Source organism: Gordonia neofelifaecis NRRL B-59395 (assembly GCF_000192435.1).
Taxonomy (GTDB): domain Bacteria; phylum Actinomycetota; class Actinomycetes; order Mycobacteriales; family Mycobacteriaceae; genus Gordonia; species Gordonia neofelifaecis.
The window spans coordinates 1-57,671 of the sequence record NZ_AEUD01000011.1 but is presented as its reverse complement, the minus strand read 5'-3'; the positions used below and the strand labels follow the sequence as shown (position 1 = coordinate 57,671).

At 67.1% G+C, this 57,671-nt stretch carries 46 protein-coding genes, 5 pseudogenes and 1 other annotated feature (1 of these 52 running past the window's edge); of the genes and pseudogenes, 27 read left to right on the top strand and 24 right to left on the bottom strand.

The window, feature by feature from the left end:
* The 3 genes in view from SCNU_RS12995 to SCNU_RS12985 are tightly spaced (at most 60 nt apart) and all read left to right on the top strand, a layout consistent with a single transcriptional unit that may run on beyond the window.
* A protein-coding gene (locus SCNU_RS12995) for a CCA tRNA nucleotidyltransferase (protein WP_009679840.1) crosses the window boundary here: on the top strand, positions 1 to 1,415 show its 3' portion. Its footprint begins 40 nt before the window's first position; the window shows 1,415 of its 1,455 coding nt (coding positions 41–1,455); its start codon lies beyond the left edge, outside the window; the stop codon is at positions 1,413 to 1,415.
* A gap of 31 nt (positions 1,416 to 1,446) precedes the next feature.
* Entirely contained in the window at positions 1,447 to 2,538 is a 1,092-nt protein-coding gene (locus SCNU_RS12990) for an aminotransferase class V-fold PLP-dependent enzyme (protein ID WP_009679839.1), read from the top strand.
* A 60-nt stretch (positions 2,539 to 2,598) separates the two neighbouring features.
* On the top strand, positions 2,599 to 3,228 hold the full coding sequence (locus SCNU_RS12985; RefSeq protein WP_009679838.1) for a DedA family protein: 630 nt from the start codon (positions 2,599 to 2,601) through the stop codon (positions 3,226 to 3,228).
* 21 nt (positions 3,229 to 3,249) lie between these two features.
* Here SCNU_RS12985 and SCNU_RS12980 read toward each other — a convergent pair whose 3' ends face one another.
* Positions 3,250 to 3,840, bottom strand: coding sequence for a YqgE/AlgH family protein (locus tag SCNU_RS12980; RefSeq protein ID WP_009679837.1), 591 nt, complete (start codon positions 3,838 to 3,840; stop codon positions 3,250 to 3,252).
* Between the two features lie 70 nt (positions 3,841 to 3,910).
* On the opposite strand from SCNU_RS12980, the gene SCNU_RS12975 reads away from it, so the two are divergent.
* Positions 3,911 to 5,209 carry an MFS transporter gene (locus tag SCNU_RS12975; RefSeq protein WP_009679836.1) on the top strand — a complete coding sequence of 433 codons (1,299 nt, stop codon included), beginning with the start codon at positions 3,911 to 3,913 and terminating at the stop codon, positions 5,207 to 5,209.
* Here SCNU_RS12975 and SCNU_RS12970 read toward each other — a convergent pair.
* Genes SCNU_RS12970 through SCNU_RS12960 form a run of 3 tightly spaced genes read right to left on the bottom strand, consistent with a single transcriptional unit; the run spans position 5,152 to position 7,157 of the window.
* A complete protein-coding gene (locus tag SCNU_RS12970) occupies positions 5,152 to 5,589 on the bottom strand; it encodes a hypothetical protein (RefSeq protein WP_009679835.1) in 438 nt (145 codons plus the stop codon). The two genes, SCNU_RS12975 and SCNU_RS12970, sit on opposite strands and share 58 nt — an antisense overlap.
* Before the next feature lie 47 nt (positions 5,590 to 5,636).
* The gene (locus SCNU_RS12965) at positions 5,637 to 6,626 is read right to left on the bottom strand and encodes a bile acid:sodium symporter family protein (protein WP_009679834.1); all 990 of its coding nucleotides are present in this window, start codon (positions 6,624 to 6,626) and stop codon (positions 5,637 to 5,639) included.
* A 6-nt stretch (positions 6,627 to 6,632) separates the two neighbouring features.
* Positions 6,633 to 7,157, bottom strand: a complete 525-nt coding sequence (locus SCNU_RS12960) for an SdpI family protein (protein ID WP_009679833.1) — start codon at positions 7,155 to 7,157, stop codon at positions 6,633 to 6,635.
* Positions 7,158 to 7,277: 120 nt separating this feature from the next.
* Between SCNU_RS12960 and SCNU_RS20870 the strand changes: the two are divergent.
* Positions 7,278 to 7,835: pseudogene (locus SCNU_RS20870) on the top strand (class I tRNA ligase family protein); the annotation flags it as partial.
* Positions 7,836 to 7,948: 113 nt separating this feature from the next.
* A pseudogene (leuS, locus tag SCNU_RS12950) lies at positions 7,949 to 10,168 on the top strand (leucine--tRNA ligase); the annotation flags it as partial.
* A gap of 102 nt (positions 10,169 to 10,270) precedes the next feature.
* Here leuS and SCNU_RS12945 read toward each other — a convergent pair.
* A complete protein-coding gene (locus tag SCNU_RS12945; protein WP_009679832.1) occupies positions 10,271 to 11,332 on the bottom strand; it encodes a DUF2804 family protein in 1,062 nt (353 codons plus the stop codon).
* A gap of 102 nt (positions 11,333 to 11,434) precedes the next feature.
* Between SCNU_RS12945 and SCNU_RS12940 the strand changes: the two genes are divergently transcribed.
* Positions 11,435 to 12,625, top strand: coding sequence for an acyl-CoA dehydrogenase family protein (locus SCNU_RS12940; RefSeq protein WP_009679831.1), 1,191 nt, complete (start codon positions 11,435 to 11,437; stop codon positions 12,623 to 12,625).
* A 64-nt stretch (positions 12,626 to 12,689) separates the two neighbouring features.
* On the opposite strand, the gene SCNU_RS12935 is transcribed toward SCNU_RS12940, so the two are convergent.
* The gene (locus SCNU_RS12935; RefSeq protein WP_009679830.1) at positions 12,690 to 13,025 is read right to left on the bottom strand and encodes a YnfA family protein; all 336 of its coding nucleotides are present in this window, start codon (positions 13,023 to 13,025) and stop codon (positions 12,690 to 12,692) included.
* Between the two features lie 123 nt (positions 13,026 to 13,148).
* On the opposite strand from SCNU_RS12935, the gene SCNU_RS12930 reads away from it, so the two are divergent.
* The gene (locus SCNU_RS12930) at positions 13,149 to 13,544 is read left to right on the top strand and encodes a nuclear transport factor 2 family protein (protein ID WP_009679829.1); all 396 of its coding nucleotides are present in this window, start codon (positions 13,149 to 13,151) and stop codon (positions 13,542 to 13,544) included.
* A gap of 11 nt (positions 13,545 to 13,555) precedes the next feature.
* On the opposite strand, the pseudogene SCNU_RS12925 reads toward SCNU_RS12930, so the two are convergent.
* The 4 genes and pseudogenes from SCNU_RS12925 to SCNU_RS12910 all read right to left on the bottom strand — a co-directional run bounded on the left by SCNU_RS12925 (position 13,556) and on the right by SCNU_RS12910 (position 18,092).
* Positions 13,556 to 14,207 (bottom strand): annotated as a pseudogene (locus SCNU_RS12925) (SDR family oxidoreductase).
* A gap of 33 nt (positions 14,208 to 14,240) precedes the next feature.
* A complete protein-coding gene (locus tag SCNU_RS12920; protein WP_009679826.1) occupies positions 14,241 to 15,479 on the bottom strand; it encodes an MFS transporter in 1,239 nt (412 codons plus the stop codon).
* Positions 15,476 to 15,916 (bottom strand): MarR family winged helix-turn-helix transcriptional regulator, encoded by a 441-nt coding sequence (locus SCNU_RS12915; RefSeq protein ID WP_009679825.1) that lies wholly within the window; start codon positions 15,914 to 15,916, stop codon positions 15,476 to 15,478. Before SCNU_RS12915 ends, SCNU_RS12920 begins: the two co-directional genes overlap by 4 nt.
* Positions 15,917 to 16,052: 136 nt before the next feature.
* Positions 16,053 to 18,092, bottom strand: a complete 2,040-nt coding sequence (locus SCNU_RS12910; protein WP_009679824.1) for a TPM domain-containing protein — start codon at positions 18,090 to 18,092, stop codon at positions 16,053 to 16,055.
* Positions 18,093 to 18,145: 53 nt separating this feature from the next.
* On the opposite strand from SCNU_RS12910, the gene SCNU_RS12905 reads away from it, so the two are divergent.
* The gene (locus SCNU_RS12905; RefSeq protein ID WP_009679823.1) at positions 18,146 to 19,570 is read left to right on the top strand and encodes a phytoene desaturase family protein; all 1,425 of its coding nucleotides are present in this window, start codon (positions 18,146 to 18,148) and stop codon (positions 19,568 to 19,570) included.
* A 15-nt stretch (positions 19,571 to 19,585) separates the two neighbouring features.
* Here SCNU_RS12905 and SCNU_RS12900 read toward each other — a convergent pair whose 3' ends face one another.
* Together SCNU_RS12900 and SCNU_RS12895 are read right to left on the bottom strand one after the other, a co-directional pair.
* Entirely contained in the window at positions 19,586 to 21,220 is a 1,635-nt protein-coding gene (locus SCNU_RS12900; protein WP_009679822.1) for a hypothetical protein, read from the bottom strand.
* Between the two features lie 71 nt (positions 21,221 to 21,291).
* Positions 21,292 to 22,086 (bottom strand): LLM class F420-dependent oxidoreductase, encoded by a 795-nt coding sequence (locus SCNU_RS12895; RefSeq protein WP_009679821.1) that lies wholly within the window; start codon positions 22,084 to 22,086, stop codon positions 21,292 to 21,294.
* A gap of 96 nt (positions 22,087 to 22,182) precedes the next feature.
* On the opposite strand from SCNU_RS12895, the gene SCNU_RS12890 reads away from it, so the two are divergent.
* On the top strand, positions 22,183 to 22,812 hold the full coding sequence (locus tag SCNU_RS12890; protein ID WP_009679820.1) for a class I SAM-dependent methyltransferase: 630 nt from the start codon (positions 22,183 to 22,185) through the stop codon (positions 22,810 to 22,812).
* Between the two features lie 53 nt (positions 22,813 to 22,865).
* A complete protein-coding gene (dinB, locus tag SCNU_RS12885) occupies positions 22,866 to 24,077 on the top strand; it encodes a DNA polymerase IV (RefSeq protein ID WP_009679819.1) in 1,212 nt (403 codons plus the stop codon).
* Between the two features lie 7 nt (positions 24,078 to 24,084).
* On the opposite strand, the gene SCNU_RS12880 is transcribed toward dinB, so the two are convergent.
* Positions 24,085 to 25,026: a quinone oxidoreductase family protein gene (locus SCNU_RS12880; protein WP_009679818.1), complete on the bottom strand. Its 942-nt coding sequence runs from the start codon at positions 25,024 to 25,026 to the stop codon at positions 24,085 to 24,087.
* 36 nt (positions 25,027 to 25,062) lie between these two features.
* Between SCNU_RS12880 and SCNU_RS12875 the strand changes: the two genes are divergently transcribed.
* The 4 genes from SCNU_RS12875 (at position 25,063) to SCNU_RS12860 (ending at position 30,908) form a co-directional block, all read left to right on the top strand.
* The gene (locus SCNU_RS12875) at positions 25,063 to 26,364 is read left to right on the top strand and encodes a TrpB-like pyridoxal phosphate-dependent enzyme (RefSeq protein ID WP_009679817.1); all 1,302 of its coding nucleotides are present in this window, start codon (positions 25,063 to 25,065) and stop codon (positions 26,362 to 26,364) included.
* 439 nt (positions 26,365 to 26,803) lie between these two features.
* On the top strand, positions 26,804 to 28,249 hold the full coding sequence (gndA, locus tag SCNU_RS12870) for an NADP-dependent phosphogluconate dehydrogenase (RefSeq protein WP_009679815.1): 1,446 nt from the start codon (positions 26,804 to 26,806) through the stop codon (positions 28,247 to 28,249).
* Between the two features lie 121 nt (positions 28,250 to 28,370).
* Entirely contained in the window at positions 28,371 to 29,786 is a 1,416-nt protein-coding gene (gene argG, locus SCNU_RS12865) for an argininosuccinate synthase (RefSeq protein ID WP_009679814.1), read from the top strand.
* A gap of 108 nt (positions 29,787 to 29,894) precedes the next feature.
* Positions 29,895 to 30,908: a BadF/BadG/BcrA/BcrD ATPase family protein gene (locus SCNU_RS12860; protein ID WP_083812604.1), complete on the top strand. Its 1,014-nt coding sequence runs from the start codon at positions 29,895 to 29,897 to the stop codon at positions 30,906 to 30,908.
* Between the two features lie 24 nt (positions 30,909 to 30,932).
* Here SCNU_RS12860 and SCNU_RS12855 read toward each other — a convergent pair whose 3' ends face one another.
* From SCNU_RS12855 to SCNU_RS12835, 5 genes are all read right to left on the bottom strand, one after another.
* Positions 30,933 to 31,511 (bottom strand): GNAT family N-acetyltransferase, encoded by a 579-nt coding sequence (locus SCNU_RS12855; protein WP_238526443.1) that lies wholly within the window; start codon positions 31,509 to 31,511, stop codon positions 30,933 to 30,935.
* The gene (locus SCNU_RS12850; protein WP_009679811.1) at positions 31,508 to 32,707 is read right to left on the bottom strand and encodes a cation:proton antiporter; all 1,200 of its coding nucleotides are present in this window, start codon (positions 32,705 to 32,707) and stop codon (positions 31,508 to 31,510) included. The genes SCNU_RS12855 and SCNU_RS12850 overlap by 4 nt, the downstream gene beginning before the upstream one ends.
* Before the next feature lie 29 nt (positions 32,708 to 32,736).
* Positions 32,737 to 33,792 carry a DUF475 domain-containing protein gene (locus tag SCNU_RS12845; protein WP_009679810.1) on the bottom strand — a complete coding sequence of 352 codons (1,056 nt, stop codon included), beginning with the start codon at positions 33,790 to 33,792 and terminating at the stop codon, positions 32,737 to 32,739.
* Positions 33,793 to 33,881: 89 nt separating this feature from the next.
* Positions 33,882 to 34,976, bottom strand: a complete 1,095-nt coding sequence (locus SCNU_RS12840; protein ID WP_009679809.1) for an inositol-3-phosphate synthase — start codon at positions 34,974 to 34,976, stop codon at positions 33,882 to 33,884.
* On the bottom strand, positions 34,969 to 35,622 hold the full coding sequence (locus SCNU_RS12835) for a PadR family transcriptional regulator (protein WP_009679808.1): 654 nt from the start codon (positions 35,620 to 35,622) through the stop codon (positions 34,969 to 34,971). The genes SCNU_RS12840 and SCNU_RS12835 overlap by 8 nt, the downstream gene beginning before the upstream one ends.
* 149 nt (positions 35,623 to 35,771) lie before the next feature.
* Here SCNU_RS12835 and SCNU_RS12830 point away from each other — a divergent pair, with 149 nt between their 5' ends.
* The 3 genes from SCNU_RS12830 to SCNU_RS12820 all read left to right on the top strand — a co-directional run bounded on the left by SCNU_RS12830 (position 35,772) and on the right by SCNU_RS12820 (position 40,004).
* Positions 35,772 to 36,164, top strand: coding sequence for a DUF5318 family protein (locus tag SCNU_RS12830; RefSeq protein WP_040518432.1), 393 nt, complete (start codon positions 35,772 to 35,774; stop codon positions 36,162 to 36,164).
* Positions 36,165 to 36,252: 88 nt separating this feature from the next.
* Positions 36,253 to 38,496 (top strand): transglycosylase domain-containing protein, encoded by a 2,244-nt coding sequence (locus SCNU_RS12825; protein ID WP_040518416.1) that lies wholly within the window; start codon positions 36,253 to 36,255, stop codon positions 38,494 to 38,496.
* Complete coding sequence (locus tag SCNU_RS12820; protein WP_009679805.1) at positions 38,496 to 40,004, top strand: glycosyltransferase family 87 protein; 1,509 nt, start codon at positions 38,496 to 38,498, stop codon at positions 40,002 to 40,004. The genes SCNU_RS12825 and SCNU_RS12820 overlap by 1 nt, the downstream gene beginning before the upstream one ends.
* On the opposite strand, the gene SCNU_RS12815 is transcribed toward SCNU_RS12820, so the two are convergent.
* A complete protein-coding gene (locus SCNU_RS12815) occupies positions 39,990 to 41,996 on the bottom strand; it encodes a GNAT family N-acetyltransferase (protein WP_009679804.1) in 2,007 nt (668 codons plus the stop codon). The two genes, SCNU_RS12820 and SCNU_RS12815, sit on opposite strands and share 15 nt — an antisense overlap.
* A 161-nt stretch (positions 41,997 to 42,157) precedes the next feature.
* On the opposite strand from SCNU_RS12815, the gene rpsF reads away from it, so the two are divergent.
* The 5 genes from rpsF (at position 42,158) to SCNU_RS20210 (ending at position 45,791) form a co-directional block, all read left to right on the top strand.
* On the top strand, positions 42,158 to 42,439 hold the full coding sequence (rpsF, locus tag SCNU_RS12810; RefSeq protein WP_006896700.1) for a 30S ribosomal protein S6: 282 nt from the start codon (positions 42,158 to 42,160) through the stop codon (positions 42,437 to 42,439).
* 114 nt (positions 42,440 to 42,553) lie between these two features.
* Positions 42,554 to 43,114 (top strand): single-stranded DNA-binding protein, encoded by a 561-nt coding sequence (locus SCNU_RS12805; protein WP_009679803.1) that lies wholly within the window; start codon positions 42,554 to 42,556, stop codon positions 43,112 to 43,114.
* A 40-nt stretch (positions 43,115 to 43,154) separates the two neighbouring features.
* Entirely contained in the window at positions 43,155 to 43,409 is a 255-nt protein-coding gene (gene rpsR, locus SCNU_RS12800; RefSeq protein ID WP_040518414.1) for a 30S ribosomal protein S18, read from the top strand.
* 20 nt (positions 43,410 to 43,429) lie between these two features.
* Positions 43,430 to 43,879 (top strand): 50S ribosomal protein L9, encoded by a 450-nt coding sequence (gene rplI / locus SCNU_RS12795; RefSeq protein WP_009679801.1) that lies wholly within the window; start codon positions 43,430 to 43,432, stop codon positions 43,877 to 43,879.
* Positions 43,880 to 44,081: 202 nt separating this feature from the next.
* Complete coding sequence (locus SCNU_RS20210; protein WP_139026000.1) at positions 44,082 to 45,791, top strand: ATP-binding protein; 1,710 nt, start codon at positions 44,082 to 44,084, stop codon at positions 45,789 to 45,791.
* A gap of 36 nt (positions 45,792 to 45,827) precedes the next feature.
* Here the strand turns inward: SCNU_RS20210 and SCNU_RS12780 are convergent, their stop codons facing one another.
* Positions 45,828 to 46,376, bottom strand: coding sequence for a hypothetical protein (locus SCNU_RS12780; protein ID WP_139025997.1), 549 nt, complete (start codon positions 46,374 to 46,376; stop codon positions 45,828 to 45,830).
* Positions 46,377 to 46,781: 405 nt separating this feature from the next.
* Here SCNU_RS12780 and dnaB point away from each other — a divergent pair, with 405 nt between their 5' ends.
* Positions 46,782 to 48,995: a replicative DNA helicase gene (dnaB, locus tag SCNU_RS12775; RefSeq protein ID WP_009679798.1), complete on the top strand. Its 2,214-nt coding sequence runs from the start codon at positions 46,782 to 46,784 to the stop codon at positions 48,993 to 48,995.
* Between the two features lie 272 nt (positions 48,996 to 49,267).
* On the opposite strand, the gene SCNU_RS12770 is transcribed toward dnaB, so the two are convergent.
* Together SCNU_RS12770 and SCNU_RS12765 are read right to left on the bottom strand one after the other, a co-directional pair.
* Entirely contained in the window at positions 49,268 to 49,645 is a 378-nt protein-coding gene (locus SCNU_RS12770; RefSeq protein ID WP_238526442.1) for a hypothetical protein, read from the bottom strand.
* Between the two features lie 30 nt (positions 49,646 to 49,675).
* Positions 49,676 to 50,922 (bottom strand): IS3 family transposase gene (locus tag SCNU_RS12765; protein WP_223291304.1). Its coding sequence is split into 2 segments (ribosomal slippage): positions 49,676 to 50,637 and positions 50,637 to 50,922, totalling 1,248 coding nucleotides; the frame shifts between segments, so codons are not numbered across the junction.
* Positions 50,516 to 50,644 (bottom strand) — a sequence feature (AL1L pseudoknot). It overlaps the preceding gene by 129 nt.
* 344 nt (positions 50,923 to 51,266) lie before the next feature.
* Between SCNU_RS12765 and SCNU_RS12755 the strand changes: the two genes are divergently transcribed.
* Together SCNU_RS12755 and SCNU_RS12750 are read left to right on the top strand one after the other, a co-directional pair.
* The gene (locus tag SCNU_RS12755; RefSeq protein WP_020173037.1) at positions 51,267 to 51,848 is read left to right on the top strand and encodes a TetR/AcrR family transcriptional regulator; all 582 of its coding nucleotides are present in this window, start codon (positions 51,267 to 51,269) and stop codon (positions 51,846 to 51,848) included.
* A 121-nt stretch (positions 51,849 to 51,969) separates the two neighbouring features.
* On the top strand, positions 51,970 to 55,011 hold the full coding sequence (locus tag SCNU_RS12750; protein WP_006896682.1) for an MMPL/RND family transporter: 3,042 nt from the start codon (positions 51,970 to 51,972) through the stop codon (positions 55,009 to 55,011).
* Between the two features lie 40 nt (positions 55,012 to 55,051).
* On the opposite strand, the gene SCNU_RS12745 is transcribed toward SCNU_RS12750, so the two are convergent.
* Together SCNU_RS12745 and SCNU_RS20700 are read right to left on the bottom strand one after the other, a co-directional pair.
* A protein-coding gene (locus tag SCNU_RS12745) for an IS3 family transposase (RefSeq protein ID WP_420795022.1) occupies positions 55,052 to 56,217 on the bottom strand; the annotation gives its coding sequence in 2 pieces (ribosomal slippage) (positions 55,052 to 55,930 and positions 55,933 to 56,217; 1,164 coding nt in all).
* A 69-nt stretch (positions 56,218 to 56,286) separates the two neighbouring features.
* Positions 56,287 to 56,553, bottom strand: a pseudogene (locus SCNU_RS20700) (transposase); the annotation flags it as partial.
* Between the two features lie 52 nt (positions 56,554 to 56,605).
* Here SCNU_RS20700 and SCNU_RS12735 point away from each other — a divergent pair.
* Positions 56,606 to 57,671: pseudogene (locus tag SCNU_RS12735) on the top strand (IS256 family transposase); the annotation flags it as partial.

Genomic DNA, 57,671 nt, shown 5'->3' with positions numbered 1-57,671 from the left:
TGGCCTCGGCCACCGTGACACTGCAGTCCCTGGGCGACGTGCTGACTCCGCTCGCGGACAGCTTCGCCGCCCGCGGACACGAGTTGTACCTGGTCGGGGGCTCGGTCAGGGACGCGGTGCTCGGCAGGCTGGCAGGCGACCTCGACCTCACCACCGACGCGCGACCGGCGGTGATCGCCGAGATCCTCAGGAGCTGGGGAGATGCGGTCTGGGACACCGGGATCGACTTCGGCACCGTCAGTGCGGCCAAGGCCGGCGCGACGGTCGAGATCACCACGTTCCGATCGGACATCTACGACCAGCAGAGCCGGAACCCGGTCGTGACCTTCGGAGACACCCTGGACGGCGACCTGATCCGCCGGGACTTCCGCATCAACGCCATGGCGGTACGACTGCTCCCCGGCGGCGGGCAGGAGTTCTGCGATCCGCTCGACGGGATGACCGACCTCTTGGCCGGGATCATCGACACGCCTGCGGCGCCGGAGTCGTCGTTCAACGATGACCCGCTTCGCATGCTGCGCGGAGTGCGGTTCGTGTCACAGCTGGGTTTCCGGATGTCCGACCGGGTGCTCGAGGCGACGCGATCGATGGCCGGACAGATCGAGCGGATCACCGCGGAACGGATCCGCGTCGAGCTAGACAAGACGATCTGCGGCGAGCATCCGCTCGAGGCCGTCGATCTGCTGGTCGAGACCGGCCTGGCCGAGCTGATCATTCCGGAGATCCCGGGCATGAAGCTGACGATCGACGAGCATCACCAGCACAAGGACGTCTATCAGCATTCGCTGACGGTCCTGCAGCAGGCGATCGACCTGGAGACCGGCGACCCGGACCCGGTGCTGCGCTGGGCGGCCCTCCTGCACGACATCGGCAAGCCCGCGACCCGCAGGCACGAGGACGGTGGCGGCGTCAGCTTCCATCACCACGAGGTGGTCGGGGCCAAGATGGTCCGCAAGCGGATGCGTGCCCTGAAGTATCCCAAGGCCGTCGTCGACGACGTCTCGCAGCTGGTGTTCCTCCACTTGCGCTTCCACGGTTACGGCGACGGCATGTGGACGGATTCGGCGGTGCGCCGATACGTGACCGACGCGGGACCGCTGCTCGACCGGTTGCACAAGCTGGTGCGCGCCGACTGCACGACGCGGAACAAGCGGCGTGCCCGACGATTGCAGGAGACCTACGACGACCTCGAGCGGCGGATCGCCGTGCTCCGAGAGGCCGAGGACCTCGATCGGGTGCGCCCCGACCTCGACGGCAACGCCATCATGGAACTGCTCGGACTGCCGCCCGGACCGCTGGTCGGTGAGGCGTGGCGGTATCTCAAGGAACTGCGGCTCGACTCCGGGCCGATGAGCCGAGAGGACGCCGAGGCGGCACTGCGGGAGTGGTGGGCTCAGCGCGACGGTCGCGACTGATCGGGTCGACGGAGCAGGGTAGATTCGAGGCATGTACTGCAGCGAACTCGGTGAACAGTGGCATGCAGCGAGAGTGGAACCGTCGATCGGTCACCTCGACGCCGCCTCGGCCGGGCGTTCTTCGAACGCGGTCATCGCGACCTTGCACGACCACCTGATCCGGGAGGCTCGCAACGGCTCGTACATCGCGGCTGACGAGCAGGCAGCCGAACTCGACGCCGGTCGTCGCGCGCTCGGCGCCCTGATCGGACACCGGCCCGAGGAGCTCGTCTTTCGTGACAGCGCTCGCTCGACCCTCCGTGCGCTCCTCAACACCATGACGCTGCCGCTGTCGCCGACGGTCTGGGTCGCCAAGAACGAGTTCGGCCCGAACCTCCTCGAATTCGAGCGGCGCGACTTCGCCGTGCGGACGATGCCGGAGGGCGATGTCTACGGGCACGTCGACGTCGACTCGCTGGAGAACATGCTGCAGTTCGACCAGCCGGACTTCATTCACATCTGTCACATCGGTTCCGCGAGCGGTCTGGTGCAGCCGGTGGCGCAGATCGTCGAGGTCGCGCACAACGCGGGCGTGCCGGTGGTCGTCGACATGGCGCAGTCGGTCGGGCATGTCCCGACCGTGACCGGCGCGGACGTCGTCTACGGCACCTCGCGCAAGTGGCTGACGGGCCCCCGCGGCGTCGGCTTCATCGCAATCCGCGCCGATTCGCTGATCGATGTACAGCTGCTCCAGTCGGAGTCGTTCATCGCCGGCCAGCTCGCGCTGTCGACGGCGGTCGCGGAATTCCACGGCTTCGGGCAGCAGCGGGTGTACAGCGAACTGGCCGCGATCGGCCGCACCACCCGGGAACGACTGCACGGCATCGGCAGCTGGGAGGTCCTGGAGCCGATCGACGAGCCGTCCGCGCTGATCACCCTGGCTCCGCCGCCCGGATGGCGCCCCGCCGACGTCCAGGCCGCCCGTGATCGGCTGCGCGAGACGGGTCTGCTCGTCACGGCCGCCGACTCGTGGCGTGCGCCGCTGGCGGGCGAGGACTCGATGCTGCGGGTGAGCCCGCACCTGGACGTTCGTCCGGAGCAGCTCGACCAGCTCGCGAACGCCATCCGCACGATGGGGTACTGAGCGAACTCGAGCACCTGAGCCGACCGGCACGCGGCCGGTCGTATCGCTGAAAAGACGGACATGCACTCGTTGACAGACCGGCTGACCGACCTGGTCGACTCGGCCCCGGCGTGGGCGGTCTATCTGATTGCGACGGGCGTCGTCTACTTCGAGACGGCCATCGCGATCGTCGGACTCGTCGCGCCCAGTGAGGCGGTCCTCATCGCGGCGGGCGTGGTGGCCGCCATCGGCAAGCCGAACATCGGCATCCTGGTGGCCGCGTGCGCGGTCGCCGCGATCGCAGGCGACGCGACCGGTTACGGGGTCGGCGTCCTCACCGGTCCGCGGCTGGCGCGGTCGCGCATGGGCCGGGCGATGGTGCGGCGCGCGATCCGGTCGGGATACCAGTCCCCGAAGGCGGGCGACGCGATCCTGGCGATCGCGTCCGCACGCTGGGTCGGGTATGTCCGCAGCGTGACGCCGCTGCTGGCGGGTACGAGGCGGATGCAGTTCCACCGCTTCGCGATCGCCGCGGCGATCGGCGGTGTCACCTGGACGGCGACCGTCCTCCTCGTCTCCTACGGCGTCGGCGCGACGCTCGGCGCGGAGGTGGCGCTGATCGTGGCGGTGAGCGTCGGTCTGGCGTCGTTCGGGTTCTTGGTCTTCCGGAGAGTACGGGCTCGGCGGGCGGCGAAGCACGGCACGGACTGAGACCGCTCCTGCTCGCGGGGGTCAGTTCTCCTCGGGATGGCGCGGATAGGTCGACAGCAGCGGCAGCGGCCACGGCTGGCGAGCCAACACGCGCTGCCACACGTCGACGGCCGGCTCGGAGAGCAGATCGGTCGGCAGTCCCTGCGCGACGATCCAGCTGCCCTCGGCGAGCTCCTCGTCGAGTTGGCCCGCGTCCCAGCCCGCGTATCCGGCGAAGATCCGCACGCCGGTGAGCACCTGCGCGAGCTCGTCGGGATCGGCGTCCAGATCGACCATCGCGACCGGACCCAGAACCTGGTGCAGCTGGGGTTGCTTGGCGACGTCCACCCCGGTCTTCGCGACGCCGAGGCACAGCGCCGAGGAGGTCGCCACCGGCCCGCCGACGAAGACGGCGCGCGGACTGGCCGCCAGTTCGGTCCAGGCGGGGAGCACGTTGTAGACGGCGGCGTCCGACATCCGGTTCAGCACGACGCCGAGAGTGCCCTGCGGATCGTGCTCGATCACGTAGATCACCGTGCGCGCGAAGGTCGGTCCCGTGAGAGCGGTGGACGCGATCAACAGGCTTCCCGCACTCACCTCGGGCTGGTTGGTCAGATAGTCGGCGCCGGACACCCCTCAATCATGACACTCACCACCCGTCGACGCCCTCACCCCGACTCACAATGAGCCGTAAACTCGACTGGTGAAGAGTTTGCAGTCGGTGACGCACGCCCCCGGGCTGTTCCGGCTGCTGGGCGTTCGGTTGCTGAGCCAGCTCAGTGACGGCGCATTCCAAGCGGCGCTGGCCTTCTCGATCCTCTTCAATCCCGACCGGCACACCGATCCGATGGCGATCGCCGGCGGGTTCGCGGTGCTGCTGCTCCCCTATTCGCTGCTCGGTCCGTTCGCCGGCGCCCTGCTCGACCACTGGGATCGGCGGCGCGTCCTGCTCTGGGTGAATCTGCTGCGGGCGGCGGCCGTCGTCCTGGTGGCGATCACCATGAGCACGAGCACCCCGGAGCCGGTGGTTCTGCTCTCCGCCCTGCTGGTCACCGGCTGCAGCCGATTGGTCGCGTCGGGACTGTCGGCGAGTCTGCCGCACGTCGCGCCGCCTGCCTTGATCGTGGAGATGAACGCTGTGTTCACGACGATCGGGGCGGGCATGCTCGCGGCCGGAGCCGGGGTGTCCGGTGTCCTCCGGATGATCTTCGGCGCCGACAACGGCGGGTCGGGCGCCACCCTGCTGGCGGGTGCGGTGTTCGCCGTCTGCTCGGCGCTGATGGCCTCGCGCTTCGCCACCCGACAGCTCGGCCCCGACCGGCCCGACGGCGTCGGGCACACAGTCGTGTATTCGGTGGCGCGCGGACTCTCGCACGGTCTTCGCGCCGTCGCCCGGACACCGAGCGTCGCGATCGTCCTGGGCGCGATCGGCAGCCACCGCATCGTCTTCGGCTTCAACACCCTGATGTTCCTCATGCTGGTCCGGAACACCGAGCTGGGTGACGCGCTCGGGGCCGACGTGCGGGCCATCTCCATCATCGGCGGCGCCGTGGCGATCGGCGCATTGCTGGCCGCCGGAACGACTCCGGTCTCGGTGCATCGGCTCGGGCGCCGGGGCACCGTCGCGACGTCGCTGGTGATCGGTGCGATAGCCGAGCTGATGCTCCTGTCCGTCCGTCCGGTTCCGGTGCTGGTGGCCGCCCTGTTGATAGGGCTCGCGGGGCAGACCATCAAACTCTGCGGCGACGTCGCGATGCAGTGCGACATCGACGACTCGTACCGCGGGCAGGTGTTCGCGGTGCAGGATGCGTTGTTCAACACCGCCTTCGTCGCGGCGATCTTCGTCGCGGCGCTGGTGATCCCGACGACCGGCTTCAGCGTCCCGCTGATCGTGGCCGGATCAGCGTTGTACGTGGTCGCCGCGGCGGGCGTCTGGCGCTCGGGTCAGCGGGTGGAGGGCTCCGCCGAGCCGGTCCTGCTGCCGGAGCCGATCTCCCGGTAGGAGTCGGCGAAACCGTCGCCGTCCGCGTCGATGAGCACCGTGTCGGGGGTTCCGTCGTCGTCGGAGTCGAGAGCGACCTCGCGCGGAGTGGGCGGCACCGCTGGGGTATCCGGGGCGGATGCCGTGTCCCACAGACCGCGTCCGGAGTCGGTGTAACGCGATTCCGGCACGCCGTCGTCGTCGAGGTCGAGTGCGACGAGGTCGGCGACGCCGTCGTGGTCGGTGTCGGTCATCGCATCGTCGATCAGTCCGTCACCGTCGAAGTCCAGCGCCACCGATTCGGGAACTCCGTCGCCGTCCAGGTCGAGATCGGCGGTGCTCCGCCACTGGGACATCGTTCCGTCGCCGGTGCCGAAGAAGTACTCGATGACGGTGTCCATACTGGTTGGACGCGCGAGGGCGGCCCGGCGGTTCCCGGACACGCCGGTCAGGCGGGTTCGGTGGCGGCCAGAGCCTGCTTCTCGTACCGGCTCGCCAGCATCGAGCACAGGATCAACTGGATCTGATGGAAGATCATCAGCGGCAGCACGATGAACCCGACGGCGCTGCCCGCGAACATCACCGAGGCGAGCGGAAGGCCGGTGGCCAGGGACTTCTTGGTGCCGCAGAATTGGATGGCGACGGTGTCCTCGCGGCTGAAGCCCAGCCGCTTCGGCAACCAGCCGGTGAGTGCGAGCATGCCGATCACGAACACCGTCGAGACGACGCAGACCACCACCACGTCCCAGACGCTGACGATCGACCACATGCCGGAGACGACGCCCTCGCTGAACGCGACGTACACGACGACGACGATCGAGCTGCGGTCGACATACTTGGTCGGTGCCGCGTACTTGCTCATGAAACCGGAGATGAGGGGTCGGCACAGTTGGCCGACGATGAACGGCACGAGGATCTCGAGCACGATCTTCGTGACCGACGAGGCGGTGATGTGCACGCCCGCGTCGGAACTCATCAGCAGGACCACCAGCAGCGGAGTCAGGAAGACGCCGATGAGGTTCGACGCCGAGGCGCTGACGATCGCGCCCGCCACATTGCCCCGCGCGATCGAGGTGAACGCGATCGACGACTGGACGGTCGACGGGACGAGCGTCAGATAGAGCATGCCCTGGGCGAGCTGATCGCCGATGATCGGTGCGAGCACCGGCTGCAGGATCAGGCCGATGATCGGGAACAGCACGAAGGTGAAGCTCAGGATGGTCAGATGCAGGCGCCAGTGGGTGAGGCCGTCGAGCGCCTCACGCGGGTGCAGGCGAGCGCCGTAGAGGAAGAAGAGCAGGCCGATGAGGATCGTGACGACCCAGTCCATGACGTCGGCGAACGTTCCCTTCGCGGGGAACACCGCGGCGACGACGACGGCGAGCAGGATCGACAGCACGAAGCCGTCGATCGGAGAGCGATCGAGGAGTTTGCGCACGGCGGCCTAGACGGGGTTGTTGTGCGGGTTGTCCTCCGACAGGCACATGCCGCTGAGTGCGCACGATCCGCAGCTCGACTCGCCGCAGTCGGCGGCGGGGTCTTCGTCGCAGGTCGCGGACGTGTCGGCGCATCCGCCGGCAGTGGAGTCGGTGGAGTCGGAGCAGCAACCGCAGCCCGCCGCCTCGGGAACTGGCACGCTCTGCGCGGCCTGGATGGCCATCCCGCCGACCGCGGAGATCACCAGCACGGCGACCACGATGCCGAAGAGCGCGGACAGAAAGCCCCAGTCGCCGAGCGCGAGTCCCAGGCCGCCGGTGACGGCGAGGATCACGCCGGCCCCGAGGTAGCCGGGTGCGGCCACTCGGTTGGCGACGGCGAACGTCTCGTCGGTGCGGAGAGTCTCGGGCGACCGGACGCCCACCCAGCGGTTGCGGCGCAGCGCACCGGTGAGGGCGGCGACGCCTACTCCCAGCCATCCGGCCGCGAGCACCAGTGCGAGAACTGAGATGACGGTGGACGCGATAGACACAAGGCCACTGTACGACGACGTGCACGCGGGCCCTAAACCGATTTATGCCGGTGTGCGCAGCACCTCAACGGGAGGTGAGGTGCTTTTGGGCGGTGGGCGGCGAGGATTTACGCTGGTCGGGTGACTTCTGCTGATTCGACGAATCGTCCGGCCGACAGCGCCGCCCATCGGTACACCGCGCAGACCGCCGGCGAGCTCGAGGCGCGCTGGCAGGAGTTCTGGACGCAGAACCAGACGTTTGCCGCCCCGAACCCGGTCGGTCCGCTGGCGGGGGACTTCTCGGAGTTCTCCGGCGACTCCCCCGACGCCGTCGACAAGCTGTTCGTCCAGGACATGTTCCCGTACCCGTCCGGCGCGGGCCTTCACGTCGGGCACCCGCTCGGGTTCATCGCCAGCGACGTGTTCGCGCGGTTCCAGCGGATGACCGGCAAGAACGTCCTGCACACCATGGGCTTCGACTCGTTCGGCCTGCCCGCCGAGCAGTACGCCGTGCAGACGGGCACGCACCCGCGCACGACCACCGAGGCCAACATCGAGCGGTATCTGCAGCAGATCCGCCGACTGGGTCTGGGCCACGACGAGCGGCGTCGAGTGGCGACCACCGACATCGACTTCTACCGCTGGACGCAGTGGATCTTCCTGCAGATCTACAACTCCTGGTTCGATGCGGAGCAGGGCCGCGACCCGTGCTGGAGGACCCGGAAGGCAGGTCGCATCGTGCCCCGACGCGGCCAGAGGCGACCATGCGTCGACCCGAGGAGCGACGGCAGGACCACAGTCCGCGAGAGCACCGTCGTGACGTGCTCGACGAGCATCGTCTCGTCTACCTGAGCAATTCGCTGGTCAACTGGTGTCCCGGGCTGGGTACCGTGCTGGCGAACGAGGAGGTCACCGCCGACGGACGCAGCGAGCGCGGCAACTTCCCGGTGTTCCGGAAGAACCTCCGTCAGTGGATGATGCGGATCACCGCCTACTCGGACCGCCTGCTCGACGACCTCGAGCTGCTCGACTGGCCGGAGAAGGTCAAGACCATGCAGCGGAACTGGATCGGCCGCTCGCGCGGTGCCCAGGTCCAATTCCCGGTGCCGGCAGCCGGGTCCGACGCCGTCATCGAGGTCTTCACCACCCGTCCCGACACCCTCTTCGGTGCCAGTTACATGGTCCTCGCGCCGGAGCATGAGCTGGTCGACGAGATCGTCGCGGAGCAGTGGCCCGACGGCACCGACGACCGCTGGACCGGCGGGAGTGCCTCGCCCGCCGAGGCCGTCGCGGCCTACCGCGCGTCGATCGCCGCCAAGAGCGACCTCGAACGCCAGGAGAACAAGGAGAAGACCGGTGTCTTCACCGGCGCCTTCGCCACGAATCCGGTCGACGGCCGCCCGGTCCCGGTGTTCATCGCCGACTACGTGCTCATCGGATACGGCACCGGTGCGATCATGGCCGTCCCCGCGCACGACACCCGCGACCACGAGTTCGCCACCGCCTTCGGGCTGCCGTTGCTCGAGGTCATCGGCTCCGAGCAGGGCGTGGTCGAGGAGGCCTACACCGGCGACGGTCCGCTGGTGAACTCCGGATTCCTCGATGGACTGACGGTCGAGGACGCCAAGGCGGCGATGATCGAGCGGCTGGAGGCCGACGGTACCGGTACCGGCACCGTCCAGTTCAAGCTGCGCGACTGGTTGTTCGCCCGCCAGCGTTACTGGGGCGAACCCTTCCCGATCGTCTACGACGCCGACGGTGCGCCGCACCCGCTGCCCGAGTCGATGCTGCCGATCGAGCTGCCGGAGGTGGCCGACTACCAGCCGGTCTCGTTCGACCCGGATGACGCCGACAGTGAGCCGTCTCCCCCGCTGGCCAAGGCCACCGAGTGGGTCACCGTCGAACTCGACCTGGGCAACGGCAAGCAGACCTACACGCGCGACACCAACGTGATGCCGCAGTGGGCGGGCAGTTCCTGGTACCAGCTCCGCTACATCGATCCGACCAACGAAGAGACCCTGTGCGCCAAGGAGAACGAGGCGTACTGGATGGGTCCGCGGCCGTCGATCCACGGCGAGCACGACCCCGGCGGCCTGGACCTGTACATCGGCGGTGTGGAGCACGCCGTGCTGCACCTGCTGTACTCGCGTTTCTGGCACAAGGTGCTCTTCGACCTCGGCTACGTCACCAGCAGTGAGCCGTACCGTCGCCTGTTCAACCAGGGCATGATCCAGGCGTACGCCTACACCGATTCGCGCGGCGTGTACGTGCCTGCCGAAGAGGTCGTCGAGCGCGACGGCGCGTTCTTCCACGGCGACGAGCAGGTGACCCAGGAATACGGGAAGATGGGCAAGTCGCTCAAGAACTCCGTCGCTCCGGACGACATCTGCCGCGACTACGGCGCCGACACCCTGCGTGTGTACGAGATGTCGATGGGGCCGCTGGACCAGTCGCGCCCGTGGGCCACCAAGGACGTCGTCGGCGCGCAGCGCTTCCTGCAGCGCGTATGGCGACTCGTCGTCGACGAGGAGACCGGCGCGGTCCGGGTCACCGACGACGCACCGTCGGACGACGCGAACAAGGCCCTGCACAAGGCGATCGAGGGTGTGCGCGACGACTTCGCGAATCTGCGGACCAACACCGCGGGTGCCAAGCTGATCGAGCTGACCAATTACCTGACCAAGAACTACCCCGGCGGAGCCCCGCGCGAGACCGTCGAGGACCTGGTGCTGATGCTCGCTCCCCTGGCCCCGCACCTGGCCGAGGAGCTGTGGAACCGGCTCGGTCACGACGGCTCGCTCGCGCGCGGGCCGTTCCCGGAGGTCGATGAGCGCTGGCTCGTCGAGGACAGCGTCGAGATCCCGGTGGCGGTCAAGGGCAAGCCCCGCAGCCGCATCACGGTCGCCGTCGACGCCGACGAGGCGACCGTCGTCGCGGCCGCGCTGGCCGATCCGAAGATCGCCGGGCTCCTCGACGGCGAGCCGCGCAAGGTCATCTTCGTCCCCGGCAAGATGGTCAACGTCGTCCCGTAGGGAGGATCTCCCGCATTCGCGTAGTGCGACGGAGCCCGCGTAGTCCTGGACTACGCGGGCTCTGGTCTGTCACGCGGATGCGGCCGCGAGGCGCTCCAACCGTCAGACGGTGATGCGCTTCTGCTCCCCCACGCCGAACATGCCGTCCACGTTCAGCGTCGCGTGCTGAGCGTTGATCATGCCCTCGTACCAGCCGTACGGCGCGTAGTACTCGGCGAGCATCTTGCGCGGCCCGACGTGCATCGTCGAACGGACCGTCGGGGTGAAGGTCACGTCCACGATGCCCGCGGCGTCGCGGATGAACCACTTGCCCCACGGGCCGTCGGGCCGGGTGACGGTGACGGGCGGCAGGCGATGCACCTGGTCGCCGATCCAGAGGGCGTTCTCGTTGTAGACACCCGGATTCCGGGTCTGATTGTGCGTGAGGTTGAAGCCCTCCACCACGCCAGTCTGGTTGCGGCGGATGCCGGTGACCCAGTCGTACTTCATCGGGCGGGGGTAGTCGCCGTGGTGGTCGTCCAGGATCAGGTAGCCGCGATCGTCCGCCAGGCCGACGTGCTCGCCGCCGATCAGCAGTGAGCCCGACGCGGGCATCATCGCCTTGTGCGAGTACAGCGCCTTGTTCTCGCTGAACGGGTGGACGATCACCAGGTGTCCGGCCCGGCCGGGCGCGCAGTCGCCGGTGATGTGCAGCCCCAGCTCCGGCTTCAGCGCCGTGCCGCGGTGGACGGCGTCGACGGTCAGCACGCCGTCGGGCAGGTTGTTGCCGATCTCGACCTTCAGTCCGGCGAACTCGCCCTCGGAGACGGTGTCGTCGAGTCCGCGCGCCACGTGCAGCATGGCAGACGGCAGCTTGGTCTCCCACCGGGCGATGGTCGCGGCGTTCTTGTCGACGACCAGCACCTGCAGCAGACCGACGGACTTCGCGTTGTAGACGGCGCCGAGGACGAAGCGGTCGTCGTCGCCGAGCTGAAACGCCTCCCATTCCTTGAGTCCGGAGTTGCGCACCTGCCTGCGGAGCGGCGCCAGCGGGCCGGTTCCGGCGGCGTCCAGCGGATTGATATCGGGGATCGCCTGGTCATAGGTGCCGAAGTTGTACTTGCCGGAGGACACCAGCGACTGCGGCGGAGCGGTGGCGACGGGAGGAAAGACCACGGTGTTCATCGATCTCGACCATAGTCCAGCGACGTCTCCGTCGGACCGCCGGTCGCGGCGGGCGCTCCGCAGGGGGTCGACAACTAACTTACTCAGTAGTAAGGTGGGCGCATGGCAATCAACCTTGAGCTCCCGGAGAAGCTGAACTCCACGGTCGAGCGCGCCCGACTTGCTGCCGAGCACATCTTCCGGCCGATCTCGCGCAAGTACGACAAGGCCGAGCACGAGTACCCCACCGAACTCGACGAGCTCGGCAAGATCGCCAAGCAGGCTCGCGGCGGCGACAAGGCGGCCGACAAGGCGGCGAAGTCCGCCGACGACTCGGTGAACGGCGCGAACATGCGCTCGGTGCTCAACGCCCGTGAGCTGGGCTGGGGCGACGTCGGCCTGATGCTCTCCATCCCCTACCAGGGCCTGGGAAATGCCGCGATCGCCGCGGTCGCGAACGACGACCAGCTCGAGCGATTCGGTGACGTCTGGGCCGCGATGGCCATCACCGAGCCGGGCTTCGGGTCGGACTCGGCGGCGGTCTCGACCACCGCGGTTCGGGACGGCGACGACTACGTCATCAACGGTGAGAAGATCTTCGTCACCGCGGGCAGCCGCGCCGACCACGTCGTCGTGTGGGCGACGCTGGACAAGACCATCGGCCGCGCCGCGATCAAGAGCTTCGTGGTGCCGATGAACTCCGGCGGCGTCACCGTCGCTCGCCTGGAGCACAAGCTGGGCATCAAGTCCTCCGACACCGCCGTCGTTCGGTTCGAGGACGTCCGGGTTCCGTCGGAGAATCTTCTCGGTACGCCGGAGATCCAGGTCAAGACCGGTTTCGGTGGCGTGATGCAGACCTTCGACAACACGCGTCCAGTCGTCGCCGCGATGGCCGTCGGTCTCGGCCGGGCGGCGCTGGAAGAGCTGCGTCGCATGCTCGAGGAGGCCGGCCACGAGATCGACTACGACCGTCCCGCCGCCGCACAGCACGCGTCGGTCGCCGAGTTCATCCGACTCGAGTCCGATTGGGAGTCGTCGTGGATGCTGACCCTCCGGGCGGCCTGGATGGCGGACAACTCCGAGCCCAACTCCGCCGAGGCGTCGATGTCCAAGGCGAAGGCCGGACGCATGGTCACCGACCTCACCAACAAGGCCGTCGAGATCGGTTCCACCGCCGCGTTCTCCGAGACGGAACTGCTGGAGAAATGGGCGCGTGACTCGAAGATCCTGGACATCTTCGAGGGCACCCAGCAGATCCAGCAGCTGATCATCGCCCGCCGAGTGCTGGGCAAGAGCAGCGCCGAGCTCAAGTAGTCTCGCGCGACAGTAGCCAGGAGACCGGCCCTGAGGGGTGCCGGTCTCCTGTGCTTTGTACCGCTCAGACGGCGCGAGGCATGTACATGATGATCGCCACGCCGACCAGGCAGATCAGCGCTCCGATCACGTCCCAGCGGTCGGGCCGGTAGCCGTCGGCGATCATCCCCCACAGCAGTGATCCGGCGATGAAGATCCCGCCGTACGCGGCGAGGATGCGTCCGAACTCTGCATCGGGCTGCAGCGTCGCCACGAACCCGTAGACGCCGAGGGCCGCCACCCCGGCACCGACCCACAGCCAGCCGCGGTGCTCGCGGATCCCCTGCCAGATGAGCCAGGCTCCGCCGATCTCGGCGAATGCGGCGAGCGCGAACAGGATCAGCGAGCGGGTGACGGTCATGGCTTCCGATCTTGCCAGCCGCGTCGAATACGTCGAGCCGCCGATTCGCACCGGACGCCGGACGAGGCGGCCGGTCCCCTGTTACCCTGCCAACTAGAACGTGTTCCAATTCAGGGAGAAGAAATGACTGCTGAGCAGCAGGAGATCGGTCTGTCCGAGAAGATCGCGGCGACCGTCCAGGCCTATATCGACGGCCTCAACTCGGGGTCGGCGGAGGACATCGCGGACCTGTACGCCGACGGAGCGACCGTCGAGGACCCGATCGGCGCACCGGTGCGCAGCACGCGGGCGGAACTGGTCGAGTTCTACGGGATCATCACCGGTCTGGACAGCCGCGAGGCGACGCTGAAGTGGACCAAGATCGCCGGCGACACCGCCGTCTTCGAATTCACCCTGGTCACCGGCACCGCGGGGATGAGCTTCGAGATCACTCCGGTCGACATCATGGTGTTCGACGACGCGGGCAAGATCGTCAGCATGCGCGCGGTCTGGGAGCAGTCGGACCTCAAGCAGCTGTAGGTCGTGTGGTCCTACACTCTGCGTGATGCGCGGGGTCGTAGGACGATCTCGGTGGGATGCGAGTCGGCGGGTGCGGTGACGGCGGCGGCCACCGCGGCGGCCACCGTCTCGGCGCGCAGGTACTTCGAGGGGTCGTACTCGCCGCCTTCGAAGGCCACGATGTCGCGCTGCATGTCGGTGTCGCGGCTCTTCCGACCGCAGTCCGTCAGCGAGGGCTCGGAGCGCGAATTTGCTTGCGGCATAAGGTGTCCAGTTCGCCCGCACGTTCATTCCGGCGCCCGAGTTGAGGAAGACGACGTGGCCCGCGGCGGTGCGCAGCGCCGGCAGCAGGAGCCGGGTGGTCTCGGCGGCGGCGATCACGTTGACGTCCATCACCTGCCGCCACTCCTCGACCGGCGTGTCGGCGACGGCCTCGAGGCTGCTGGAGACGCCCGCGCTGTGGACCAGTACGTCGAGCGTGTCGATCGACTCGAGTGCGGTCTCCAGGGCGTCGTAGTCGGTGAGGTCGACGGCGAGCGTCACCGCACCGTCGAATTCCATTGCCAGACTGTCGAGTTCGGCGGACCCACGGCCCCCGAGAATGAGATCGTGAGTCGGTGCGAGGGCTTTCGCGACCTGCGCACCGACTCCACGACTGGCTCCGGTGATCAAAGCGGTAGGCATACCGCCGATCCTATTGAATCTCAGCGGCCGGGGTCAGAACTCCTCTGCGCCCACGAGGACCGCGTCGGCGGGCACGGCGTGCTCGTCCGGCTTGCTGCCGCCGGCGATCACCAGGGCGGCGACGGCGAGCGCGCAGTATCCCGCGGCGAACCAGAACGGTGCGGCCATGCCGAACCACTCGGCGAGGTAGGCGACCATGACGGCCGAGGCGGCGGCGCCCATCCAGCGGAGGAAGCTGTAACCCGCGCTGGCGACCGACCGCGGTGTCGACGCGTCCGCAGCGGACATCGCGACCCCGGTGAACAGGGTGTTCAGCACACCGGACGGGATGCCCGAGACGACGACCGCGAGACCGATCAGCCACACCTGGTGGTCGGCGACGCCGACGGCGGCCATGACCATGGTGACGAGGTAGGCGCCGATGGCGGCCAGCACGCCGCCTCGCGCACCGATGGCCGATGCGAGGCGCGGCCCGATGAACACGCCGGACAGCGCGGTCAGCAGACCCCAGCCGAAGAACACCATGCCCGCATAGATCGGGCGCAGGCCCATGGCGATCGGCGACCACGCGATGACGGTGAACAGGGCGCCGGTGTAGAAGGCCGATCCGATCGAGTTGATCAGCAGCGTACGGTTCTTCAGGGCCCTGATCGGGTCGAGCAGCTTGACCGGTTGGCGCTGTTCACGAGGCCCGTCGGACGGCAGCATGATCGCGCACATCACGGCGCCGGCGAGCATCAGTAGCGCGGTGCCCGCGAACGGTGCGCGCCAGGTCCATTCGCCGAGAACGGCGCCCAGCAGCGGTCCGACGGCCAGGCCTGCGCCGAGCGCGGCTTCGTACAGCAGGATCGCGCCCTGCTGTCCGCCGGTGGCCTGGCCGACGATGAAGGCCAGCGCGGTCGCGATGAACAGCGCATTGCCGAGGCCCCAGATCACGCGGAGGGCGATGAGCTGGTCGATGTTGCTCGCGAAGGTCGACAGGCCCGCAGCCACGACGATGCACGCCAGGCCCGTCGTCAGCGTGCGCTTGGGCCCGAATCGGTAGGCGGCCCAGCCGGTGAGCAGCATCGCCACCACCTGGACGCCCATGTAGACGCCGAAGAGCAGCGTCAACTTGGTCTCGGGCGCGCCGAGCGCCTCGCGGATGGTGTTCAGGATGGGATCGACGAGGCCGATGCCCATGAAGGCGATGACCGCGGCGAACGCGGTCACCCAGACGGTGCGTGGCTGGCCTTTGAAGGCCGCGGTGAGGGAGTGCTCTTCGGCGCTCATGACAGCTCCATTCGGGTTTGCAGTTCACGCAGGGCGGGCAGAGCGGCTGCCAGGGCTGCGCGGTGGTCGTCGGACAGGGTCTCCAGGGCCCGGGTGACGTTGTCGTCGCGACTGGTCCGGATGTCGGAGACGATGGCGACACCGTTGTCGGTGGGGGCGACGAGGACGGCGCGGCGGTCGTCGGGATCGGGGTCGCGGGTGACGTACCCGTCGCGAAGCAGGCCGTCGATGAGGGCGGTGGCCGTCGGCATCCGGATGGACTCGCGGTCGGCGAACTCGCCCATTCGCATGGGGCCGTAGTCGACGAGTGCGGCGAGTCCGGACGCCTGCGCAGCGCTGAGCTCATTGATCGGCGAGTTGCGCCGCAACGTGAGGTACAGGCGCGTCACGGTGTGGCGCAGTCCTGAGGCCAGGTCGGGAGAGTCGTTGTCGATCACAATTCGTAAGGCTAATACTTCGTAAGGCTAAGTAAAAGGGCGGTATCCGACCATCAACCCTCTGACCTGGGTGTTCCAGTCAGAAAATGACAATCATCACATGAGAGGACCCTGAGAGAAGGCCGACATCGGTGATCTAGAAGCGTCCGCCGGTGCCGATCCGACCTGAGCTCGACGACCCGCCGTACGAACCGGGGCTGCGGCCGCCGGCACTGTATCCGCCCATCCCCGCGCGTTCCCAGGAACCGCCGCGGGAAGAGCCGCGCAGGACGCTGTCGACCAGGATTCCGGTGAGCACGGCTCCGGTGTCGAAGCCGGTCGCCGGCCGCGCGGCGTCCTCGCCGCGTTGCTGCTCGGTCCACGCGACGACGTCGTTCTGCGCCGCCATCAGCGCTTCGTCGGCGCTCCGCGACGCTCGGCGTGCCTTCTCGAGGGCCGCCTCCGGGTCGGCGTCGGCCAGGCCGACGGCCTCCGATCCGAGCTGCTGGGCGCGTGAGAGCCGGGTGCGGGCGACCGAACCGATCGCGCCGCGCCGCGTCTCGATGAAGTCCGCGGCCGCCTGGGTCTTCGCCTCGGCGGTCTCGAGTGCGTTGGTGACCAGCTGGGTGGTGCGGGCGACCTTGTCCGCGGCGTCGTGCGCCGCGCCCAGCTTCTCCGCGAGGTCGGCGTCGGCGTCGGAGAGTCCGGCGAACGAGCCCAGCGGGTCGGTCTCCGCCTCGGACTCCGCGGTGGCGAGGGCGACGCGGGCCTTCTCGACGGCGGCGACCAGATCTGCGGGGGCGTCGGGGAGCTGCTGCGCCTCCGCGACGGCTGCGGTCACGTCGGCGATCAGCGGCGCGAGCCCGTCGCGTGCGCGACCGATGGTGTCGTCGGCCGAGTCGATCGCGTCCAGGAGCTTGGCGGCGGTCTCCAGGGCGCCCTCGGCCGAGCGGATGTCCGCGACCACGGGTCCCTGTCGGCCGGCCGGCAGGGCCACGGCCTCGCGACCCTGGTCGGTGCTGTCCTCGGCGAACTGCAACTGCTGCCGGGCGAGTTCGACGTTTCCGCTGATCGAGGCGATCACCGCACCACCGTGTCGGTCGGTCAGCTCCGTCAGGGTCGCCTCTGTCTGCGGCACTCGCGCGGAGATCTCCACCCGCCGGCGGGTGAGCTCGTCGAGGCGGTCCTCGGCGTTGATCAGGAGATTTCGCATGGCGTCGAACTTCTCGACCTGCTCATCGAGCAATGCATCCGCGTCGGAGCACGCGGTGATGATCTGGACCAGCATGGATCGCTGCTCGTCCGGGGTCTCGGCCACCTTGTCGTCCAGTCGCTGACGGAGCGCGAACGACGACGCGAGCACGCGCTGCGCGGCGGCCAGCGCGGCGGTGAACGGCGCCGCATCGGCGTCGCCGAACTCGTCGATGGCCAGCTGCAACTCATCTGCGCTGGTCTTGACCGCGTTATCGGTGTCCGTGAGGACCTCGCGGGACCACGCGTGCAGCACGTCGAGGGGCTGCTCGGACAGCTGGTCGACGGTCAGTGAGTCGCTCGATTCCCGCAGATCGTCGACCGCCTCGGCCTGCTCGGTCCGGCGGCGTCGTCGCAGGAACGCAAACGCGCCGCCGCCGAGCACCAGGAGGACGACGATCACGCCCATGATGATCGCCGCGGTGTGCGAATCGTCGGTCGCCGAGGCATCGTCGACGGCGGTGACGGTGTCGAGTGCGGATGCGGCCCACGCCGATCGCTTCAGGTCGGGTACCAGGGTGTCGGTCGCGATCGCGTTGATCTCGTCCTGGGTCAGCTCATCGATGGCCTCGGGTGTCGTCAGCCGATAGCTCTTGTCCCTGGTCGCAACCGCGAGTAGGACGTCGCGATCGCCGAACTCGCTGAGCGACTCGGTCTGTCGTGCCCAGTCGGCGGCCGTCAGACCGTCGAAGGAGTCGACGTACACCACCCACATCTGGATTCGGCGGTCGTTGTAGAGCCGGTCGATCGCGTCGGCGATCTCGTCGTGATCTGTAGACGAGAAGACGCCCGCGGTGTCGACGATCTGATCGGCCATCCGGAGCGGCGCCTGGGCGCGCGTCGAGCCCGTCCCGGCGACGAGGGACGCGGCGACCATCGCGAGTGCCGACAGCGTGACCATGAGTAGACGGACCCGGGTCAGACGCTGAATGCTCGCGAAGATCATGGACTCAATCTAGCTTGTGAGTCGGACGGTTCCGGCTCGGCGAAGGGGGTGCGGTGGGTAACGAATGGGATGCGATCGTCGTCGGCGCTGGGCCGAACGGATTGACCGCCGCGGCGGTTCTCGCACGGGCCGGGCGATCGGTGCTGGTAGTCGAATCGGCCGACACGATCGGCGGCGGAACGCGAACCGACGAAGCGTTCGGAACCGGCATTCGGCGCGATGTCTGCGCCGCGGTGCACCCGACCGGGTTCTCGTCGCCGGCTTTCGCGGAACTGGGCGTGTCGGAACGGGTCGAATGGTGCGTGCCCGACGTGTCGTTCGCGCACGCCTTCTCGGCGGCCGACGGGCTCGGTGTCTACCGGGATCCGGCGGCACTGGAAGGGGAGTTGGGTGGCGACGCCGCGGCGTGGCGGCGGACCGTCGGATGGGACGTCGAGGTGGCGCACGACGTGCTCGGGATGCCGGGCCTGCCGCGACGGCCCCTGTCGATGGCGGGTTTCGGGCCGCTGGCACTGGCACCGCTCGATGCGTTCACGCGTTCGGCGTTCCGGGACGAGCGGGTCCGGACGACGTTCGCCGCCGTCGCCGCCCATGCGGGGCGGCCGACGAGGTCTGCGGCCTCGACGGCTCCGGGGCTGCTTCTCGGACTGCTGGCCGCACCGGGGTGGCCGGTTGCCGCCGGGGGCTCCCAGTCGATCGCCGACGCCCTGGCGGCGATCGTCCGCGAGAACGGCGGGGCGATCGAGACAGGTTCGTACATAACGGATTTCGACGAGCTCCCCGCTGCGCGGCAGTACTTCTTCGACGTCTCGCCGCGGGCGCTGACAGCGATCATGGGGGACCGGCTGCCGTCGCGGTATCGACGCCGTCTCGACGGATTCACCTACGGCGGCGGCGTGTGCAAAGTGGATTTCCTTCTGCGCGAACCGATTCCGTGGACCGGTCGAGGTGCGGCGGCGCTCGGTGCCACCGCGACCTTTCACATCGCTCGCGACCGCGCGCAGATCCGCGCCACCGAGGATGCGGTCGCGGCGGGAAGGCTGCCGGAACGGCCGTGGGTTCTCGGCGGGGAGCCGACGCGCGTCGACCGGTCGCGAGCTCCGGCGGGCACTCATCTGGCGTGGGCGTACTGCCATGTCCCGGCGGGGTGCGAGGCCGACGTCTCCGACCTCATCGTTGCCGAGATCGAAAGGTGCGCACCAGGATTCAGCGATCTGATCGCCGAGAGGACGGTGATGACAGCGGCCGCTCACGCACGGTACAACCCGAATTGCGTCGGCGGCGACATCAACTGCGGCGCGGCCAGCCTCCGGCAGCTGCTCGCCCGTCCGGTCCCGTCGCTCCGGCCGCATGAGACGCCGGTGCCGGGCGTCTACCTGTGCTCGTCCGCCGCGGCTCCCGGAGGAGGGGTCCACGGGATGTCGGGCTATCGGGCGGCGAAGACGGCGCTCGAGCGCGCCGATGCCCGACGTCGCTGAGCGGCGGGTCGGTGTTCAGCGCACCACGAGATCGGTGGTCGTGGCGCTCAAGGTGATCGGTGCGATGGACTTGCCGCGCATCCAGGTGTCGACGAACCGGCGCAGTTCGGGGTCGTGGGCGCGGTCGCGGTAGGCGTCGTGCGGAATCTCGATCGCGCCGACCAGATGGCGCGGAGTATCGGTCAGGCCGGGACGGCTCGGCGTCATCCGCATGCCGTCCGCGGTGTGCAGGACGATAGCGATCCGTCGCCCGCTGGGCGTGGTCACCGTCGCCTGCCGTGAGGTCACGGCCGGGTCGAAGGCGTCGACCGACAGGCGGTACCTGGACGGCGCGGCGGTCAGTCCGACCTCGTCGAGCATCCGCGGGTCGATGACGCTGTACGGCAACCCGATGTCGATGAGGGTCTGACCGTCGACCGCCGCGGTGCGGGAGGGGAGCGTCGTCGACAGATTCCACGGTTTCGGGGCGGCCAGGGTCTCCGACGAGCGGTCGGCGGCGGAGTTCGCCAGCATCCGGCCCTGCAGCGGGCTGCCAGTGGCCGTGAAGTTCCAGGTCTTCGCATGAAGACCCTTGTGCCAGAAGCCTATTCGCCCATCACGTCGGCCCTCGACACGGAGCTCGCGCTTCTCCGGGCCCGGGCCGGTGGAGGCGACGGTGATCGTGGAGGAGATCTCGCCGGGGATCTTCGGCTGCCGCGTCCAGTCGGCCGCGGGCAGCTGCACCGCGGCGGTCGAGCGGTCGAAGGTCTCCTGCGTCAGGTTGGTGGCGCTGGGCTTGCCGGTCTGCGGATCCCAGCTGTAGCGGAAGAACACCGAGTCCGCGCCCGACGAGTCGAAATCGAAAGTGCGCGTGAACATGTCGCCATATCGGTTGATCACGAAGGTGGTGGATCCGGCGGCGGAGAGGGACACCGACCGGAAGCGGCCGCCGAGGGGACTGCCGATCTCGTAGCTGTCGTCGTTCGGCAGCCATGGATCGGCGTAGGTGATGCGGCTGCCGTCACCGGTGAGTGCCGGGATCATGGTCATCTTGGCCTGACCGGAGGGGTGCACACGACCCGCGATGTCGAGGTAGGCACGGTTGTCCCACGGTGAGGTGACGGACAGGGCCCAGCCGCCGCGACGATCGTCGGGAAGCGTCCGGCCCGGGCCGGTCCAGAGCATCGCGCCCCACGCCGACGTCCAGTTCCACAGCAGCGGCGACTGCGTGACGTTGTCCATCGTGTAGATCCACCCGGCGCGGTCGACGCCGACCAGTTCGTCGTCGTCGAGCGAGATGCCGACGAGTCGCCCGCGCAGGCACGACGGCAGCGGGACGACGTGCCAGGTGCCGGTTTTGAGCGCGCGGGTCAGCAGGGTGCCGGAGTCGGTGAGCGCGAACTCCCAGAACCGGTTGTACTGGGTCTTCTCGGTGCGCAGGTCGACGCGGGCCGGGGCCTGGGCTCCGGTATAGGTCGCGAATCTGTCGAGTCCGGTCCGATCACCCGTCGACGGCACCCCGGGCGGGATCTGCGCGGTGCCGAACGGAACGCACGATGCGGGTGCGGCGTCGGCGCGCGGCGCACCGAGCAGTCCGAGGATCGCGATCGCGGCGATGCCGACCGCCGCCGCTCGCAGGCCGAGTCGTCGTCGGGGCAGGGATCGCGTCATGGTTCGCCAGACTATCGCGCGGCGCGAGGCCGCACGGTCGGACCGCCGATCCGGTGTGCTTGTCCGGTGGGTCAGCCCGCGCGGGCGTCGCGCCAGCGCACCAGTGCCTCGACCGCCGTCAGGTCGTAGTCGGGGCCGCCCGTCGCGACGGTCAGCAGCGTGACGCCCTCGGCGGTGATGTCGTCGGCGAATCGCAGCATCGCGTCGACGTCGCCGTCGTACCGGACCTCGGCGGACCGCTCGATCTCCGCGGGATCGCGGCCGACGTCGGCGCAGTGTGCGGCCAGCACCGACGACTTGTGGCGGTAGGACTCCACGTCGACGAAGGCATGCCAGATGTCCCCGTGCGCGGCGATGTGGCGAAGCGTCTTCTTCTCGCCGCTGCCGCCGATCAGGATCGGAATGTCCCGTGTCGGTTGCGGATTCAGCTTCGACAGTCGCTGCGAGATGCGGGGGAGCGACGCACCGAGGTCGTCGAGGCGGCTGCCCTTGGTGCCGAAGTCGTAGCCGTACTCGGTGTAGTCGCGCTGGAACCAACCGCTGCCGATGCCCAGGATCAGCCGACCGCCGCTGATGTGGTCGACCGTGCGCGCCATATCGGCCAGCAGCTCCGGATTCCGGTAGCTGTTACAGGTGACCAGCGCCCCGAGCTCCACGCGAGAGGTCTGTTCCGCCCAGGCGCCGAGCATCGTCCAGCACTCGAAGTGGGCGCCTTCCGCGTCGCCGTACAGCGGGAAGAAATGATCCCAGTTGAAGACGATGTCGACGCCGGAGTCCTCGGCGCGGACCACCGCGTCACGGATGAGGGAGTAGTCAGGGGAGTGCTGCGGCTGCAACTGGACACCGATGCGAATGGGAGCGGTCATGGGTCCAGTGTGCCGTGGACCCGCCGCACACGCCGGTTCTTGCCGGACGCGCAAACGGTGTCGCGGCGCAGCTGCGGCCCGTGGCAGCGTGGAGAAGTGACCGATCATCAACATCACCATGAGCAGCAAGAGGCGCCCCGCCATCCGGTATCCGCGGAGGAGTGGGACGAGCTCTACCAGACGTCTGATCGACTGTGGACGACCAATGTCAATCCGGCGGTGATCGCCGAGATCAGTGATCTCGCACCGGGTTCCGCCTTCGACCTCGGATGCGGCGAGGGCGCCGACGCGCGCTGGCTGGCCGATCGCGGGTGGACGGTGGTCGGCGCCGACATCTCGAAGGTCGCCCTCGAGCGGGCCGCCGCGGCCGATTCACGTGAAACAATCATCTGGCTTCCGTTCGACGTCACCGTCGACAGCTTCGACCGTCAGTACGACCTGGTCACGGCAGGCTACTTCCACATCGCGAGTGACGACGAGGGCACCCTGCACAAGCTCGCCGACGCCGTCGCGCCCGGCGGCACCCTCCTCGTCGTGATGCACGATCCCGAGGGAATGCGCGCCCACGGCCGCAGTCCCGACGGTTTCCTCTGGCCGGACGACATGGTCGCGATGCTCGGTGACAGCTGGACCGTGGTCACCAACGAGAATCGTGAGCGCGGCATCCCGGCAGGCGGCGGCCATCACGTGAACGACGTCGTGCTGCGGATGGTGCGGGACGCCTGACCCACCCTGCTTCGCAGCCCGGAGATGTCAGACCCCGGTGACATCATGCGGGCATGAGGATCGAGGCGGGCAGGCGAGAGCAGGCGTCGATCCTGCACGCCGATCTCGACTCGTTCTACGCGTCGGTGGAGCAGCGGGACGACCCTTCGCTGCGCGGCCGTCCGGTGCTGGTCGGCGGGGGTGTGGTGGTCGCCGCCAGTTATGAGGCCAAGGCCTTCGGCGTGCGGTCGCCGATGCCCGGCCACGAGGCGCGGGCACTGTGCCCCCGGGCGGTCATGGTGCGGCCGCGATTCGAGGCGTACACCGAGGCGAGCCGCGCCGTGTTCGGCATCTTTGCGGACTTCTCACCGCTGGTCGAGGGCATCTCGGTGGACGAGGCCTTCCTCGATGTCGGCGGGATGGGCAAGGTCGGCGGGACGCCCGTCACGCTCGCCGCGCGACTGCGTTCCCGGGTCCGAGACGAGGTTGGCTTGCCCATCACCGTGGGTGTCGCGACCAGCAAGTTCCTCGCCAAGGTGGCGAGCGCGGTGGGAAAGCCGGACGGGCTCCTCGAAGTCCCCGCGGGAGGTGAGCTCGCCTTCCTCCATCCGCTCCCGGTCCGCCGCCTCTGGGGCGTCGGAGTCAAGACCGAGCAGCGACTGCATGACGCCGGCATCGAGACGGTCGGGCAGATGGCGGCGCTCGGCGAGGATCGGCTGTCGATGCTGCTCGGCCGCGGCACCGGCAGGCACCTGTACGCGCTGTCGATGGCGCATGACCCACGACGGGTGCAGACCGGGAAGCGGCGACATTCGATCGGTGCCCAACGAGCGCTGGGGCGTCGCATCAAGACGGAGTCCGAGATCGAGGCGACGCTGGTCGGAATCGTCGACGGCCTCGGGAGACGGCTCCGAAAAGCCGACCGACTCACTCGAACAGTGGTGCTGCGCTTGCGGTTTCACGACTTCGACCGGGTGACCCGATCGCGCTCGCTGTTCGAGCCGACGGATCGGACGGAAGTGATCCTCGCCGTCGGACGCGGACTGCTCGAGGAGGCTATGCCGCTCATCCGCGAGCGCGGCTGCACCCTGATCGGGCTTTCGCTGACAAATCTCGCCGATCACGGTGCGGTGCAGTTGGCGATCCCGTTCGACGGCGACGATCACGGGGGAGAACTCGACGTCGCGATCGACTCGCTGCGCAGCCGATTCGGCAGGGGCGCGGTGACACGGGGAGTCCTGGTGGGTCGCCGGGACGTATCGGACATGCCGATGCTGCCGGACTGACGCGGGATCACCCGGGCAGCAGCACGACCTTGCCGCCCGCGTGACCCGAGGCAACGAGACGCAGCGCCTCGACGGCCTCGGACAGCGGGAAGGTGCGGGCGATCGGCACCGTGAGCTCGCCGGCGGCGAGGAGGCCGAGCAGTTCGCCCCGGACACCGTCGCGATAGGCGACGCTGTCGGGCGCCATGCCGGACACGGCGATGAAGCCCCGGTCGGCGGCGGCCTGGTGCTCCACCGCGGTGATGATTCGGCTCCGGTCCTGGACCAGCTCCAGGGACACCTCGGTCGCCTCCGTGCCGCCCGCCGCGTCGAGGGCCGCGACGACCGGTCCGCCAACGGCCTGGCGGACCCGATCGGCGAGACCGGGCCCGTAGGCGACGGGAATGCCGCCGAAGCGTGTCACCGCCTCGAACCGCTGCGGGCCGCAGGTACCGATCACCCGGACTCCGGCGATGCGCGCCAACTGCAGCAGGATGGCCCCGACCGCTCCCGACGCACCGTGGACCAGGATCGTGTCGCCGGACGCGGCCCCGGACCGGTGCAGCATGTCGGCGGCGGTGCATCCGGCGAGGAGCAGGGCTGCGGCCTGGTCGTCGGGAACCGACTCGGCCAGTGCGAAGGCCTTCGACGCGGGCACGGTGGTCTCCGACGCATAGCCGCCGGCCACCCGGAAGGCGGCGACCCGGTCGCCCACGGCCACGTCTCCGGAGCCGATCTCGGTGTCCGCCCCGACCGCGGTGACCACCCCGGCGATCTCGTAGCCGATCGGAATCGGCAGCACGGCCGGATCGGACTGCCTGCGGACGTGCTTGAGGTCGGCGGGATTGACCCCGGACGCGGTGACGCGGATGGACACCTCGCCGGCGCTCGGAGCTGCGGCTTCGCACGGAACCGCGGCGAAGTTCTCAAGTCCGTCGAAGCCGTTCGCCACCCACTTGATGCCCGTCATGTGCCGCAGCCTACTGCGAGGATTACTGTGACCTGCATGACAAGCAATGTTGACGCTTCCAATCCCGACCTGGTGACCGTCGATGTCCCCACGCATTGGTACAACCTCGCGGCCGAACTCGACCAGCCGATTCCGCCGCATCTGCACCCCGGAACCAAGGAGCCGGTGGGCCCCGAAGACCTCGCCGCGCTGTTCCCCGCCGGCCTGATCGCCCAGGAGGTCTCGACCGAGGCTTACATCGAGATCCCGGAGCCGGTGCGTGAGATCTACAAGATGTGGCGCCCGTCGCCGCTGTTCCGCGCCCGCAAGTTCGAGGAGGCGCTGAACACCAAGGCCCGCATCTACGTCAAGTACGAGGGCGTCAGCCCCGTCGGCAGTCACAAGACGAATTCCGCTGTCGCACAGGCCTATTACAACAGCATCGACGGCGTCAAGAAGCTCACCACCGAGACCGGCGCCGGCCAGTGGGGCAGCGCGCTGTCGTTCGCGGGCGCGCAGTTCGGGCTCGACGTCGAGGTGTGGCAGGTCCGCGCGTCGTACGATTCCAAGCCCTACCGCGGCTTCCTGATCCGCACATACGGCGGCACCCTCCACCCGAGCCCGTCCGACCTCACCGAGGCCGGCCGCGCGATGCTCGAGAAGGATCCGAACACCACCGGCAGCCTCGGCATGGCCGTGTCGGAGGCCGTCGAAGTCGCCGCCAAGAACGACGACACCCGCTACGCCCTCGGCAGTGTCCTCAACCACGTCGTGCTCCACCAGAGCGTCATCGGCGTCGAGGCCGTCGATCAGCTGAACGCCGTCGAGCCGGGCGGCGCGGACGTCGTCTTCGGCTGCGCGGGCGGCGGGTCCAACCTCGCGGGGCTGTCGTTCCCGTTCCTCCGCGAGAAGCTCCACGGCCGGTCGAATCCGCGCATCGTCGCCGCCGAGCCGGCCGCGTGCCCGTCGATCACCCAGGGCGAGTACCGCTACGACCACGGCGACGTCGCCGGTCTGACCCCGCTGCTCAAGATGCACACCCTCGGCATGGACTTCGTGCCGGACCCCATCCACGCGGGTGGACTCCGCTACCACGGGATGGCCCCGGCGCTGAGCCACACCGTGGAGCTCGGCCTGGTGGAGGGCACTGCCATCTCGCAGCACGATGCCTTCAGCGCAGGCGTCACCTTTGCGCGCACCCAGGGCATCGTGCCCGCGCCGGAGTCGACGCATGCGATCGCCGCCTGTGCTGCGCACGTCGCGAACAGCGACAAGGAGGAGGTCGTCGTGATCGGGCTCTCCGGGCACGGTCAGCTGGACCTGCCCGCCTATGCGGAGTTCCTCTCGGGCGGGTTCTGAGCGGTTCCTGTCTCGTCCGTGGGCATTCTGGGCCTCTCCAGGCTTGTCGAGTAAGCGGAGGAACGCAGTGACGACGCGCATCGAGACACGCATGTCGTCTCGATACGCTCGCTCACTACGTTCACGGGCTACTCGACAAGCCTCGCGCCTCGGTCGCTGCGGAGAGCTCGGAATCGATGTCGCCCGCCCGGGCCTTCGCCGTCTCGTCCGACGCTGCCGGAGTGCGCGTTGCGGCCTCCGTGGCGGCGGTCACTCTGTTCGACGGTTGCCCCGGAGCTTTCCCTTCGTGTGCGATGGTTCTGTGCATGCCCCGGGTTGGCCCGGCGTCCGACTGAACCCGCAGTTCACCGGAGGCTGAGACAATCGGGGCGGTAGTACTGAAAGTCGTGGAATTGCCGGGTCGCGGCGAGGCGCGACCGGGAGATGGAGAAGGAAGTTCATGGTCGAAACACAGCGTCTGGCACAGATCGGCGTCACCGGGCTCGCGGTGATGGGGTCGAACATCGCTCGCAACTTCGCGCGTCACGGGCACACCGTCGCCCTGCACAATCGCAGCATCGCGAAGACCGATGCGCTCATCGAGGCGCACGGCGGCGACGGCGACTTCATCCGCACCGAGACCATGGAGGAGTTCGTCGGCGCGCTCGAGCGGCCGCGGCGGGTCCTCATCATGGTCAAGGCGGGCGACCCGACCGACGCCGTCATCGAAGAGCTGGCGAACCTCATGGAGCCCGGCGACATCATCATCGACGGCGGCAACTCGCTGTACACCGACACCATCCGCCGTGAGGCCGCGATGGCTGCGCGGAATCTGAACTTCGTCGGCGCGGGCATCTCCGGCGGCGAGGAGGGCGCGCTCAACGGTCCGTCGATCATGCCCGGCGGTCCCGCCGAGTCGTACGAGTCCCTCGGCCCGCTGCTGGAGTCGATCTCCGCGCAGGTCGACGGCACCCCCTGCTGCACGCACATCGGCCCGGACGGCTCGGGTCACTTCGTGAAGATGGTGCACAACGGCATCGAGTACGCCGACATGCAGCTGATCGGCGAGGCCTACCACCTCATGCGCGGGGTGCTGGGCATGGAGGTCGCCGAGATCGCCGACGTCTTCCGCGAATGGAACACCGGCGTCCTCGACAGCTACCTGATCGAGATCACCGCCGAAGTCCTGTCGCAGGTCGACGCCGAGACCGGCAAGCCGCTGGTCGACGTGATCGTCGACGCCGCGGGCCAGAAGGGCACCGGCCGCTGGACTGTGAAGTCGGCTCTCGATCTCGGCATCCCGACCACGGGTATCGCCGAAGCGGTCTTCGCGCGTGCGCTCTCGAGCGCGACCGACCAGCGCAAGAGCGCCCAGGGTCTGGCAGCGGGCACCACCGGCGCGCAGGCGCCCGCTGACAAGGCAGCGTTCGTGGAAGACATCCGCAAGGCGCTGTACGCGTCGAAGGTCGTCGCCTACTCGCAGGGCTTCGATCAGATCGCCGCGGGCAGCGCCGAATACGGCTGGAACGTCGACCCCGGCAAGCTCGCCACCATTTGGCGCGGCGGCTGCATCATCCGGGCCAAGTTCCTCGACCGCATCCGTGAGGCCTACGCCGAGAACCCGGATCTGCCCGCGCTGCTGCTGGCGCCGTACTTCCGCGACGCGGTCGAGGACTCCGTCGAGAGCTGGCGCCGCGTGATCATCACGGCCACCGGCATGGGCGTGCCGGTGCCCGCATTCGCGTCGTCGCTGTCGTACTACGACGCGCTGCGCGCCGAGCGCCTGCCGGCCGCGCTGACCCAGGGTCTGCGCGACTATTTCGGCGCCCACACCTATCTGCGGGTCGACAAGCCGGGCTCGTTCCACACCCTGTGGAGCGACGACCGGTCGGAGATCGAGGCGTAGTCCCGATAGAACCTCAAGACTGTCGTTCGGTGTCACGTGCTGACACCGAACGACAGTCTTGTTCTCGGCCCCCGGACCGCCCGGCTTTCGTCTGTATCGAAGTACCGTTTAAGCTGGACATATGTCGAAGGTGCTGAGCTCATTGCCGAAGGGAGAGCGCGTCGGAATCGCGTTCTCAGGTGGTCTGGATACGTCCGTCGCGGTTGCCTGGATGCGCGAAAAGGGCGCTATCCCATGCACTTACACGGCCGACCTCGGCCAGGCTGACGAGCCGGACATCGCCTCGGTACCCGGTCGTGCGGGCCAGTACGGCGCCGAGATCTCGCGTCTCGTGGACTGCCGCTCGGCGCTCGTCGAAGAGGGTCTGGTCGCGCTGCAGTGCGGTGCCTTCCACATCCGAAGCTCCGGCAAGACCTACTTCAACACCACGCCGCTCGGCCGCGTCGTCACCGGCATGCTGCTGGTCCGCGCCATGAAGGAAGACGGCGTCGACATCTGGGGTGACGGGTCCACCTACAAGGGCAACGACATCGAGCGGTTCTACCGCTACGGCCTGATGGCGAACCCGAACCTGCGGATCTACAAGCCGTGGCTCGACACCCAGTTCGTCGAAGAGCTCGGTGGCCGTCACGAGATGAGCCAGTGGCTCGTCGAGCGCAACCTGCCCTACCGCGACTCCCAGGAGAAGGCGTACTCCACCGACGCCAACATCTGGGGCGCGACGCACGAGGCCAAGACGCTCGAGCACCTGGATCACGGGCTCGACGTCGTCGAGCCGATCATGGGTGTCGCCGCCTGGCGCGACGACGTCGAGGTCGCCACCGAGGACGTCAGCATCCGCTACGAGCAGGGCCGTCCGGTCGCGATCAACGGCGAGGTCTTCGACGACGCCGTCGCCCTGGTGCTGAAGGCCAACGAGATCGGCGGCCGACACGGCCTGGGCGTCTCGGACCAGATCGAGAACCGCATCATCGAGGCCAAGTCGCGCGGCATCTACGAGGCGCCCGGCATGGCGCTGCTGCACATCGGCTACGAGCGGCTCGTCAACGCGATCCACAACGAGGACACCGTCGCGAACTACCACAACGAGGGACGTCGCCTGGGTCGCCTGATGTACGAGGGCCGCTGGATGGACTCGCAGGCCCTGATGCTGCGCGAGTCGCTGGTCCGCTGGGTCGGGTCCGCGATCACCGGTGAGGTCACCGTTCGGCTGCGCCGCGGCGATGACTACCACTTCCTGAACACCCAGGGCCCGGCGCTGTCGTACCACCCGGACAAGCTGTCGATGGAGCGCGTCGGGGACGCCGCGTTCGGTCCGTCGGACCGCATCGGACAGCTCACCATGCGCAACCTCGACATCGCCGACTCGCGTGCGCGTCTCGAGCAGTACGCGAACCTGGGCATCGTGGGCGGCGCGACCGCTGAACTGGTCGGCGAGTTGTCGGCCGGCGGAGCGCAGGCCATCGCCGGTGGTGCGCCGGAGGACGCGGCGTCCGAGTCGCTCGACCGCGCGGCCATCGACTCCGGCGTCGACTAGGCACTGAGACTCCCGCACAGCAGCCCGGATCCTCTTCGGAGGGTCCGGGCTGCCGCCGTTCGGGCGGGGATCATCACGCCGGTCCTCCGAACGCGAGAGGATGGAGCAATGACCAGAGTTCGCGTGGCCGTCGACTGCGGTGGGACCAGCACGCGCGCCGTCCTGCTCGACGGAGACCGCGTGCGCGGACGCCTCGACGGGCCGGCGACGCTGTCCGGCTATCTGGAGCCCGCGCGGATCGCGGAGACGATGCGGCACATGCTCGGGGCGATCGAGGACGACTACGTGCGGGCGGGACTCAACGGCGAACCGGTGACGATCGCGATCACCGCCGCGGGTTTCGTCGACAGCCTCCGCCGCGAGTTCGAGCGAGGGGCGCGGGCACTGGCTGACGAGGCGTTCGGTGGATGCGTCGACGCGGTGGTCGTCGTCAACGACGCCGTCGGACTGCTGCTGGGGCACCAGGCAGACGGCGTGGTGATCGCCGGCACCGGGTCGAGCGTGCTGCTCCGCGACCGGGACGGCTCGGTGACACAGTCGGGCGGTCACGACTGGGTGGCGGCCGACGACGGTTCGGCGTTCTGGGTGGGCCTCGAGGGAGTTCGCCGCGTTGCGCGTGACGTCGATAACGGTGTGGAATCCGCACTGCGCCAGGCCTTTCGGCAGACCTACGGAGTCGACGACGCGCGGATTGTCGCGATGTTCCGCGAGTTGGCCGTGGCCGGGCCCGGAATGAAGGCGGACATCGCGCGTTTCGCTGCGGGCGTCTGTGCGACGGCCGCCGCGGGTGATGAGGCGGCGACGGGGATCGTGCACCGCCAAGGCGACGCCCTGGCCGATCTGGTGACGGCGGGATTGGACCGGACATCGGTGCGGTCCGTCGTCGACCGGCCGATCAGAGTCGTCGAATGCGGCGGGATGTTCGGAGATCCGTTCTACCGCAACCGATTCGAGGAGCGAGTTCAGGCCCTGGCCGCGAGGTCCGGATGTCGTATCGATTGGCCCGCCGTGGCGGACGGGCTCGACGCGGCGACGGCGCTGGCGTCTGCCGTTGTACGAGAAGACGCCGCCACGCGATGGGCCGGACTGGGTGAGTGTCGCCCGCTGGTGGTCTGGGCGTGATCTGCGACTGGCCGCCCGCGATGCTCAGAGCCGGCGACGCATGATCACCCGGGGGAATCCGTCGGTGACCGAGGACGTGGCGCCGGCGTACTGGAATCCGGCCTGCTCGAACATCTTCCGAGTTCCGACGAAGGCCATCGTCAGATCGACCCGCCGTCCGTCGTTGTCGACGGGATAGCCTTCGAGGATCGGAGCGCCGTTGTCCCGGGCGAAGTCGATGGCGCCGGCGAGCAACGCCGAGGTGACTCCTTCTCCTCGATGCCCGGGCCGGACGCGCAGGCACCACACCGACCAGACCGGCAGATCGTCGAGATGGGGCACCTTCGTCGAGCGGGCGAGCGTGGTGTCCGAGCGAGGCGCGACCGCCGCCCAGCCGACCACCTCGTCGCCGTCGTACGCCAGCACCCCGGGAGGTACCGCTGACTCGCACAGCGACCGAACGTAGTCGCCGCGATCGGTTTCCTTCATCGACCGGTTGACCTTGGCCGGCAGCCGGTGGCTCAGGCAGAAGCACACGGTTGCGTCGGGCCGCTTGGGTCCGACCATCGTGGCGACGTCGTCGAAGGTGTGTGCCGGACGGACCGTCAACATGCGGCGACTCATTCCTCGACGATGGGCGCCGACGGGTCGCGTTTGCCCAGCGCCGGCCGAAGCGCCGTCGCCGCCAGTGGGAACAACAGCACCGACAGCACGCCCGCACCCACGAGGATCGCGCCCTGCGTCGTGGTCAGAACGTCCTGCTGCACGCCGATCTCGGTCACGACGGCGATGATCGGCAGCCCGGTCGCGCCGTAGAGTCCGGTGGCGATCCGTTCCCTGCGGTCGGCGCCTTCCGGTGCGGCGAGCATCGAGGGGACGCCGCGGACGACCAGAAGTGCGACCAGCACGACCGGAATCCACAGGAAGGCCTTCGGGTCGTCGAGCAGCGACTGAAGGTCGAACTTCACGCCGGTGTACACGAAGAAGACCGGTACCAGGAAGCCGAAGGCGACCGCGTCGATCTTGGCTTCCACCGATCGCTGGGTCTCCTCCTCGGCGTCGACGATCATCAGCTTCCACACGATGCCCGCGGTGAACGCTCCCAGGAGCATGTCGATCCCGAGCTGAACGGTCAGGAAGACCATCAGCGCCAGGATGGCCAGCACGGCCCGGACGGCGAACTGGGCCGAGGTGTGCAGGGTGGCCTCGACGAATCGGTGGAGTCGGTGATGCTGCGTCCGCCGGGCGTGGAGGATGGCGGCCAGGGCGATCACACCGAAGACCAGCAGCACCACGCCGGCGGTGCCGAGCGATCGTCCGCCGAGGAAGAGGGAGATCGCGATGATCGGCCCGAACTCGCCGGCCGCGCCGATCGCGCCGATCGAGGTGCCGAACGGTGTGTTGAGTTCGCCGGAGTCGCGCAGGATCGGCAGCAGGGTGCCGAGCGCCGTGGACGCCAGGCTGATGCCGATGATGATGGCACCGAGACCCGGCGAGACGGCGAACCCGGCGGCGACGCCCAGACCGATGCTGAGCAGCCAGCCCAACCACGCCCGCTTGGCGGTGCGACCTCGGATCGCCGACCGGGTCATCTCCGTGCCGGCGATGAAGAACAGCAGGTTCACGCCGAAATCGGAGAGCGTGCTGAACAATTCGGTCTCGCCGACCCAGCCGAGGAGCGCCGGACCCGCGACCACGCCGAGCCCGAGTTCGAAGACCACGACCGGGATCTTCACCCAGGGTGCGAGGAGCCGAGCCAGGATCGGCGCGGCCAGCATCAACAGGGGGACAACGAGCAATGCCGTCGCGGTGGTGGTCACCGCCTGATTCTAGGCGGGGGTCGATTACGTCAGATGTGCACGTCGTCGACCACGTGCTGTCTGCGATACCAGAGGCTCGTCGCGAGTGCGGCGAGGATGAAGCACAGACCGGTCAGTCCGGTGACCAGCTCCGGTACATCGGTGCCGAGCGAGTACAGCAGGATCAGGGCGAGTGCGCCGATCGCCCAGTGCGCGCCGTGCTCGAGGAATACATACTCGGACAGAGTGCCCCGGTGGACCAGATAGATGGTGATCGATCGGACGAACATCGCGCCGATCAGTCCGAGGCCGAGCGCGATGATGATCGGGTCGGCCGTGATCGCGAATGCCCCGATGACGCCGTCGAACGAGAACGACGCGTCGAGCACCTCCAGATAGAGGAACAGGAAGAAGCCTGCGCGGCCGGTCGCCTTGACCAGTCCGGACGGTCCGCCACTCGACTCCTCTTCGACGTGGAACAACTCCCCGAAGCCGTTGACCACGATGTAGGTGATCAGCCCGAGTGCTCCCGAGATCATCACCGTCGAGGTCTCGTCGTCCGGGGCGATGTACGTCGCGGTGAGCACGAGCAGCGACAGCGCGACGACCACCGAGATCCCGCGGAGCTTGCCGGCCCGCTGCAGCGGACGCTCGATCCACGACAGCCAGGTGAGCTCCCTGTCCTCGAACAGGAAGCCGAGGAACAGCATCAGCAGGAACATGCCGCCGAACGACGCGATCTGCGGGTGGGCCGCGGTCACGATGCTCTCGTAGGTCGGCGATCCGTCCGTCGGGGGATTGAGGGCGAGGTCGAGGGCGTCGACCGGGTTCAGCCCCGCCGTGACCCAGACGATCATGAGGGGGAACAACAGACGCATGCCGAAGACCGCGATGATCACACCGACAGTGAGGAACATCTTCTGCCAGAACTCGCTCATCCGCGCGAGCACGGTGGCGTTGATGACGGCGTTGTCGAACGAGAGGGACACCTCGAGAACGCCGAGGATCAGGGTCAGGACCATCGCCGTGGTTCCGCCGTAGAGGAACGCCGCGATGAGGGCGGCGATCGAGACGACGAACGACATTCCGAAGACGCGGAGGGTCACCACGCTGATTCTAGGGGCAAGACCGCGAAAGCAACGGAGGCCCGGATCACCATGCGGTGATCCGGGCCTCCGGTCGATCAGTTGGGTTTCTACTCGGCGCCGATGATGAACGCCTCGAGCTGAGCGCGCGCCTTGTCGTCGGCGATCTGCTCCGGCGGGCTCTTCATCAGGTAGGCCGAGGCCGGGAGGATCGGGCCGCCGAGGCCGCGGTCCTTGGCGATCTTCGCGGCGCGGACGGCGTCGATGATGATGCCTGCCGAGTTCGGCGAGTCCCAGACCTCGAGCTTGTACTCGAGGTTCAGCGGGGCGTCGCCGAAGGCACGGCCCTCGAGGCGGACGTAGGCCCACTTGCGGTCGTCGAGCCACTGGACGTAGTCCGACGGGCCGATGTGGACGTTCTTGTCGTAGACCTTGCCGGCCAGCGGGCCGTCGAGGATCGACGTGACGGCCTGGGTCTTCGAGACCTTCTTCGACTCCAGACGCTCGCGCTCGAGCATGTTCTTGAAGTCCATGTTGCCGCCGACGTTCAGCTGGTACGTGCGGTCCAGCTCGACGCCGCGATCCTCGAACAGCTTCGCCATCACACGGTGGGTGATGGTGGCGCCGACCTGGCTCTTGATGTCGTCGCCGACGATCGGGACGCCCGCGGCGCGGAACTTCTCGGCCCACTCGGGGTCGGAGGCGATGAACACGGGGAGTGCGTTGACGAAGGCGACGCCCGCGTCGATGGCGCACTGCGCGTAGAACTTGTCAGCCTGCTCCGAGCCGACCGGCAGGTAGCTGACGAGGACGTCGACCTGGTTGTCCTTGAGGGTCTTCACGATGTCGACGCCTTCGCCGTCGGCCTCGGTGATCGTCTCGCGGTAGTACTTGCCCAGACCGTCGAGGGTGTGGCCGCGCTGAACGGTGACGTTCATCGGGGGCACGTCGGCGATCTTGATGGTGTTGTTCTCGCTGTTGACGATCGCCTCGGAGAGGTCGAAGCCGACCTTCTTGGCGTCGACGTCGAACGCGGCGACGAACTCGACGTCGCGGACGTGGTAGTCGCCGAACTTGACGTGCATCAGGCCGGGGACGGTCGAGTTCTCATCGGCGTCGCGGTAGTAGTGAACGCCCTGAACCAAGGATGAGGCGCAGTTACCCACGCCAACGATGGCCACGCGCACTTTGTTGGTTTCACCCATGGTCGGGATCTCCTTCTTGTTGCAGCGGTACGGCGGATTGCTGTGCCGCCGAGTTCTTACCTACTTCGTCTTGCGGGGCCGAGTCCGGCGCCGCGCGTCGAAAATCTGTGGAGCCGACGGCGCCGGAGGCCTCGTCGGCGATCAACTTGTTGAGCCACTGGACCTCGCGTTCGGAGGTCTCCAGACTGAGCTCGTGCATCTGGCGGGTGTAGTGGTCGTTGGTCCGCGTGGTGCGGCCCAGCAGATCGCGGAGTCCCTCGCGACGCTCCTCGACTTGGCGTCGGCGACCTTCGAGGATGCGCATCCGGGCGACCGCGGGCGTCCGGCTGAAGAACGCCAGGTGCACCCCGAAGCCGTCGTCCGTGTAGTTCTGCGGTCCGGTGTCCGCGACCAGTTCGGAGAAGCGTTCCTCACCGGCGGTGGTGAGCCGGTAGACGCGGCGCGCCCGCCGGACCTTGGCGCCGGTGAAGGTGTCGGGCTCGTCCTCGGCGATCAGACCGTCGGTCTGCATGCGTCGAAGCGTCGGATACAGCGAGCCGTACGAGAAGGCGCGGAACGCTCCGAGCAGCCCGGTGAGCCGCTTCCGCAGCTCGTACCCGTGCATGGGCGATTCGAGGAGAAGGCCGAGAATCGCCATTTCGAGCATGCCGCGACCCCCTTTCGACCTGTTATCGCGCGCTGATGCAGCAATCAATGTATCGCATCGATATAACTTACTCCGAACTTGCGAGTACGTCGTCTGGTTGATTTGCATCACACGGCGTGTCCTCAGGGAGCCCGTCTACGCTGGTGACCGTGCACCGGCAGATCGTGGACTACGCACTCGCGCGACGCGAGTGCCTGGCTCGCGTGCGGACGGGCGGAACCGCTCTGTCCCAGGTGTGCGACGCCGACCCCTACCTCCTGCGGGCGGCGAAGTTCCACGGGAAGCCGACCGACCAGGTGTGCCCTGTCTGCCGAAAAGAGCAGGTCACACTGGTTTCCTGGGTGTTCGGAGAGCACCTGGGGAGGGTCCATGGCTCGGCGCGTTCAGCCGCCGAGATCGAGGCCCTCGACGGCGGGGCGGGCGAGTTCACGGTTCACGTCGTGGAAGTCTGCCGGACCTGCCGCTGGAACTATCTGGTGCAGTCGTACGTTGCCGGATTGCCCGAGGGCGCCGGACGACGGCGCCGCCGGGTCGCCAAGTGATGTGACGAGTTGGCGCTACCGCAGCCATACGTCACAGTTGAGAGTGTAAATTTCGTCCGCGCAAACAGCGCAGAGAAGTGGGTGAGCGATGACCAGCAGTAAAGGTGCTGCGACGTCGGGGAAATCGACAACGGTGAAGGCCTCAGCGTGGACGCTGGGAGTCCTCGCCGGGGCAGTGCCGCTGGTCGCCGTCTTCCTGGTGGTGGCATTCCTGTTCACCTACCTGACGGTCGACGTGCCGTCCCCTGGCGACATCAAGCAGAACCAGGTGGCGACCATCACCGACAGCAAGGGCGGAACGATCGCCAAGATCGTCCCCCCCGAGGGCAACCGCACCGACGTCAAGTACGAGGACATCCCGCAGTCGATGATCAGCGCGGTCAAGGCCGCCGAGGATCGTGACTTCGACTCCAACGCCGGCTTCTCCACCTCGGGCTTCAGCCGCGCGGCCCTCGGCAAGGCGTTCGGCAAGTCGGGCACCGGCGGTGGCTCGACCATCACGCAGCAGTACGTCAAGAACGCCATCGTCGGCGACGAGGTCAGCTACAAGCGCAAGTTCAAGGAACTCGCGATCGCGACCAAGATGTCCCGCCAGTGGACCAAGGAAGAGATCATGGCGGCGTACCTGAACACGATCTACTTCGGTCGTGGCGCGTACGGCGTCGACGCGGCGGCCAAGGCGTACTACAACAAGCCACTCAAGAAGCTGACGCCGTCCGAATCGGCGCTCCTTGCGGGCATCATCCGCGGTCCGTCGATCTACGATCCGGCCGTGAACCCCGACCTGGCGGTCAGCCGCTGGAACTACGTGCTCGACGGCATGGTCGCCATCGGTGCGCTCAGCAAGTCCGACCGCGACGCGCAGAAGTTCCCGAAGGTCGCCAAGGTGTCGACCGACACCACCGAGAGCAAGGAAGGGCCGAACGGCCTGATCAAGCGCCAGGTGATGGCCGAGCTCGAGAAGCTCGGGATCACCGAGCAGCAGGTCCAGACCTCGGGTCTCAAGATCACCACCTCGATCGACCCGAAGGTCCAGAAGTCCCTGGTCTCCGCCGCGCGGAACAAGCTCGACGGTGAGCCGAACAACCTCCGAACCGCATCCGTCTCGGTGGATCCGGCGACCGGTGGCGTCAAGGGCTACTACGGCGGCGAGGACGGCCAGGGATGGGACTACGCCTCGGCGGGCCTGCAGACCGGTTCGATCTTCAAGGTCTTCGCGCTGGTCGCGGCCCTCGAACAGGACATCCCGCTGTCGAAGTACTACAGCTCCGCGCCGTACGAGGCGCCGGGCGGTCTGGTCGTCGAGAACTCCGACGGCGAGAGCTGCGGCAGCTGCAACCTGGCGACCGCGCTGAAGATGTCGCTGAACACCGTCTTCTACCGGCTGATGATGGACCTGAACGGTCAGGCCGACGCGGTGGCCGACACCGCGCACCGGCTCGGCATCGCCGAGAGCTTCGGCGACATCCAGCACACCCTGCAGGAGAAGAACGGGCACAGCGAGGGCGGCGTCGTCCTGGGTCAGTACCCGTCGCGCGTGCTCGACATGGCGTCGGCCTACGCGACGCTGGCGGCGTCCGGCATCCACCGCGACCCGTACTTCGTCGAGAAGGTCGAGACGTCGACCGGTGACGTGCTCTTCGAGCGCCAGAAGGACAAGGGCAAGCGGGTCGTCTCCGAAGCCGTCGCGGACAACGTGACGTCGGCGATGATGCCGATCGCGGCCTACTCGAACGGCAACTCGCTCTACGACCCGACCTACGGACCGCGTCCGTCGGCGTCGAAGACCGGTACCGCACAGCTGGGCGACACCGGCTACAACAAGGACGCCTGGATGGCCGGCTACACGCCGCAGCTGTCGACGGCGACCTGGGTCGGCACGGACAAGGGCGCGCCGCTGCGGACCTACTCGGGCGGCTCGGTCTACGGCAGCGGCCTGCCCGCGCAGATCTGGAAGGCGTCGATGGACGGAGCGCTCGACGGCGTGCCGATCGAGCAGTTCCCGACGCCGGAGGCTGTCGGTGGACAGGCCGGCGTTCCCTACGAGCCGCCGCCCACCACCTACACGCCGACCGAGACGCAGACCACTCGCGAGCGTCAGCGCCCGCGACTGCCCGGACAGAACGAGAACGGCGACGTCGTCATCGCCCCCGGTGTGACGATCCCGATCGGCGGTGATCAGCAGACGCCGACCGAGGAGCCGGGCACGACCGGCGACGGCACCGGAACCGGTCCGGGCAACGGAACCGAGAACGGCAACGGCAACGGCAACTACCGCGGCCGGAACCCCACTGACCAGCTCGCTCCGGCAGCACCGGTGCCGACGACGTAGTGACCGACCAGCCGACGTGGGACTCGCCGGAGCCGCTCGCAGATGATCTGCGCGTGGAGACCGACCGCGTCCTGCCGTCGTGGGCGAGCCCGCAGTTGGCCGCCGCGAGCGATTCGGTCGGCGGGCCGGTCGGCATCCACGCCGCGCTGGGCCGGAGCCGGTCGTGGACGCCGGTGCGCGTCGTGCTGCTCCTGGCCCTGGTCGGGCTGTCGATCGGATGGTTCGGCAAGGCCGGATGCATCCAGCAGGCGCCCGTCGCGGATGCGCCGGGACAGGTGCGGCTGAACTGGGACAACCAGCGTCAGTTCGTCGGCCTGTGCTACTCGGACCTGGTCGCCTCCTACGAGCAGGACAAGCTGACGCCCGCGGACCTCGCGGGGGGAGCGTTCCCGTATCGCACGTTCTGGATGCAGTCGGACGGCACCGGCGGTCAGGCCAAGGCCTATCTCTCCGAACCCGCGCTGAGCGGTCTGCTCATGTACGTCAGCGCGCAGGCCGCCCGCGGATGGGCGTGGGTCGCCGACACGCTGGGACTGCCCAAGACGCTCGACGTCGTCAACTACTTCAACATCAGCGCGCTGCTCCTGTCGTTGTTCTGGCTGATCGCGGTGTGGGCGACCATGATGACGGACCGGCGCCGACTGTGGCTGGGTGCGCTGATGGCGCTCTCGCCGCTGGTCTTCGTCCACGCGTTCACCGCGACGGACGTCCTGGCTATCGCGATGCTCGCCGTCGCGATGCTGTGCTGGACGCGCGATCGGCCCGGGTGGACCGGAGTGTTCGCCGGACTCGGAGCCGCCGCCGCGGTGTATCCGGTCCTGTTGCTGCCCGCGGTCGCCGTCATCTGTGTACGACAGCGGCGACTGCGCGACTGCGCGATCGTCGCGCTCACGGCGGTAGCGAGCTGGCTTGTGGTCAACCTTCCGCTGCTGGTCCTGTACCCGTCGGGCTGGACCCAGCCGTATCGCGCCTGGCACGACCGCGGCGTCGAACCGGACACCCTGTATCGACTGATCTCCCTGGCCACCGGATGGAATCCGTCGACTCCGCTGCTCAACGGGATCGTCTTGTTGCTGCTGGTGGCGGTGATCGCCGCGGTGGTCTACATCGGCCTGCGCGCGACCACCGAGCCGACCATCGCGCAATTGATGTTCCTGCTGGTGGCCGGCTTCCTGCTCTTCGGCAAGGAATGGACCCCGCAGGCGTCGTTGTGGCTGGTCCCGCTGGCGGTGCTCGCCGTGCCCTACCCGGGCGCCGTCCTGGCCTGGATGACCTTCGACGCCCTCGTCTGGATTCCCCGGATGGGACTGTTCGTCGACCCGAGCCGCAAGTGGCTGCCCGCGGAGTTCTTCTACGCGGTCAACACGTTGCGGGGCGCCGTTCTGGTCGGTCTGTGTGCGGTGGTCGTGTGGCAGCTGGTCCGCTCCGACGACGAGGAGCCGACCGGCGGTCGGTTGATGCGGTCGCCGGTCGCGCGGGAGCCCGCCGCCGACCTACCCGGCGTGTGAGCCGACGGCGCCCAGCCGCGACTCCAGCAGTTCCCGCGAGGCGGGCCAGTCGTCGTCGACGATCGCGAACTGCGCGGTGGTCCGCCAACCTCCCTGGAACCGGCGGTGCTTGCGCAACTCGCCCTCCGGCCGTGCACCCAGCTTGCTGATCGCCGCCCGCGAGCGCTCGTTCTCCACGTGGGTGTGCCACACGACGCGGACCGCGTCGCACACCGTGAACGCGTACTCGCACAGGAGCAGTTTGGCGGCGGGGTTGATCGCCGTGCCCATCGCCGCCGGTCCGTAGAAGGTGTATCCGACCGCCAGCGAACGATTCGACGCGTCGACGTCGTAGAAGCTCGTGGTGCCGACCAGTCGGCCGTCGGGGGCGATCACCGCGAACGGGATGCGGCGCGGATCGCGCAGGGCGTCGCTGATCCAGGCGGTGGCCGCGGGGGTGTCTCGCGGAAGTTCGCCGGTCCACCGGTACAACTCCGGATCGCCGGGCACCCGGCTCAGCGCTGCCGCATCGCCGACGACCAGGGGCCGGAGCGTGACGTGGTCGTTCGTCAGCGTCGGGGTGCCGAGCCATCGGCGAGCGTCGGCGGCATCGGCGTCGGCCAACCGAGTCAGCGGCCCGCGCGGCGGGATGCCCGCCGACAGATACGACGCGAGCGGCTCTCTCGGCCGCACGTTCGCGAAGAGGTAGATCAGCGCCACCAGGAGCACCGCGTGCGTCCAGACGCCGAAGTTCACCCCGGCGGTCACCCATGCGCGGGTGGTCGCCGAGTAGTTCATCAGCAGGTGGAAGATCGTCAGGTCGAGGACCGCGTCGCCCACGAGATAGAGCGCGATGATCCACCAGCGGATCCGCAGCAGCAGGAAGAAGGGCAGGATCCACAGCGTGTACTGCGGCGAGTGGACCTTGTGGAAGACCATGAAGCCGGCGAGCATGGCGGCGCTGACCCCGAGCCACGGGAAGACGCCGTCGATGCGGTACCGCCGCCATCCGAGCCAGCAGGCGACGGCGAACGATCCGATGATCAGCAGGGGCGAGGCGATGTCGACGATGCCGGTGTAGGTCGGCGTCTCGCCGCCGGTGAGAAAACGCAGGCCCCAGTACCAGATGGAGTTGGTGGAGAGGTTCGCCTCGCGCTTGCTCTGGAAGTCGATCGCGGCCTTCCATCCGTCGTAGCCGGCGATCATGAACGGCACCTGGGTGACCGCGACCGTGACGACCGCCGACACGGCGACGTACGCGGCGCCCACCCAGTCCAGGCCCCGCGGCCGGCGGTCGGTGGCCTCACCGCGGGTGAGCACGTAGAGCATCAGCGGCAGGACGAACAGACCCGGATAGATCTTCAGCGAGAAGCCGATGCCGAGAGGGATCGCCGCGACCACGGCGGTCGTGCGGACGGACCAGCGTCGTAGTCCCGTCACGGGGTCGGCCGAACCTCCCCACGCCATCACCGCGACACCCGCCACCGCGGCGCACACCACCGGCAGCTCCCAGTTGTGCAGCGCGTAGAGCATCAGCGGCGGCGTCGCCGCCCAGAGCATCACCCACCACCGGGTCATCAGCGCCAGCAGGATGGTGGTGATGAACGCGAACGGCGCGAGGATCAGCAGGCTGTGCCAGAGGAACTCGCGGTCCGTGTCCGCTCCCAGCCCGCTGAGCCACATGACCAGACCCGACAGCACCGGATACTCGACGACCCCGCCGTACAGCTGACCGCCGGGGGTGATGCCGCCGTGCACGTACGGGAAGACGTGGTCGGCGAGGCCGCGGCCGTGCCACATCGTCATCAGGTCCGAGTAGCAGGGGACGACGTCGTAGCGGCTGCCGTAGAGCCATTCGCGTGCGCCGCCGCCCGACGGCGTGGTGCACCGCACCTTGGTCGCGAACGACGCGGCGGCCGACGCCGCCGTGAACAGCATCGCGGTGACGAGGATCAGGGCCGTCTCTCCGAAGTGAAGGCGCTTGGCGGCGAAGGCATTGCGGGCCGATGGCATGCGATGAGCCTAGTGCAGCCGGTCGCCGGTCCCAGTGATGGCACGACCGTGATTTCGCTGGTCAGTCCGCGCTCATGTATCTTGGAGGGGTTGCCGACGCAGGCGACCCTCCTGCCACGGACCGTCCGTGGCCGAAAGCCCATAGGAGGTGATGTGGTCTTATGCGTCATTACGAACTGATGGTGATCCTCGATCCGAGCCTGGACGAGCGCACTGTCGCCCCATCCCTGGATACCTTCCTCAACGTTGTTCGCAACGAAGGCGGCAAGGTGGACGACGTCGAGATCTGGGGCAAGCGCCGCTTGGCCTACGAGATCGCGAAGCACAACGAAGGCATCTACGCCGTCGTGCAGCTGAACGCGACTCCGGCGACCGTGAGCGAGCTCGACCGTCAGCTGAAGCTGAACGAGTCGGTCCTTCGCACCAAGGTCCTGCGCAAGTAATCCACAGCCTGCGAAGCGCGCTGACATTTGTCGGTGCTCGCCTTTAGGGTGGTGTCAACCACATTCAAGGGTGCGCGCCGGTTCGGCGTTCTTCGACACGATTAGGGGAGTCTCATGACGGACACGGTCATCACGGTCGTCGGAAATCTGACCGCCGATCCGGAGCTGCGGTTCACCGCCTCCGGCGCGCCGGTCGCCAATTTCACGGTGGCCTCCACTCCGCGGACATTCGATCGCCAGACGAACGAGTGGAAGGACGGCGAAGCGCTGTTCCTCCGCTGCAGCATCTGGCGCGACGCCGCAGAGAACGTGACCGAGTCCCTCACCAAGGGCACTCGCGTGGTCGTGCAGGGCAAGCTCAAGCAGCGGTCGTACGAAACCCGTGAAGGGGAGCGTCGCACCGTTGTGGAGCTCGAAGTGGACGAGATCGGTCCCTCACTCCGATACGCGACCGCGAAGGTCAACCGCACCCAGCGCGGTGGCGGCAACTTCAACGGCGGTGGCGGCGGAGGATACGGCGGCAATCAGGGTGGCGGAAACGCCGGCGGTGGCTACGGCGCACCGCAGGGCGGACGTCCCCAGCAGGCCGCGAGCCAGCCGGCCGACGACCCGTGGGGCAGCGCGCCCGCAGCGGGCGGCGGCTTCGGTGGCGGGGACGACGAACCACCTTTCTGATTCCGGGCTGCCACCCGGAGACCATTGACTGGAGCAATACATGGCAAAGCAAAAGAGCCGCAAGCCCCGCGTGGAGAAGGTCACGAAGGCCAAGGCCTGCACCTTCTGCAAGGACAAGAAGACCGTCATCGACTACAAGGACACGGCGCTGCTGCGTCGCTTCCTCTCGGACCGCGGCAAGATCCGTTCGCGTCGTGTCACCGGTAACTGCGTGCAGCACCAGCGCGACGTCGCCGTGGCCGTGAAGAACTCGCGTGAGGTGGCTCTGCTGCCGTTCACGTCGACCGGACGCTGAGCGGGAAAGGGACCACGACAATGAAGCTGATCCTTACCGCATCGGTTGAGAACCTGGGCGAAGCCGGCGACACCGTTGAGGTGCGCGACGGCTACGGCCGCAACTACCTGCTGCCTCGCGGCCTGGCGATCGTCGCCACCCGCGGTGCGCTGAAGCAGGTCGAGGGCATCCGTCGTTCGCAGGAGGCTCGCGCCGTCCGCGACCTCGATCACGCCAACGAGATCAAGCAGGCCCTCGAGGGTCTGACCGACGTCTCGCTGACCGTCAAGACGCACGACTCGGGCAAGCTGTTCGGCTCGGTGTCGAACGCCGACGTCGCCGGTGCCATCCGCGCCGCAGGCGGCCCGGCCGTCGACAAGCGCAACGTGGAGCTGCCGAAGGGCCACATCAAGGCTCTGGGCGAGTACCCCGTCGTCGTCAAGCTGCACCCGAAGGTCGAGGCCAAGCTGAGCCTCACCGTCGTCAGCTGACGTAGAGCACAGAGGCAGGGCCGGTCATCCGCGAGGATGACCGGCCCTGTGTCGTCGGTCGAGTCTGACTCAGTGCCTCTCACTGAGCGTCTCACTCTATAGAGAGATGTCGTCACTCTATAGAGTGAGACCCTCACTCTATGAAGTGATGTGTGTCAGTGATGCTCACTGACGCATCAGTGACTGGTCAATTGGGAGCGCGATGGATCCGGCAGATCTGCCCAACGTGATCAACGAGCTGCGGCGTGCAGGGACAGACAACACGAGGATTGAGGTGAAGTCCGGCGGTCGCGGGGTGGGCAAGAGCCTGTTGCCGACGATCAGCGCATTCAGCAACACTGCCGGCGGCGGTTCGGTGATCATCGGGCTGGATGAGAAGTCCGGCTTCGCGCCAGTCGATGGGTTCAACGCCAGGGCAGTGATGGATCAGCTGGCGGAACTCGCGCGCCCGCGAGGGGCGAACGAGGAACCAGGGCTGCTCTCACCTCGTCCACGGATGACGTTTGAGCGCCAAGAGCTCGATGGAGCGGCTGTCGTTGTTGTGGACGTTGCCGAGCTACCGGCCGCGGAGAAGCCATGTTTCGTCACCTCGCAAGGAAAGGAACGCGGCACTTTCGTCCGCGTCGGTGAAGGCGACCACCGACTCGACACCTACGAGGTATTTCAGCTCTCCACTCTCACTGTTCCGAGCGCCGCCGACCGGGAGCCAGTTCGGGGGGCGGCGATGGACGATCTCGACAATTCGGTAGTCAGCCGGACGATTCAGCGAATGCAGACCAATCGGCCCCGAGCACTCGCCGGCGCTGACTCGCAGAGCGAAGTGCTGGAACGAATCGGCGTCATCGACCGTGATACGGGGTTGCCGACGCTGGCGGGAGTTCTTGCGATGGGACGGTTTCCGCAACAGTTCTTTCCGCAATTGATGATCAGCTTCGCGGCTTATCCAGGCCGCGACAAGGAAGCTGTCGTAGGTGATGACCGGATGGTCGATCGAGCAGTCCTGGAAGGCGCGATTCCGGACATGGTCGACGATGCTGTCAGAGCCGTCGTGCGAAACCTCCGTGTTCGTCGAGTGTCCCGTGGCGTCGGTGCCGAGGACGTGCCCGAGATCCCTATTGCGGCGATTCGTGAGGCCATCGTCAACGCGGTGATGCATCGCGACTACAGTGATCTGGCCCGAGGCGACCAGGTTCGCGTGGAACTGTATCCAGATCGACTGGAAGTCCACAGCCCTGGTGTGCTGTGGGGTGGGCAGACGATTGAATCGATCCACCGTGGGAGTTCGCGGTCACGGAACCAGGTGCTAGCTCGCCTCCTGACCGATGTTCCGTTCACTGACAGGGACGAGACCGTCGGAGAGAACGCCGGGTATGGAATTCCACGCATGCAGGGCGAGATGACGCGGAACGGATTGCCTTCACCTCGATTTCGCACCACATGGGCGTCATTCGTCACCGAACTCGACAGGTTCGGGTTGATGAATCCCGAGACACGTGATTGGCTGGACGGTTTGGGTGGTGGGCGCAGGACGGACATGCAAGACCATGCCCTGGCCGTTCTCCATCACCTCGACTCAGTCACGGTCGACGAACTGCGTCGGCAACTCGCAGTGGATACGACTGTCGCGCAGACCGCACTGGATCAGCTGAGTGCGAGCGGACTGGTGCAGGGCGATCATGGCGTCTATCGCCTTGAAGTGTCTGAGAATCGGTCCGACCTGACTCCCGCGGAGAAACGAGTAATCGATGCTCTGGGCACGGGTGAAACGATGTCGGCTCGGGAGATCTCTGTTGCCACAGGCGCTTCGGTCTCGGCCCTTCGCCCGGTGCTGAGGGCGTTGATCAACGCTGGACGTATTGAGCCGACAGCACCGCCCACCAGCCGTAATCGGGCCTACCGACTCTCAGAGTGAACAGTCGGACCCGAGACTGAATGCCGGGCAGGTCTCTCAGCGCTTCGGATTCCCGTCGTGTGCGGTATCGCCTGCGGGATAGAGGAATCGGTGAGTGCCGCGGCTGAGCTGGAACCCGCGATTCCAGTTCCGGCAGGCGACCACGCCGGCGCGCGGGACGGCGCAGGTGACGTTGACGACGGTGATCCGGCTGCCGATCGGCAGCACCGGCGCGCGGAAGCCGCTCACCGGGCCCAGCCGGAACGACGAGCCGGGCCGGACCCAGTAGGGCCCCTGGCTCTCGCCGGCGAACGCCACGCCGATCACACCGGGCGGCGCCGTGGCGGGACGGCCCTTGCACGCCGCGGCGTTGGCCTGGGGACCGATCTGGCACGACCACCGTCCGGTTGTGAAGTAATGGCGACCGTTGTCGCTGTAGGCGAGTGACCGGTAGGCGTCGGCGTTCACTGAGCGATACTGCGAGAAGTCGAAGTCCGCCGTCGGCGGCGCCGCTTGTGCGACCCCGGGCAGCAGGGCCGCCACCAGCGCGATGACGGCCACGATCAGCGTCCGAACGCCCACCCGTACCGGATTCGAAGCATGCACCAGCCCATTGCAACACGGCCGCGCGGCCGTCACTCGCCGTTCGTCGAATCGACGGTCCGCGGGCGCGATGACAATCGTGCGAAATGACTACGCCTGAAGTCGTGCTGGACAGTATTCCGGCGTGGCGCAAGCCAACACGCCGATGGCTTCAAAACTCGCCGTTGTGGATTTCGTCAACAGGGTCTGACCTGCATGTATATCCCACTATCCACCTCGTTTCCCCATCTCCTCCACAGGGTTGTTCACATGTCTTCCTGCACTGTCCACAGTTGTCCACATCTCATCAACAGACTTGTCCACAGCAGATGTTTGGCAGAGCGGGCTCCTCGCCCTAACCTTTCTGAAGGGTTCGGTTTCCCAGTCGGAAACCCGGCCGTCGCCGTTGTCGGACTAGGGGGTAAGTGAGTGGCTATCGAGGCCGATCTCGGGCGTGAGCCCGATCTCCCGCCCGAGCCGCCGACGGAGGAGTTCGGACGACAGCCACCGCAGGACCAGCAGGCCGAGCAGTCGGTACTCGGCGGCATGATGCTCTCGAAGGACGCGATCGCCGACGTCCTGGAGCGGATTCGTCCCGGCGACTTCTACAAGCCCGCCCACCAGGCCGTGTATGACGCGATCCTCGAACTGTACGGCCGTGGCGAACCGGCCGACGCCGTGACCGTCGCCGCCGAACTGGAGCGCAAGGGGGAGTTGCGCAAGGTCGGCGGGGCACCGTACCTGCACACGCTGATCTCGACGGTTCCGACCGCCGCGAATGCGGGCTACTACGCCGAGATCGTCGGAGAGAAGTCGATCCTGCGGCGCCTCGTCGAGGCAGGCACCCGCATCGTCCAGTACGGATACGCCGGTGCGGACGGTCAGGACGTGGCCGAGGTGGTCGACCGCGCGCAGGCCGAGATCTACGAGGTCACCGAGCGCCGCACGACGGAAGACTATGTGCCGCTTGAGGAACTGCTTCAGCCGACGCTCGATGAGCTGGACTCGATCGCCTCGCGCGGCGGGCTCTCTCTCGGCGTGCCGACCGGCTTCGCCGATCTCGACAAGCTGACCAACGGGCTGCACCCGGGCCAGATGATCATCGTCGCCGCACGTCCGGGCGTCGGCAAGGCGCTGGCGCTCGACACCCCGCTGCCGACACCCACCGGCTGGACCACGATGGGCCGCGTCGCGAAGGGCGACCAGCTGCTGGGCGGCGACGGTCGTCCCACCACAGTGGTCGGCGCGACCGACGTGATGACCCGCCGTCCCTGCTACGAGGTGGAGTTCGACGACGGCGGCGTGATCGTCGCCGATGAGCAGCATCAGTGGGCCGTCGAACTGGACGGTGAGGATCGCCTTCTCACCACCGATCAGCTGCAGCTCTACAGCGGGCGGGTCAGCATCGCGAACACCGCGCCGCTGGAGTTGCCGTACCGGCCGCTCGCGTACGGTCCGTACACCGTCGGAGCCCTGGCGGGAATGGCGTACGACGACCCGGAGATCGGTGCACGCATCGAGGCCGAGGGACCCGTCGACGTGATGACGCTGATGACCGACCTCGGCGGCCGCATCCCGCACGAGTACCTGCGCGGTTCGGTGCCGCAGCGGCGGTCGTTGCTGGCGGGCATCCTCGACTCACGTGCGCGCGTGGACGACGACGGCTGGATCACCGTGCCCGCCGCCACCAACCACATGTCGTCCGTCGTGGGCGACCTCGCGGCCGGACTCGGCTACACGTTCCGTCGGGCGAGCAGCGGCTGGGTCCGGCTGAACGCCCCGGACCAGGTGTTCACCGTCTTCGACAAAGCGCAGCGGCACAAGGAGCTTCGCGGCAGCGTGCGCGCCCGTCGGGTGGTGTCGGTCCGTTCGATCCCGAGCGTTCCGGTGCGCTGCGTCGAGGTGGACAACATGAGCCATCTGTACCTGGCCGGCGAGGCGATGGTGCCGACGCACAATTCGACGCTGGCGATGGACTGGCTGCGGTCGGCGTCGATCCACAACGGACTGACCTCGGCGATGTTCTCGCTGGAGATGAGCAAGACCGAGATCGTCATGCGACTGCTCTCGGCCGAGGCCAAGGTCAAACTCGGCGACATGCGCTCGGGCAACATGAGCGACGACGACTGGAGCCGGCTGGCCCGCCGGATGGGCGAGATCACCGAGGCTCCGCTGTTCATCGACGATTCGCCGAACCTGACGATGATGGAGATCCGCGCCAAGGCGCGCCGACTGAAGCAGAAGCACGACCTGAAGCTCGTCGTCATCGACTACATGCAGCTGATGACGTCGGGCAAGAAGGTCGAGTCGCGCCAGCAGGAGGTCTCGGAGTTCTCGCGCTCGATCAAGCTGCTCGCCAAGGAACTCGAAGTGCCGGTGGTCGCGATCAGCCAGCTGAACCGTGGTCCCGAACAGCGCACCGACAAGCGCCCCCAGGTCTCCGACCTACGTGAGTCGGGTTCGCTGGAGCAGGACGCCGACATGGTCATCCTGCTGCATCGTCCGGACTCCACCGAGCGCGACGACCCGCGTGCGGGCGAAGCCGACATCATCGTCGGCAAGCACCGTAACGGTCCGACGGCGACGATCACCGTCGCGCACCAGCTCCACCTGTCTCGGTTCGTGGACATGGCTCGGGGTTAGCGGCTCGATGTCGAGATGCAGCGAAGATTAGCAAGGTGGTCCCGCTTGTTTAACAAGCCTGATCACGGCGTAAGAATCGCCCTGACTAGGGCAAACATGGTCAGGCGAGCGTTGCCCGTAGCCCGCGTTTCGGTATGATTTCCTGCTAATTTTGCCGGGGAATCTATTCCTGGAAATCGCCGAGTGCGCGGGTGAAACCGGGCGACGAAGGGGCTGAAGTGACCGGCGGCTGGCGGCAGGCTATCGGCGATTGGCTTGTGGGATGAGCTCGTCTAATTCGCAGATGACGTTGGTGCTGGTTTTGGGGATGTGCTCGGCGGATTCGACGCTTGCTCGGTGACTCCGTGACCGGGCTTGGTCAGCGGAAGGGTTGCGAGGTGCTTCTGGAGCCGCTTCGACATCGGCATGAACGTGACGAAGGTCAGGCTTCCCGAGACAACCGCGCCTACCAGCGGCACGACCTTGGCTGCGCTCTTGGCGAAGACCTGCTTGGTCATCTGAATGCCCAGGAGCCCTGCAACCTTCTTGACCACCGGATATATCGCACCCTTGGTGAGAGCCTTCTGCGGCAGCTTCCTGGCCACTTCACTTGCGATCAACTTCGAGACTTGCGCCACTCCGGCCTGGGCCGCGTTCACGCCAAACATCACGCCGATGAACAGTGAATCGCCCCGGGTTTGTCAGAGGCTCGCAAGTGCCGCGTCGGCGGGTACCGGTGCGGGGTGGTTGTGATGATAGGTGTCCTCGAGCTCGATGGGCGGGATCATGCCGATCTCGCCGTGCAATCGCCGGTGATTGAACCAGTCGATGTATTCCGCGGTCGCGATCTCGAGGTCGTCGATATTCTTCCAGGGCCCGCGGTTGCGGACCAGCTCGGCCTTGAACAGCGAGTTGAAGGCCTCGGCCAGGGCATTGTCGTATGAGTCGCCGGTGGAACCGACCGAGGCGGCCGCGCCAGCCTCGGCAAGACGCTCGGTGTAGCGGATGGCGACGTATTGAACGCCCTTGTCGCTGTGGTGCGTGAGCCCGGTGACCGACTGGCCTGCGCGATCGCGGGTCCAGATGCCCATCTCCAACGCGTCCAGCGCAAGGTCGGTCCGTAGCGACTTCGAGAGCTGCCAGCCGACCACGCGGCGAGAGAACACGTCGATGACGAACGCGGCATACACCCAGCCGACGAAGGTGCGGCAGTAGGTGATGTCCGCGACCCACAACTGGTTCGGAGCGGTTGCAGTGAAGTCGCGATCGACCAGGTCAGGCCGACTATCCGGGCCGCGACCGGAGATCGTGGTGCGCGGGCCCTTGGCTCGGCTAATCCCTCGTAACCCCGCAACGCGCATGAGCCGCTCGACCGTGCAGCGCGCGACGACGACGCCCTCGCGACGCAGTTGGGCGTGGACCTTCTTCGCCCCGTAGACGCCAAAGTTCGCCGAGTGGACGCGGTGGATCTCGATCAGCAGTTCCTCGTCGCGCAGTGCTCGCTTCGAGGGTGGTCGGGTCTTGAACGCGTAGTACGTGCTCGGCGCGATCTGCGTGCCCGCTGCGGTCAGCGTCCGACAGATCGGCTCGACGCCGAACTCATGCTTGTACTGGTCGATGTATTCCACGATCAACGCTGTGGGCGGTCGAGCTCCGCCGCGAAAAAAGCCGAGGCCGACCTCAGGATCGAGTTCGCCCTGCGCAGCTCACGCACTTCCTTCTCCAGCTCGACCAGGCGCTGGGACTCGCTGGTCGTGGTCCCGGGACGGTGCCCCTCGTCGACCTCGGCCTGCACAACCCAGTTCCTCAAAGTCTCGGGATTGATCCCCAGTTGCTCGCCCACACGGCGGAACGTGCCCGACCTCGTCGATGGATCGCGCCGTGACTGAACAGCCATCCTCGTGACTCTCTCCCGAAGCTCGTCGGGGTACTTCCTCGGTGCTGCCATGCTCCTCATCCTCCCGTGGATTCAGAGCCTCCACCAGACCCGGGGCGATTCACCCTTCAGCAGTACCCACCCCAGCCCTGCCGCCAAGCCCCGAATTGATCTACCAACCCTTCGCCGAAGGTACCCCGGAGGCGGGCACCGTGGCGCCGACCTTCCTGCCGGGTCGGGGTGTCGAACAGGTGAATTGCACGACTAGCCCGGCGGACACTCCTCGACTTTCGCTATTATCAGTAGCACTTCGTGCGAACCAAGATCGCCAGGCGCCCGAGAGCAGTCTCGGGGATGGGAGTGTGGGTGCGGTGATGGCGGCCAGGCGCGACGCGGGTCCTCGGTCCAAGGACGTGATGGATGACAAAGACCCGCGTTTGGTTCGTTCACGCAACCGGTTGGTTGATGCGGCATCTGCCCTGTTGAAGACCGGCGGGGTTGATGCAGTCACGGTCGGGGCGGTCTCCCGGATGTCGCGGGTGGCTCGAACGACGTTTTACCGGCATTTCGACGGCACCACCGATTTGTTGGCTGCGGCGTTCGAACGATTGTTGCCCCACGCCGACGTCCCTGACGCGCACGGACCAATCCGCGACAGTTTGGTGCGGTTGGTCCGTGCTCAGGCTGCGTTGATCGAGCAGGCGCCACTGCAATTGACCGCCTTGGCGTGGCTGGCGATGGTGCCGGAGGAGCCCGGGGAGCAGCAGAACACCCTCGCGCCGCTGCGCGCTCGTGTCATCGCGCAGTACCGGGAACCGTTCGATCAGGTGTTGCAGAGCGCCGCCGCCCAGAAGGAACTCGACGAGTTCGATCCCGGCGTGGCCATCACCCAGCTCGTGGGCCCGCTGGTCTTCGCGCGGCTGTCCGGCCTTCGCTCGATGAGTGGCGCGGACTGCGAACAGCTTGTCGACGACTTTCTCGCCGCCCACCGCCGCTGATCCGATAGTCCCGCGTCGCCGAACAATCCATTCCTTTCGCTACATGCTGTAGCGTAGTAATACCGATTGATTCATTTGTCGAAGGGTGTGCGATGCCAACGCAGCGATGGATGCGTGAGCAGTGGTGAAGCTTCGGCGATCGACCGGTCGCGGTGAGTACAGCCGGTCGCTGGGGCAGGTGGGACGCTTCGTCTTGTCGCACAAAGCGCTGGTAGCGGGCGTCTGGGTGGCTGTTGCCGTGGTGTTGGCTGTGCTGTTTCCCCAGTTGGAAACAGTTGTGCGCCAGCAATCGGTGGACCCAATTCCTAAGGGCGTGCCGTCGTTTCAGGCGCTCGATCGCATGGGCGAGGCGTTCGACGAAAAGGGCGCGAAGACCACGGTGTTCGTGGCAATGGAAGATCCGGCCGGACTCACCGAGCCCGCCCGCCAACGCTATGACGACCTCGTGGTCCGGCTCCGCGCCGACCGCGATGATGTGCAGGCCGTACGCGACCTGCTCGCCGACCCGATCACTGCCCGACAAGCGCTCAGCGAAGACGGCAAAGCCTGGTACTTGCCCGTCGGGGTCAGCGGCAGCCTCGGCGGGCCGACGGCGGCCCACGCTGTGGAATCGATCCGCGAGACCGCAGCAGAGGTCTTTACCGGCACCAGCACGACAGTCCACGTGACCGGACCAACAGCGACCTTCAGCGACCAAATCGTCACCGCTGAAAAGGATCTGGTGGTCATCACCATCGCCACCGTCGTGCTGATCGCCATAATCTTGCTGATCGTCTATCGGTCGGTGTTCACTGCGTTGCTACCGCTTCTGGTCATCGGTATCAGTCTCGCCGTAGCCCGCGGAGTCATGTCTGCGTTAGGCGAACTGGGCATGCCAGTCTCGCAATTCACCGTTGCGTTCATGACCGTCATCTTGCTCGGCGCCGGTGTGGACTATTCGGTCTTTGTGATCAGCAGATACCACGAAAGGCTGCGCCAAGGCGCCGCCGCGTCCGACGCTCTCATCGATGCCACCGCCACCATCGGACGGGTGATCCTTGCGTCGGCAAGCACTGTTGCTCTCGCGTTCTTAGCCATGGTCTTCGGGCAGCTCAGCGTCTTCGCCACCCTCGGCCCCGCCTGCGCAGTGGCGATCCTCATCGGATTCCTCGCCACCGTCACGTTGTTGCCGCCAGTGCTGCTGTGGGCTGCGCGATGGGGGTGGGGTGCCCCGCGCAAAGACCTCACGCGGCGCTACTGGAACCGCATCGCGGTCCTCGTCGTACGCCGCCCGGCGCCGTTGCTGGCCGTCAGCCTCGTCGGATTGACGATCCTGAGCGTCACCGCGCTGGGCATTCAGATCACCTACGACGACCGAGACGGTCAACCCACAACCACCGACAGCAACGAAGGTTACGCACTGCTCAACCGGCACTTCCCGCAAGACATCACCATCGCGGAATTTGTCGTCGTGGATTCGCCCACCGATCTGAGAACAACCAACGGACTTGCCGACCTTGATCAGATGGCAGCTCGGATTGCGCAGATCCCCGGCGTCACCCGTGTGGTCGGTGTCACTCGCCCGACCGGAGCCAAACTCGAACAAGCCCAACTCTCCTGGCAGAACGGGCAGATCGGCGATCGGGTGGCCGGCTCAGTGGGTGAGGGCCAAGCCCGCAAAGGTGACCTCGAACAATTGCGTTCTGGTGCAGACCAACTCGCCGACGGCCTCGAACAACTCGACATACAGATCCGCACCAATCTCACCCCACTGGCTGGCATTCTTAACCAAGTCACCACCATCGGGGCCGAAATAGGTCAATACCAACCACTTCTACAAACACTGACCGCCGCCGCACCCCAACTCGACCAAGCCGCGCAGAACGCCCCTCAGCTAGCAGCCCTGGCCGAACAGTCATCAGCCGCCATAGCCACAATCACCTCAGTGCTCCCGTTACTGGATAACTCAGCGCTGTGCACTCAACTACCCCAATGCAGCACCCTGCGCCAACAAGCCCGCGATCTCGCCGCACTCCGCGACAGCGGGTTCTTCACCCAGATCACGACACTGTCCACCCAGCTCGCGCAGATGGACACCCCCCTCACCGCGGTCACCAACCAACTCAACGCCACCGTCGCCACCCTCGAGACCACGCTGGGAACCATCGGGGCCCAAGACCTGCCAACCAAACTCGCCCAACTGCAGACCGGGGTCTCCCAACTCGCCGCCGGCTCGCGAACACTCGCCGAAGGCGTATCTGCACTCGTCGACAGCAACCTTCAACAACTCGCCGGCATGGCCACGCTCGCCGCCCAACTACAGACCACCGCGCGCGAAACCCGCGGCTCGGACTCGGCCACCGGCTTCTACTTACCCAAAGATGCTTTCGCTGACCAGCAATTCGCCGACGTTGCGCGCCAATTCATCTCCCCGGACGGACACACCGTGCGCTACGCCGTCCAGACAAGCTTCGACCCCTACAGCGCGGACGCCATGCGCCTGGCCAGCACCATCGCCACCGTCGCCAACGACGCAAAACCCAACACCACCCTGACCGACTCCACCGTCTCCGTCGCCGGCTTCCCCGCTATCAACGCCGACCTGCAACGACTGCTCACCAACGACTTCCGCCTCCTGGCCCTGGCCACCCTGGCCATCGTCGGCATCATCCTGATCATCCTGCTGCGCTCACTGGTCGCACCCATCTACCTACTCGGCACCGTCGTACTCAACTACACCGCAGCATTGGGCATAGGCGTCCTGATCTTTCAGCACATACTCCACACCGACATCGCTTGGCCTGTGCCCCTATTAGCGTTCATCGTCCTGGTAGCCGTCGGCGCCGACTACAACATGCTGCTGGTCTCACGATTGCGCGAAGAATCACATCACAACGTCCGAGTCGGAGTGCTCCGCACCGTCACCAACACCGGCTCAGTTATCACCTCAGCAGGCCTCATCTTCGCCGCCAGCATGTTCGGCCTCATCGCCGGTTCCATCGGCATCATGACCCAAGTCGGACTCATCATCGGCGTAGGCCTTCTCATCGACACCTTCATCGTCCGCACCATCGTGGTACCAGCCATCGCCACACTCCTCGGCAACGCAAGCTGGTGGCCCCAAAAGCCAACGACCCCTCCCACCCAACGCCGCCACCGACCCCACCCCGCAAAGCAAACATAAAGCCGGGGGACTGCTGCACGACCAGGTGACAGTTTCGGTGTCATGCCGCTGAGGCGGCTGTGTTGATGATCGTCTCGTATTCGATCGGGGTCAACCGGCCGAGGCGGGCCTGACGACGGCGTCGGTGGTAGGTCCGTTCGATCCAGGTGACGATCGCGATCCGCAACTGCTCGCGGGTGCTCCAGCGGTGCCGGTCCAGGACGTCCTTCTGGAGGAGCGCGAAGAACGATTCCATCGCTGCGTTGTCGCCGGCGGCACCGACTCTGCCCATGGACCCAACCAGGCCGTGTCGGTTGAGCGCGGACACGAACTTCCGCGACCGGAATTGAGAGCCCCTGTCCGAATGGACAATACAACCCGAAACATCGTCCTCTCGGCGGGCAACAGCGTTGTCCAGAGCGGTCACGGCGAGACGGGACTTCATCCTGGAGTCGATGCTGTAGCCGACGATCCGCCCCGAGCAGGCGTCTTTGATCGCGCAGAGGTAGAGCTTGCCCTCGTCGGTCCAATGCTCGGTGATATCAGTGAGCCACACTTGGTCCGGTGTGTCGGCGGTGAAGTCGCGTTCGACCAGATCGTCGTGCACAGGCGGGCCCGGCTTCTTACCGTTCTTCCCACGTTTCTTGCCGAAGCTCGACCACCACTGGTTGGCCGAGCAGATCCGCCATGCCGTCCGCCCGCTCATCGGCTGACCAGCAGCTTCGGCTTCATCGGCGAGGAAGCGGTACCCGAACTCCGGGTCATCACGATGCGCGTCGAACAGGGCGTTCGCCCGCTCCGCTTCGACCCAGTCTGCCGCGGTGACCGCGTCCCTGAGCCACCGGTAGTAGGGCTGTCTGGAGAGCTTGAGTACCCGGAACGTCACCGTGACGGGGATTCCGTCGGCGGCGAGCTCTTTCACGAGCGGGTAGAGCCTTTTCCCGGAAGGTTCGCCTGCGACAGATATGCCGCAGCCCGTCGCAGGACCTCGTTCTCCTGCTCCAACAACCGATTCCGCTTCCGAAGCTCTCTCAGTTCGGCAGATTCGGTCGACGTTGTTCCAGGCTTGTGTCCGTCGTCGATGGCGACGCGGCGCATCCACTTGGCCAGGGTCATCTCATGGATCCCGAAGTCTTTCGCGACCTGCGCGAGTGTCACGCCAGGTTCACGGTCTCGGGCTACCCGGACCACATCGTCGCGGAACTCCTGCGGATAAGGCTTAGGCACGATAGTCATCCTTCCAGGCCCACCCTCGGGCAAGCCAGATCAGATGTCACCTATACGTGCAGCAGTCCCGTTAGCCCGCTTCAATTCAGTGTTCTCGCGTCTGAGTCGCTTGAGTTCGGCCGATTCCTCAGTCGTTGTTCCCGGCCGCTGGCCAGCATCGACCTCGGCCCGACGACACCACTTGCGGACCGTTTCTGGCGTACCTATCCCGAGTAGCTCAGCGACCTTGCCCATCGCTGCCCACTCCGAGTCATCCTCAGCCCGAATCTCAGCGACCATCCGGATCGCCCGCTCACGCATCTCGGCCGGGTACCTCTTCGTCCCACTTCCTGACATGACTCCATCCTTCCCAACGAACAGAGTCTCCGGACACGCCGGGGCGATTCACGATGAGGATGGGCGCCGGCTGGTGGTGCGTAACGGCTACCACAACCCGCGGGAGGTGATGACCGCCGCCGGTGCGGTTCCGGTGCGGGCACCAAGGGTCAACGACAAACGGGTCGACCCTGAAACTGGTGAACGCCAACGGTTCTCGTCGGGGATCATCCCGGCCTGGGCACGTAAAAGCCCCGAGGTCAGCGCGGTGTTGCCGCTGCTGTACCTGCACGGGTTGTCGTCGGGAGATTTTGGGCCGGCGCTGGAGCAGTTTCTTGGCTCGGGTGCGGGGTTATCGGCGGCCACGATCACTCGACTGGCCAGCCAGTGGCAGAAGGAAGCGGCCGCCTTCGACGACCGCGACATCACCAGCGATTATGTCTACCTCTGGGTCGACGGCATCCACCTCAAAGTCCGGCTCGAGCAGGAGAAGCTGTGTCTGCTGGTGATGATCGGCGTGCGTGCCGACGGCCGTAAAGAGCTCGTCGCCCTGGCCGATGGGTACCGCGAATCCACCGAATCATGGGCCGATCTATTGCGGTCGTGCCGACGCCGCGGCATGGCGGCCCCGAACCTGGCCGTCGGGGACGGGGCGCTGGGGTTCTGGGCTGCGCTGCGCGAGGTGTTCCCGGACACCCGAGAGCAGCGGTGCTGGTTTCATAAACAGGGCAATGTGCTTGCCGCACTGCCCAAGTCGGCCCATCCGAATGCGATCAAAGCGATGCAGGAGATCTACAACGCCGAGGACATCGGCTACGCCCGTAAGGCCATCGCCGCCTTCGAGAAGACCTACGGGGCGAAGTATCCCAAAGCGGTCGCCAAGATCGTCGACGACGCTGATGTGCTGCTGGAGTTCTACCACTACCCGGCCGAGCACTGGACCCACCTGCGCACGACCAACCCGATCGAGTCGACCTTCGCCACCGTGCGGTTACGGACCAAGGTGACCAAGGGACCCGGCTCCCGAGCCGCGGGACTGGCGATGGCCTACAAGCTCATCGAAGCCGCACAAGTGAAATGGCGAGCCGTCAACGTGAAGCGCCCTGGGTTCCGTTCCGAGTCTCAGCAAGGAGAATCGG

What these genes read in the sequence shown, in the direction of transcription:
- SCNU_RS12945 (WP_009679832.1), bottom strand. Translation starts at nt 11,332, where the DNA reads ATGAACACCGTGGTCTTTCCTCCCGTCGCCACCGCTCCGCCGCAGTCG.
- SCNU_RS12930 (WP_009679829.1), top strand. Translation starts at nt 13,149, where the DNA reads ATGACTGCTGAGCAGCAGGAGATCGGTCTGTCCGAGAAGATCGCGGCG.
- rplI (WP_009679801.1), top strand. Translation starts at nt 43,430, where the DNA reads ATGAAGCTGATCCTTACCGCATCGGTTGAGAACCTGGGCGAAGCCGGC.
- SCNU_RS12860 (WP_083812604.1), top strand. Translation starts at nt 29,895, where the DNA reads ATGACCAGAGTTCGCGTGGCCGTCGACTGCGGTGGGACCAGCACGCGC.
- SCNU_RS12935 (WP_009679830.1), bottom strand. Translation starts at nt 13,025, where the DNA reads ATGACCGTCACCCGCTCGCTGATCCTGTTCGCGCTCGCCGCATTCGCC.
- SCNU_RS12875 (WP_009679817.1), top strand. Translation starts at nt 25,063, where the DNA reads ATGACAAGCAATGTTGACGCTTCCAATCCCGACCTGGTGACCGTCGAT.
- SCNU_RS12910 (WP_009679824.1), bottom strand. Translation starts at nt 18,092, where the DNA reads ATGATCTTCGCGAGCATTCAGCGTCTGACCCGGGTCCGTCTACTCATG.
- gndA (WP_009679815.1), top strand. Translation starts at nt 26,804, where the DNA reads ATGGTCGAAACACAGCGTCTGGCACAGATCGGCGTCACCGGGCTCGCG.
- SCNU_RS12940 (WP_009679831.1), top strand. Translation starts at nt 11,435, where the DNA reads ATGGCAATCAACCTTGAGCTCCCGGAGAAGCTGAACTCCACGGTCGAG.
- SCNU_RS12920 (WP_009679826.1), bottom strand. Translation starts at nt 15,479, where the DNA reads ATGAGCGCCGAAGAGCACTCCCTCACCGCGGCCTTCAAAGGCCAGCCA.
- dinB (WP_009679819.1), top strand. Translation starts at nt 22,866, where the DNA reads ATGAGGATCGAGGCGGGCAGGCGAGAGCAGGCGTCGATCCTGCACGCC.
- SCNU_RS12895 (WP_009679821.1), bottom strand. Translation starts at nt 22,086, where the DNA reads ATGACCGCTCCCATTCGCATCGGTGTCCAGTTGCAGCCGCAGCACTCC.
- rpsF (WP_006896700.1), top strand. Translation starts at nt 42,158, where the DNA reads ATGCGTCATTACGAACTGATGGTGATCCTCGATCCGAGCCTGGACGAG.
- SCNU_RS12855 (WP_238526443.1), bottom strand. Translation starts at nt 31,511, where the DNA reads ATGAGTCGCCGCATGTTGACGGTCCGTCCGGCACACACCTTCGACGAC.
- SCNU_RS12825 (WP_040518416.1), top strand. Translation starts at nt 36,253, where the DNA reads ATGACCAGCAGTAAAGGTGCTGCGACGTCGGGGAAATCGACAACGGTG.
- SCNU_RS12835 (WP_009679808.1), bottom strand. Translation starts at nt 35,622, where the DNA reads ATGCTCGAAATGGCGATTCTCGGCCTTCTCCTCGAATCGCCCATGCAC.
- SCNU_RS12900 (WP_009679822.1), bottom strand. Translation starts at nt 21,220, where the DNA reads ATGACGCGATCCCTGCCCCGACGACGACTCGGCCTGCGAGCGGCGGCG.
- SCNU_RS12970 (WP_009679835.1), bottom strand. Translation starts at nt 5,589, where the DNA reads ATGGACACCGTCATCGAGTACTTCTTCGGCACCGGCGACGGAACGATG.
- SCNU_RS20210 (WP_139026000.1), top strand. Translation starts at nt 44,082, where the DNA reads ATGGATCCGGCAGATCTGCCCAACGTGATCAACGAGCTGCGGCGTGCA.
- SCNU_RS12815 (WP_009679804.1), bottom strand. Translation starts at nt 41,996, where the DNA reads ATGCCATCGGCCCGCAATGCCTTCGCCGCCAAGCGCCTTCACTTCGGA.
- argG (WP_009679814.1), top strand. Translation starts at nt 28,371, where the DNA reads ATGTCGAAGGTGCTGAGCTCATTGCCGAAGGGAGAGCGCGTCGGAATC.
- SCNU_RS12805 (WP_009679803.1), top strand. Translation starts at nt 42,554, where the DNA reads ATGACGGACACGGTCATCACGGTCGTCGGAAATCTGACCGCCGATCCG.
- rpsR (WP_040518414.1), top strand. Translation starts at nt 43,155, where the DNA reads ATGGCAAAGCAAAAGAGCCGCAAGCCCCGCGTGGAGAAGGTCACGAAG.
- SCNU_RS12985 (WP_009679838.1), top strand. Translation starts at nt 2,599, where the DNA reads ATGCACTCGTTGACAGACCGGCTGACCGACCTGGTCGACTCGGCCCCG.
- SCNU_RS12990 (WP_009679839.1), top strand. Translation starts at nt 1,447, where the DNA reads ATGTACTGCAGCGAACTCGGTGAACAGTGGCATGCAGCGAGAGTGGAA.
- SCNU_RS12880 (WP_009679818.1), bottom strand. Translation starts at nt 25,026, where the DNA reads ATGACGGGCATCAAGTGGGTGGCGAACGGCTTCGACGGACTTGAGAAC.
- SCNU_RS12755 (WP_020173037.1), top strand. Translation starts at nt 51,267, where the DNA reads ATGGATGACAAAGACCCGCGTTTGGTTCGTTCACGCAACCGGTTGGTT.
- SCNU_RS12840 (WP_009679809.1), bottom strand. Translation starts at nt 34,976, where the DNA reads ATGGGTGAAACCAACAAAGTGCGCGTGGCCATCGTTGGCGTGGGTAAC.